General features: G+C 69.9%; 50 protein-coding genes (1 of these 50 only partly in view). 27 read left to right on the top strand and 23 right to left on the bottom strand.

Annotated elements, in window-relative coordinates; genetic code table 11:
• Positions 1 to 765, top strand: partial view of an MBL fold metallo-hydrolase gene (locus tag ACLQ2O_RS00250; protein ID WP_425825846.1) — the 3' portion only. The gene continues 24 nt to the left of window position 1, outside the view; only the last 765 of its 789 coding nucleotides appear in the window; its start codon lies beyond the left edge, outside the window; it ends in the stop codon at positions 763 to 765.
• Positions 766 to 963: 198 nt separating this feature from the next.
• On the top strand, positions 964 to 1,914 hold the full coding sequence (locus ACLQ2O_RS00245; protein WP_425825844.1) for a type IV toxin-antitoxin system AbiEi family antitoxin domain-containing protein: 951 nt from the start codon (positions 964 to 966) through the stop codon (positions 1,912 to 1,914).
• A gap of 271 nt (positions 1,915 to 2,185) precedes the next feature.
• Here ACLQ2O_RS00245 and ACLQ2O_RS00240 read toward each other — a convergent pair whose 3' ends face one another.
• On the bottom strand, positions 2,186 to 2,863 hold the full coding sequence (locus ACLQ2O_RS00240) for a Crp/Fnr family transcriptional regulator (RefSeq protein ID WP_425825842.1): 678 nt from the start codon (positions 2,861 to 2,863) through the stop codon (positions 2,186 to 2,188).
• Positions 2,864 to 3,171: 308 nt separating this feature from the next.
• Here ACLQ2O_RS00240 and ACLQ2O_RS00235 point away from each other — a divergent pair, with 308 nt between their 5' ends.
• From ACLQ2O_RS00235 to ACLQ2O_RS00210, 6 genes are all read left to right on the top strand, one after another.
• A complete protein-coding gene (locus tag ACLQ2O_RS00235; RefSeq protein ID WP_425825840.1) occupies positions 3,172 to 5,121 on the top strand; it encodes a hypothetical protein in 1,950 nt (649 codons plus the stop codon).
• Between the two features lie 45 nt (positions 5,122 to 5,166).
• Positions 5,167 to 5,952, top strand: a complete 786-nt coding sequence (gene nth / locus ACLQ2O_RS00230; RefSeq protein WP_425825838.1) for an endonuclease III — start codon at positions 5,167 to 5,169, stop codon at positions 5,950 to 5,952.
• A gap of 239 nt (positions 5,953 to 6,191) precedes the next feature.
• Entirely contained in the window at positions 6,192 to 6,596 is a 405-nt protein-coding gene (locus ACLQ2O_RS00225; protein ID WP_425825836.1) for a TlpA family protein disulfide reductase, read from the top strand.
• Positions 6,593 to 7,360, top strand: a complete 768-nt coding sequence (locus ACLQ2O_RS00220; protein ID WP_425825834.1) for an NUDIX hydrolase — start codon at positions 6,593 to 6,595, stop codon at positions 7,358 to 7,360. Before ACLQ2O_RS00225 ends, ACLQ2O_RS00220 begins: the two co-directional genes overlap by 4 nt.
• Positions 7,357 to 8,529: a MarP family serine protease gene (locus ACLQ2O_RS00215; protein ID WP_425825832.1), complete on the top strand. Its 1,173-nt coding sequence runs from the start codon at positions 7,357 to 7,359 to the stop codon at positions 8,527 to 8,529. Before ACLQ2O_RS00220 ends, ACLQ2O_RS00215 begins: the two co-directional genes overlap by 4 nt.
• Before the next feature lie 211 nt (positions 8,530 to 8,740).
• Positions 8,741 to 8,869: a hypothetical protein gene (locus ACLQ2O_RS00210; protein ID WP_425825830.1), complete on the top strand. Its 129-nt coding sequence runs from the start codon at positions 8,741 to 8,743 to the stop codon at positions 8,867 to 8,869.
• Positions 8,870 to 9,072: 203 nt separating this feature from the next.
• Here ACLQ2O_RS00210 and ACLQ2O_RS00205 read toward each other — a convergent pair whose 3' ends face one another.
• The 3 genes from ACLQ2O_RS00205 to nhaA form a co-directional block, all read right to left on the bottom strand.
• Positions 9,073 to 9,861, bottom strand: coding sequence for an alpha/beta fold hydrolase (locus tag ACLQ2O_RS00205; RefSeq protein WP_425825828.1), 789 nt, complete (start codon positions 9,859 to 9,861; stop codon positions 9,073 to 9,075).
• 113 nt (positions 9,862 to 9,974) lie between these two features.
• A complete protein-coding gene (locus ACLQ2O_RS00200; RefSeq protein ID WP_425825826.1) occupies positions 9,975 to 10,376 on the bottom strand; it encodes a phage holin family protein in 402 nt (133 codons plus the stop codon).
• A 529-nt stretch (positions 10,377 to 10,905) separates the two neighbouring features.
• Positions 10,906 to 12,117: a Na+/H+ antiporter NhaA gene (nhaA, locus tag ACLQ2O_RS00195; RefSeq protein ID WP_425825824.1), complete on the bottom strand. Its 1,212-nt coding sequence runs from the start codon at positions 12,115 to 12,117 to the stop codon at positions 10,906 to 10,908.
• A gap of 290 nt (positions 12,118 to 12,407) precedes the next feature.
• Here nhaA and ACLQ2O_RS00190 point away from each other — a divergent pair, with 290 nt between their 5' ends.
• The 3 genes from ACLQ2O_RS00190 (at position 12,408) to ACLQ2O_RS00180 (ending at position 15,202) form a co-directional block, all read left to right on the top strand.
• Positions 12,408 to 12,854 carry a CBS domain-containing protein gene (locus tag ACLQ2O_RS00190; protein WP_425825822.1) on the top strand — a complete coding sequence of 149 codons (447 nt, stop codon included), beginning with the start codon at positions 12,408 to 12,410 and terminating at the stop codon, positions 12,852 to 12,854.
• A gap of 28 nt (positions 12,855 to 12,882) precedes the next feature.
• On the top strand, positions 12,883 to 14,172 hold the full coding sequence (locus ACLQ2O_RS00185) for an ArsB/NhaD family transporter (protein ID WP_425825820.1): 1,290 nt from the start codon (positions 12,883 to 12,885) through the stop codon (positions 14,170 to 14,172).
• Positions 14,173 to 14,440: 268 nt separating this feature from the next.
• Positions 14,441 to 15,202: a GntR family transcriptional regulator gene (locus ACLQ2O_RS00180; RefSeq protein ID WP_425825818.1), complete on the top strand. Its 762-nt coding sequence runs from the start codon at positions 14,441 to 14,443 to the stop codon at positions 15,200 to 15,202.
• 7 nt (positions 15,203 to 15,209) lie between these two features.
• On the opposite strand, the gene ACLQ2O_RS00175 is transcribed toward ACLQ2O_RS00180, so the two are convergent.
• Positions 15,210 to 15,650 (bottom strand): hypothetical protein, encoded by a 441-nt coding sequence (locus ACLQ2O_RS00175; RefSeq protein WP_425825816.1) that lies wholly within the window; start codon positions 15,648 to 15,650, stop codon positions 15,210 to 15,212.
• Between the two features lie 79 nt (positions 15,651 to 15,729).
• Between ACLQ2O_RS00175 and ACLQ2O_RS00170 the strand changes: the two genes are divergently transcribed.
• Complete coding sequence (locus tag ACLQ2O_RS00170; RefSeq protein WP_425825814.1) at positions 15,730 to 16,443, top strand: class I SAM-dependent methyltransferase; 714 nt, start codon at positions 15,730 to 15,732, stop codon at positions 16,441 to 16,443.
• Between the two features lie 73 nt (positions 16,444 to 16,516).
• Here the strand turns inward: ACLQ2O_RS00170 and acs are convergent, their stop codons facing one another.
• Positions 16,517 to 18,451: an acetate--CoA ligase gene (gene acs / locus ACLQ2O_RS00165; RefSeq protein ID WP_425829039.1), complete on the bottom strand. Its 1,935-nt coding sequence runs from the start codon at positions 18,449 to 18,451 to the stop codon at positions 16,517 to 16,519.
• Positions 18,452 to 18,716: 265 nt separating this feature from the next.
• Here acs and ACLQ2O_RS00160 point away from each other — a divergent pair, with 265 nt between their 5' ends.
• Positions 18,717 to 18,914: a hypothetical protein gene (locus ACLQ2O_RS00160; RefSeq protein ID WP_425825812.1), complete on the top strand. Its 198-nt coding sequence runs from the start codon at positions 18,717 to 18,719 to the stop codon at positions 18,912 to 18,914.
• Here ACLQ2O_RS00160 and ACLQ2O_RS00155 read toward each other — a convergent pair.
• Positions 18,904 to 19,269, bottom strand: coding sequence for a winged helix-turn-helix transcriptional regulator (locus ACLQ2O_RS00155; RefSeq protein ID WP_425825810.1), 366 nt, complete (start codon positions 19,267 to 19,269; stop codon positions 18,904 to 18,906). The two genes, ACLQ2O_RS00160 and ACLQ2O_RS00155, sit on opposite strands and share 11 nt — an antisense overlap.
• Positions 19,270 to 19,348: 79 nt before the next feature.
• On the opposite strand from ACLQ2O_RS00155, the gene ACLQ2O_RS00150 reads away from it, so the two are divergent.
• The 3 genes from ACLQ2O_RS00150 (at position 19,349) to ACLQ2O_RS00140 (ending at position 22,393) form a co-directional block, all read left to right on the top strand.
• A complete protein-coding gene (locus ACLQ2O_RS00150) occupies positions 19,349 to 20,026 on the top strand; it encodes an NAD(P)-dependent oxidoreductase (protein ID WP_425825808.1) in 678 nt (225 codons plus the stop codon).
• An 87-nt stretch (positions 20,027 to 20,113) separates the two neighbouring features.
• A complete protein-coding gene (gene asnB, locus ACLQ2O_RS00145) occupies positions 20,114 to 21,958 on the top strand; it encodes an asparagine synthase (glutamine-hydrolyzing) (RefSeq protein WP_425825806.1) in 1,845 nt (614 codons plus the stop codon).
• 15 nt (positions 21,959 to 21,973) lie between these two features.
• The gene (locus tag ACLQ2O_RS00140; protein WP_425825804.1) at positions 21,974 to 22,393 is read left to right on the top strand and encodes a MarR family winged helix-turn-helix transcriptional regulator; all 420 of its coding nucleotides are present in this window, start codon (positions 21,974 to 21,976) and stop codon (positions 22,391 to 22,393) included.
• Between the two features lie 153 nt (positions 22,394 to 22,546).
• Here the strand turns inward: ACLQ2O_RS00140 and ACLQ2O_RS00135 are convergent, their stop codons facing one another.
• The 10 genes from ACLQ2O_RS00135 to pseB form a co-directional block, all read right to left on the bottom strand.
• Complete coding sequence (locus ACLQ2O_RS00135) at positions 22,547 to 23,059, bottom strand: hypothetical protein (protein WP_425825802.1); 513 nt, start codon at positions 23,057 to 23,059, stop codon at positions 22,547 to 22,549.
• A gap of 154 nt (positions 23,060 to 23,213) precedes the next feature.
• Positions 23,214 to 26,816, bottom strand: coding sequence for a discoidin domain-containing protein (locus ACLQ2O_RS00130; protein ID WP_425825800.1), 3,603 nt, complete (start codon positions 26,814 to 26,816; stop codon positions 23,214 to 23,216).
• 185 nt (positions 26,817 to 27,001) lie between these two features.
• Complete coding sequence (locus tag ACLQ2O_RS00125; protein ID WP_425825798.1) at positions 27,002 to 28,642, bottom strand: solute symporter family protein; 1,641 nt, start codon at positions 28,640 to 28,642, stop codon at positions 27,002 to 27,004.
• Positions 28,639 to 28,980 (bottom strand): DUF485 domain-containing protein, encoded by a 342-nt coding sequence (locus tag ACLQ2O_RS00120; RefSeq protein ID WP_425825796.1) that lies wholly within the window; start codon positions 28,978 to 28,980, stop codon positions 28,639 to 28,641. Before ACLQ2O_RS00120 ends, ACLQ2O_RS00125 begins: the two co-directional genes overlap by 4 nt.
• An 89-nt stretch (positions 28,981 to 29,069) precedes the next feature.
• Entirely contained in the window at positions 29,070 to 29,882 is an 813-nt protein-coding gene (locus ACLQ2O_RS00115; RefSeq protein WP_425825794.1) for a class I SAM-dependent methyltransferase, read from the bottom strand.
• A gap of 247 nt (positions 29,883 to 30,129) precedes the next feature.
• Positions 30,130 to 30,861 carry a cytidylyltransferase domain-containing protein gene (locus ACLQ2O_RS00110; protein ID WP_425825792.1) on the bottom strand — a complete coding sequence of 244 codons (732 nt, stop codon included), beginning with the start codon at positions 30,859 to 30,861 and terminating at the stop codon, positions 30,130 to 30,132.
• Complete coding sequence (locus tag ACLQ2O_RS00105) at positions 30,858 to 31,724, bottom strand: hypothetical protein (RefSeq protein WP_425825790.1); 867 nt, start codon at positions 31,722 to 31,724, stop codon at positions 30,858 to 30,860. The genes ACLQ2O_RS00110 and ACLQ2O_RS00105 overlap by 4 nt, the downstream gene beginning before the upstream one ends.
• Complete coding sequence (locus tag ACLQ2O_RS00100) at positions 31,724 to 33,451, bottom strand: hypothetical protein (protein WP_425829037.1); 1,728 nt, start codon at positions 33,449 to 33,451, stop codon at positions 31,724 to 31,726. The genes ACLQ2O_RS00105 and ACLQ2O_RS00100 overlap by 1 nt, the downstream gene beginning before the upstream one ends.
• 36 nt (positions 33,452 to 33,487) lie before the next feature.
• Positions 33,488 to 34,612 carry a UDP-4-amino-4,6-dideoxy-N-acetyl-beta-L-altrosamine transaminase gene (gene pseC / locus ACLQ2O_RS00095; protein ID WP_425825788.1) on the bottom strand — a complete coding sequence of 375 codons (1,125 nt, stop codon included), beginning with the start codon at positions 34,610 to 34,612 and terminating at the stop codon, positions 33,488 to 33,490.
• A gap of 3 nt (positions 34,613 to 34,615) precedes the next feature.
• Complete coding sequence (gene pseB, locus ACLQ2O_RS00090) at positions 34,616 to 35,599, bottom strand: UDP-N-acetylglucosamine 4,6-dehydratase (inverting) (RefSeq protein WP_425825786.1); 984 nt, start codon at positions 35,597 to 35,599, stop codon at positions 34,616 to 34,618.
• Positions 35,600 to 35,792: 193 nt separating this feature from the next.
• Between pseB and ACLQ2O_RS00085 the strand changes: the two genes are divergently transcribed.
• Positions 35,793 to 36,821, top strand: a complete 1,029-nt coding sequence (locus tag ACLQ2O_RS00085) for a PseG/SpsG family protein (protein WP_425825784.1) — start codon at positions 35,793 to 35,795, stop codon at positions 36,819 to 36,821.
• Here the strand turns inward: ACLQ2O_RS00085 and ACLQ2O_RS00080 are convergent.
• The 3 genes from ACLQ2O_RS00080 to ACLQ2O_RS00070 form a co-directional block, all read right to left on the bottom strand.
• Entirely contained in the window at positions 36,806 to 39,010 is a 2,205-nt protein-coding gene (locus tag ACLQ2O_RS00080; RefSeq protein ID WP_425825782.1) for a hypothetical protein, read from the bottom strand. The two genes, ACLQ2O_RS00085 and ACLQ2O_RS00080, sit on opposite strands and share 16 nt — an antisense overlap.
• 71 nt (positions 39,011 to 39,081) lie before the next feature.
• The gene (locus ACLQ2O_RS00075) at positions 39,082 to 41,331 is read right to left on the bottom strand and encodes a hypothetical protein (RefSeq protein ID WP_425825780.1); all 2,250 of its coding nucleotides are present in this window, start codon (positions 41,329 to 41,331) and stop codon (positions 39,082 to 39,084) included.
• Between the two features lie 58 nt (positions 41,332 to 41,389).
• Complete coding sequence (locus tag ACLQ2O_RS00070) at positions 41,390 to 43,717, bottom strand: hypothetical protein (protein WP_425829035.1); 2,328 nt, start codon at positions 43,715 to 43,717, stop codon at positions 41,390 to 41,392.
• Between the two features lie 66 nt (positions 43,718 to 43,783).
• Between ACLQ2O_RS00070 and ACLQ2O_RS00065 the strand changes: the two genes are divergently transcribed.
• From ACLQ2O_RS00065 to ACLQ2O_RS00040, 6 genes are all read left to right on the top strand, one after another.
• Entirely contained in the window at positions 43,784 to 44,779 is a 996-nt protein-coding gene (locus ACLQ2O_RS00065) for a glycosyltransferase family 2 protein (RefSeq protein WP_425825778.1), read from the top strand.
• An 11-nt stretch (positions 44,780 to 44,790) separates the two neighbouring features.
• A complete protein-coding gene (rffA, locus tag ACLQ2O_RS00060; protein ID WP_425825776.1) occupies positions 44,791 to 45,930 on the top strand; it encodes a dTDP-4-amino-4,6-dideoxygalactose transaminase in 1,140 nt (379 codons plus the stop codon).
• 17 nt (positions 45,931 to 45,947) lie between these two features.
• Positions 45,948 to 46,709 carry an N-acetyltransferase gene (locus ACLQ2O_RS00055; protein ID WP_425825774.1) on the top strand — a complete coding sequence of 254 codons (762 nt, stop codon included), beginning with the start codon at positions 45,948 to 45,950 and terminating at the stop codon, positions 46,707 to 46,709.
• A gap of 192 nt (positions 46,710 to 46,901) precedes the next feature.
• Complete coding sequence (locus tag ACLQ2O_RS00050) at positions 46,902 to 49,232, top strand: glycosyltransferase (protein WP_425825772.1); 2,331 nt, start codon at positions 46,902 to 46,904, stop codon at positions 49,230 to 49,232.
• A complete protein-coding gene (locus ACLQ2O_RS00045; protein ID WP_425825770.1) occupies positions 49,232 to 50,062 on the top strand; it encodes a hypothetical protein in 831 nt (276 codons plus the stop codon). Before ACLQ2O_RS00050 ends, ACLQ2O_RS00045 begins: the two co-directional genes overlap by 1 nt.
• Positions 50,055 to 51,851: a hypothetical protein gene (locus tag ACLQ2O_RS00040; RefSeq protein WP_425825768.1), complete on the top strand. Its 1,797-nt coding sequence runs from the start codon at positions 50,055 to 50,057 to the stop codon at positions 51,849 to 51,851. The genes ACLQ2O_RS00045 and ACLQ2O_RS00040 overlap by 8 nt, the downstream gene beginning before the upstream one ends.
• Positions 51,852 to 51,898: 47 nt before the next feature.
• Here the strand turns inward: ACLQ2O_RS00040 and ACLQ2O_RS00035 are convergent, their stop codons facing one another.
• Positions 51,899 to 52,462, bottom strand: a complete 564-nt coding sequence (locus ACLQ2O_RS00035) for a TetR/AcrR family transcriptional regulator (RefSeq protein WP_425825766.1) — start codon at positions 52,460 to 52,462, stop codon at positions 51,899 to 51,901.
• A 96-nt stretch (positions 52,463 to 52,558) separates the two neighbouring features.
• On the opposite strand from ACLQ2O_RS00035, the gene ACLQ2O_RS00030 reads away from it, so the two are divergent.
• Positions 52,559 to 52,936 carry a DUF4267 domain-containing protein gene (locus tag ACLQ2O_RS00030; RefSeq protein WP_425825764.1) on the top strand — a complete coding sequence of 126 codons (378 nt, stop codon included), beginning with the start codon at positions 52,559 to 52,561 and terminating at the stop codon, positions 52,934 to 52,936.
• Here ACLQ2O_RS00030 and ACLQ2O_RS00025 read toward each other — a convergent pair whose 3' ends face one another.
• Positions 52,937 to 54,427: a class I SAM-dependent methyltransferase gene (locus ACLQ2O_RS00025; protein WP_425825762.1), complete on the bottom strand. Its 1,491-nt coding sequence runs from the start codon at positions 54,425 to 54,427 to the stop codon at positions 52,937 to 52,939.
• A gap of 2 nt (positions 54,428 to 54,429) precedes the next feature.
• Positions 54,430 to 55,383 (bottom strand): glycosyltransferase family 2 protein, encoded by a 954-nt coding sequence (locus tag ACLQ2O_RS00020; protein WP_425825760.1) that lies wholly within the window; start codon positions 55,381 to 55,383, stop codon positions 54,430 to 54,432.
• 42 nt (positions 55,384 to 55,425) lie between these two features.
• Between ACLQ2O_RS00020 and ACLQ2O_RS00015 the strand changes: the two genes are divergently transcribed.
• From ACLQ2O_RS00015 to ACLQ2O_RS00005, 3 genes are all read left to right on the top strand, one after another.
• Positions 55,426 to 55,902, top strand: coding sequence for a GtrA family protein (locus tag ACLQ2O_RS00015; protein ID WP_425825758.1), 477 nt, complete (start codon positions 55,426 to 55,428; stop codon positions 55,900 to 55,902).
• 214 nt (positions 55,903 to 56,116) lie between these two features.
• Positions 56,117 to 56,656 carry a hypothetical protein gene (locus ACLQ2O_RS00010; protein ID WP_425825756.1) on the top strand — a complete coding sequence of 180 codons (540 nt, stop codon included), beginning with the start codon at positions 56,117 to 56,119 and terminating at the stop codon, positions 56,654 to 56,656.
• Positions 56,657 to 56,779: 123 nt separating this feature from the next.
• A partial coding sequence (locus ACLQ2O_RS00005; RefSeq protein ID WP_425825754.1) for a helix-turn-helix domain-containing protein occupies positions 56,780 to 57,156 on the top strand: 377 nt, incomplete at its 3' end.

Here is a 57,156-nt window from a genome sequence, read left to right as displayed (position 1 = left end):
TACGCCGTCCGCGTGCTCGCCGCGAACCCGGGCCCGATGACGCTCGACGGCACCAACACCTGGATCCTGCGCGCGCCGGACTCCGACCGGGCGGTCGTCGTCGATCCCGGCCCGCTGCTCGAGGAGCACCTGCGCGCCGTACTGGACGCTGTCGAGGCCGCCGGGGCGACAGTCGAGACAGTGCTGCTCACGCACAACCACTTCGACCACTCCGAGGGCGCGGCGTGGTTCGCGAACCAGGCGAACGCACCGGTCCGCGCGGTCGACCCGGCGTACCGGATCCCGACCGACCACGCCCACGGCCTGGCCGAGGGCGACGTGATCGGCGCCGGCGAGCTGCGCATCGAGGTCCTCCCGACCCCCGGGCACACGCTCGACTCGGTCTGCTTCTGGCTCCCGCAGGACGGCTCGCTGCTCACCGGCGACACCGTGCTCGGCCGCGGTACGTCGGTCGTCGCGCACCCGGACGGTGCCTTGGGCCCCTATCTCGAGTCCCTCGAGAGCCTGCGCGCCTTCGCCAACTCACCCGCCGGCGTCGACCGCCTCCTCCCCGGCCACGGCCCGGTGATCGACGACCCGGCCGGCGTACTGACGTACTACCTAGACCACCGCCGCGCCCGCCTCGACCAGGTCCGCGCCGCCGTCGCCGCCGGCCACACCACCGCCGAAGCGATCGTCGAGACCGTCTACGCCGACGTCGACAAGACCCTCTGGCCGGCTGCCGAACGCTCGGTCCGCGCGCAACTGGACTACTTGAACTCCTGAGCGCCTGGACTCCCGCTCAGCCTCGCCGCTGCCCCCAGGGCAATTTGATGGGTTAACCCACAGTTTAGGCCGTTGGCCCACCGAATTATGGTCGTCCAACGCTCCATCTGGTGGGCCAGCCCATGAATCGACGCGCGGTCGTCCACAGGAGAGCGGATGGCCCAGCGGGGACCAAGCGATTTCGCCGACCCTGGGGTGATGGATGCCCAACTGACGAGACTGGCCGGACGCCAGGGCGGGGTCTTCAGCCGTCGGCAGGCGCTGTCGTGCGGCTATTCGCCCGGCCAGATCGCGGACCGGCTCGGCGATGGACGATGGGAGCGAGTCCGCCATGGCCAGTACGCCGCTGCCGTCGACCTGAGCGCGACATCCGCGTGGGACCGGCGACTGATCCGGCACCGACTGCTGGTGTACGCGGCCGTGAACTCGATGCGGCCGGGCAGCGTTGCCGTGAGCCACCAGTCGGCATTGGTGCTGCACGGCGTCGCGACTTGGGGCATGGACCTGGCTGAGGCACATCTGACACGGCTGAGCGACCAGCGGAGCGGACCGGCGGCCGGCGTACGGCATCACCGAGGTCTCCTCGCCCCGGCTGACCTGACGCGGCTCGACGGCATCCTCACCACCACGCCGGTCCGAGCGGTGATCGAAGCGGCGTGCACGGCTTCTTTCGAGTCCTCCGTCGTCGCCGCGGACGACGTCAGCCGACGGTTCGAGAACCACCGGGCGGAGTTCGACCGGCTGCGCAATGTCACCGAGTTCTGGCCAGGCAGTACGACGGCCCGCCGGGCGCTGGCCTTCCGCGATCCGTCTGCGGAGTCGGTCGGGGAGTCTCGGCTCAGGGTGCTGATGCACCAACAAGGCCTCCCGCGCCCGGTGCTGCAGGCATCTTTCGAGGATGCGGCGGGCTTCGTCGGGCGGGTCGACTTCTACTTTCCGGAGTTGTTTACGGTGGTCGAGTTCGACGGCCTGCTGAAGTACGCCGGGGGGTCGGCCGACGTACTGGTCCGGGAGAAGCTGCGCGAAGATCGCCTGCGCGGGCTGGGCCTGGAGGTCGTTCGGGTGACCTGGTCCGACCTTGCGGCACCAGATCGCGTCAGCGCGCAAATCCGACTGGCCTTCCACCGAGCTCACCGTGCCGCAGCCTGATTCCGCTGGCGCTCGACCCGGCTGGCGCTTGGCTCGGCGCGCGCTCGACTCCGCTGACACCATCCGCTATTTGATGGGCCAACCCACCAAATAGCCGGTTGGCCCACCGAAATTCGGTGGGCCAACGGGCGAGCGCGTGGGTTAACCCAGCAAATTGCAGTGGCGGGTGCTGGGCCGACGCGTCGGTCGGCGTGGCTACCGGTACGGCGTACCGGCCACTGATGGCTCGGCGTACCGGCAGTGGTGCGCGCGGGTGGTCGGCGCGCTGGTGTCAGCGGGCCCGGCGCTGGAGGCGCTCGACGTCGAGCAGGACGACCGAGCGCGGCTCGAGCCGGACCCAGCCGCGGGAGGCGAAGTCGGCCAGGGCCTTGTTGACGGTCTCGCGGGAGGCGCCGACCAGCTGGGCGAGCTCCTCCTGGGTGAGGTCGTGGTGCACGTGCACGCCGTCGTCCGCCGTCCGGCCGAAGCGGCTGGCCAGGTCGAGCAGCGCCTTGGCGACGCGGCCCGGTACGTCGGAGAAGACCAGGTCGGCGACGACGTCGGACACCTTGCGCAGGCGGGACGCGAGCTGCAGCAGCAGGCCGCGGGCCACCTCGGGGCGCCCGGCCAGCCAGCGCAGCAGCTCGTCGTGGGTCAGCGACATCATCGACGCGTCGGTGACGGCGGTGACGGTCGCGGAGCGCGGTCCGGGGTCGAACAGCGAGAGCTCGCCGAACATCTGGCCCGGGCCGAGCACGGCGATCAGGTTCTCCCGGCCGTCCGCGGAGGTCCGGCCGAGCTTCACCTTGCCCTCGACCACGACGAACAGCCGGTCGCCGGAGTCGCCTTCGTGGAACAGCACCTGGCCGCGGCGCAGCCGGCTCTCGGTCATCGACGCGGCCAGCGCGTCGGCCGCCTCGTCGTCGAGCTGACTGAACAGCGGTGCCTGTCGGAGCACTGCGGCGTCCACGAATGGGCCTCCTCGGACCTCAACTGCGAGCTTCGAAAGGGGCTGCGAGCCCCTTCGGCGCCGGGCAGAAAGCACCCGGCCGCCTCAAAACCGTACTTCCTCCGGTCACGCAACCGCCACGTAGGTCACCCGGGACGCGCCGAGAGCCCGGTCCGACGACCGCCCGAGCCGCGGCCCCGACCCCGGTACGACGGCGGCTGCGGCGCGGCGCGGAGCCCGGTCCGGCAGCCTCCGGGCCCGCCCCGGAACCCTCCCCGCGACTCACCGGCGGACGCGCCCGGGTGGGGCCGAGCGAGGCAGGATGGGGCGTGCTCGATTGGCTGAGGAAACGATTCGCGGGGGCCAGGGCGCCCGTCGAGCAGGCTCCGGACGTGGTCCGCCGGGCGTGGGCGCTGGCCGAGCAGGGGGAGATCGACGAGGCCGCCGGCCTGCTGCGTGCCAGTGACGACCCGCGGCACCGGGGCATCCTCGTCCTCCTGCTGCGCAAGTACGGACGCCTGGACGAGGCGATCCGGATGCTCGAGGCCGACCCGGACGCCGACCCCGCCCGGCTGCGGCAGTTCGTCGGCGAACGCGGCGGCCAGCTCGTCCTGCTGCTGCGCGGACGGGACGTCGCCGCGTACCCACCCGACCCGACCACAGCCGTCGACGACCTCCTCCTGGCCGGCCACCTCGACCAGGCGGTCGAGCAGCTGAAGGCGAGCCGGTTGCCCGCCGACCGTCCCCGGCTCCAGACCCTGCTGCGCGAGCTCGGCCGCACCGACGAGCTCCGGGCACTCGCCGACAACTCCGTCCGCCTCGCCACCCTGCGCGCCGAGGGCCGGGTGGACGACCTCCGCCCGCGCGCCGACAGCGGCGACGACGAGGCCCGGGTCCTCCTGATCGAGGCCCTCGCCAAGCAGGGGCAGGTGGACGAGCTGAAGGCGCTCGCGACCGACGACGAGTACGCCACCGGGCTGCTGGTCGAACTGCTGGGCCGGCAGGAGCAGGCCGACGACCTCCGGCCGTACGCCGCCGCCGGCAACACCCGCGCCAGAGACCTGCTCGTCAGCATCCTGGCCCGGCAGGGCCGCGTCGAAGAGCTGAAAAGCCTCGACGACCCGTACGCCGCCGGGAAGCTGGCGGAGCTGCTCGCCGGGCTCGACCGGATCGACGAGGCTGTCGACGTACTGCGAGCTCGAGCGACGAGCAGCGGGGCTGACCAGGACTGGTACGACCTGGCTCGGCTGCTGGCCGACCGGGGGCGGACGGCGGAGGCGATCGCCGTACTGGAGGACCGTCCTCGGGTGGCACCCGAGCTGCTGGTGGAGCTGCTGGCGGACGGGGGTCGTGTCGGCGAGGCACTGGCTGTGCTGGATCGGTCGGACCGGCGGGACGCTCCGAGGAGGGCTGCGCGGTTGCGGGCGGCTCACGGGTTGCTGGACGAGCTCCGGGCGCGCGCTGACGCGGGGGAGCGGCCGTCGATCGACCTGCTCGCCCACTACCTGGCTGAGCACGGCGAGCTGGAGGAGCTGCGCCACCGGGCAGTCGACGAAGTCTTCAGGCATCAGTTGGTGCAGGCACTCGGGCGGCTTCGGCAGCTGGACGAGCTGGCGGCGCTTGCTGGTGGCGGCGACTGGGCAGCTGGTACGACGTGGTGGGCGGCGGTGCTTGCCGATGCCGAGGACGTCCCAGCGGCGCTGGCCGAGCATGCGGCGTACAGCTCCTGGTACGCCGAAGAGCGCGGCATGCGTCGCGTTGTCGACCAGCTGGCCGAGCAGGCGCGCATCGGCGCCGCGGTCGCCTTCGCTCGTGCCGGCGGACCAGCAGGTGAAGCGTGGGTGCCGCGGCTGCACCAGGACGCGGCCGGGCTGTCCGGCAACGACGACCTGATGGCCACCGCGGTCGAGGCCGCCGTACGGGAGCTGCTGCCGGGCGAGGGGGCGACGACGGTGCGGGTCGCCGACGAGGGCTCTACTTTCTACGGCGACGTACTGGCCAGCGTCCCGGAGCTCGGGCAGGTGCGGATCTCCTTGGCCTGCTGGACCGTCGGCACCGACGGGGCTCGCTACTTCGGCGACGATCCGCCGACGGATGCGGAGACCAGGCTGCCGCCGGACGGTACGGCGGTGACCGATCTCCGGTCGACCGTCGCCGTACTGGACGAGCTCGCGAGGCGGCTGAAGGCGACCGAGCCGGCGGTGGCGCACCCCGAGGGGCGTCACCTGACGATCACCGTCCCGATGCGCACCGTGCCGCTGACCGCCGTACCGGACTGATGAGCCGCGGATATCGGGTGGAGTGCCGCACGTAGGCTGGCCCGCATGACCCAGCGCGTCGCGGACCCCAATCCGCACCCGGTTCCGGCCCCGGTTCTGAACCCGCCCGTGAAGCTCCCGCGGAAGGCTCCGGTGTACGCCGAGGAGACGCCGACGCAGCTCGTCCGGCGGGCCCGGAAGATGCACAAGGTGCTCACCGAGACCTACCCGGACGCGCACTGCGAGCTGGACTTCACGTCGCCCCTGGAGTTGCTGGTGGCCACGATCCTGTCGGCGCAGACCACGGACGTCATGGTCAACAAGGTGACGCCGACGCTCTTCACCCGGTACCCGACCGCGCAGGCGTACGCCGAGGCCGACCGGGAGGAGATGGAGACGATCCTCAAGCCGACCGGCTTCTTCCGGGCCAAGACGAACAGCCTGCTGAAGCTCGGCCAGACGCTCGTCGACGAGTACGACGGGGAGGTGCCCGGGACGTTGGAGGAGCTCGTCAAGCTGCCCGGCACCGGGCGCAAGACCGCGAACGTCGTACTGGGTAACGCGTTCGGCGTCCCCGGCATCACCGTCGACACCCACTTCGGCCGCCTGGTCCGCCGCTTCGGCTGGACCACGGAGGAGGACCCGGTCAAGGTCGAGCACCTGATCGGCGCGTTGTTCCCGAAGAAGGACTGGACGATGCTGTCCCACCGCCTGATCTTCCACGGCCGCCGCCGCTGCCACGCGAAGAAGCCGGCCTGCGGAGCCTGCCCGATCGCCCAGTGGTGCCCGTCGTACGGCACGGGCCCGACGGATCCGGAGCTGGCCGCCAAACTCGTCAAGGTCCCGGCGTGAGCTGTTCGGGCTCGCGGCTTCGCCGCCTCGCCCCCGAGGGCGGGGGGATGCGGGCCCGGCCCCCGGCCTCGCGGCTTCGCCGCGTCGTCGCGGGGCTGGGGGTTGCTGGGCTGCTGGTACTCGCGGGATGTGGCACCGAGCAGACCGGCTCTTCGCCGAGTCCGGCGGCTTCTGTCGGCGAGGTAGCGGCTTGTGAGGCTTCGCCTTCCAAGCCGCCAGTTGCGGAAGGACTGCCCGACGTGAGCCTGCCCTGTCTGGGCGACGGTGCTGACACCCGTCTGGCCGACCTGCGCGGGCCTTTGGTGGTCAACGTCTGGGCGCAGTGGTGCCCGCCCTGTCGTGAGGAAGCGCCGTTCCTGGCCGCGCTGCAGAAGAAGGCGGCGGGCAAGGTGAAGCTGATCGGGATCGACTACGCGGATCCGCGGCCGGAGCTGGCCAGGAAGTTCGCGGGGGAGAACGGGCTCGCCTACCCGCACCTCGCGGACCCCGACAAGCTCGTGCAGCAGCCGCTCAAGGTGGGAGGGCCGCCGGTGACCGCGTTCGTCGACCAGGACGGCAAGATCGTCTACGTGCACCGCGGCGTACTCAAGTCCCAGCAGCAGCTCGACGACCTGGTGAAGGACAAACTGGGAGTCACCCTGTGACCGCGACGACGTTCGACACCGAGATCCCCGCCTGGCTGCACCCGTTGCTGACGGCCTCGAAAACCGTTGACCCCAACGAGCTTTCGCGCTTCCTCCCGCCCGACGACCCGGCCGTACGCGAGTCCGCCGTCCTCATCTTGCTTGCCGACGGCAACGAAGCCGACGGCCCCGACGCACTGCTCACCGAACGCTCCTGGACGCTGCGCTCGCACGCCGGCCAGATGGCCTTCCCCGGCGGCCGCAGCGACGAGGAGGACGGCACCGGCACCGAAGGCCTGGTCCGTACGGCGCTGCGCGAGGCCGAGGAGGAGACCGGCCTCGACCCGACCGGTGTCGAGGTGTTCGCGGTCTGGCCCGCGCTCTGGGTCCCGGTCAGCAACTTCGGCGTCTCCCCGGTGCTCGCCTGGTGGCGCGAACCGTCGCCGGTCGCGGTCGTCGACCCGGCCGAGGTCGCCTCGGTGCACCGCGTCACGCTCTCGGCGCTCGCCGACCCGGCCAACCGCGTCAGCTGCGTCCACCCGTCCGGGTTCACCGGCCCGGCATTCGTCATCGACGACCTGTTCATCTGGGGCTTCACCGCCGGGTTGCTGGACAAAATGCTGCTGCTCGGCGGCTGGGCGCGCGACTGGGACCCGGCTCACGTCGTACCGTTGCCCGACCGGCTGGTCGAGGCGGCCTGGCGGAGTGAGGGGCAGCGGTCGCAGGAGGAGCGGCGACTGACTGCCATCGAGCACGACTTGGGGCGTCCGGAGGGTGTGGAGTGAGCATTCTCGATTGGGTGCTGGTGGGGGTCACCGTGCTGGTGGCCATCTCCGGGTACGTCGAGGGCTTCATCCTCGGCGCCTGCGCGACGCTCGGCCTGCTGGCCGGCGCGGCCGTCGGCGTGTACGGCGTACCGAAGATCCTGGACAACTTCTCGCCGAGCGTCGAGGTCTCGTTCGCGGCGCTGGTGCTGGTGATCCTGCTCGCCTCGGTCGGGCGGACGATCGGCGCGCTGCTCGGCTCGCGGCTGAGAAACAAGATCTCCTGGAAACCCGTCAAGGCCGTCGACGCGCTCGGCGGGGCCGTGCTGGCCGCTGCCTCGGTGCTGGTCGTCTCGTGGGTGCTCGGTGTCGCGGTGAGCGGCGCGCGGATCCCGGACGTGACGTCGGCGGTGCGCGGTTCACAGGTGCTCGCGAAGGTCGACGAGGTGCTGCCGAACCGGGCCGACCAGGCGCTGCAGGCCTTCAACGACGTGGTGAACACCGATCTGTTCCCGCGCTTCCTCGACCCGTTCGTGCCGGAGCGGATCCGCGAGACCCAGCCGCCGGACGGCGGGATCGGACGCACGCCGGCGGTCAAGGCGGCGTACAGCAGGATCGCGAAGGTGACCGGCGTCGCGAACTGCTCGCGCGGGCTGGAGGGCTCCGGTTTCGTCTACGCGCCGCAGCGGGTGATGACCAACGCGCACGTCGTGGCCGGCGTCGAGAACCCGAAGGTCGAGGTCGACAAGCGCTCGTACGACGCGACGGTGGTGCTGTTCGACCCGGAGATCGACGTCGCGGTGCTGTACGTGCCGAAGCTGACCGCGGCCCCGCTGGTCTTCGACGACAGCGGCAAGGCCGACGCCGCGTCGGTCGTGCTCGGCTACCCGGAGAACGGCCCGTTCAACTCCGAACCGGCCCGGATCCGCTCGGAGGAACGCCTCCGCGGCCCCGACATTTACGGCGACCGCACAGTCACCCGCAAGGCCTTCTCGATCTGGGCCTCGGTCCGCCCCGGCAACTCCGGCGGCCCACTGATCTCCACCCGAGGCACCGTCTACGGCGTCGTCTTCGCCGCATCGGTCGAGGACAACCGCACCGGCTACGTCCTCACCGCCAACCAGGTAGCCGACGCCGCCGAACAGGGCACCCGAGCCACGAAGGAAGTCTCCACCCGCACTTGCACGTGACGGCGGAGGGGAGGGAGCGCGGCTCCCTCTCCTCCATTTTCTTCCCCGGCGGTACAGCAGATCAGCTGGTCCGCGGCGTTGAGAGAGTGCGACGGTGACCAGCGAGGCGGCTCCGGCGTTCGACGACGTGGTGCGTCGAACGAGCGGCGCCTGTTGCGTACGGCGCTGATGCCGGCGGGGAACGTTCACACCGTCGAGGACCTGGTGCAGAGTGTCTTCGCCCGTCATCGACGCACCCCAGGAGAACGAGAGCAGCGTCCGCGGCAAGGCCTTCACGGACGCCGAGAAGGCCGGCATCGGGAAGCTGCTGGCCCCGACCAAGGTGGAGTGGATCGCATAGCGCCCGGGGCTCGCCGACCCTTGCGCCCCCGAGGCCGGCGGTCCGTACGTGAATGTCGGCTCGGTCGTCCGGCGTGCCGGGCACGTCGAGGTCGACGCGGGCATCTGGCGCGGCTGCCTTGCCGCACGGTGGCTCACGTTCCGTCTTGACCGGAGAGGCGGTGACTGGAAGGTCACCGGCACCGTAGGTCCCGAGGTGGTCTCCTAGAGCTTGCCCAGCCAGTCCAGCAGGAGTTCGGTGAACTGCTCCGGCGCCTCTTCATGCGGGAAGTGCCCGACCGTCGTCAGCACCTCTTGCCGCAATGGTGCTGTGATCAGCTCCGGTGGCGTGATCCAACTGGCGGGCGCGACAGCGCCGTCCAGCCCGCCGTGGACCTGCAGCACCGGGACCTCGATCGGCTCGCGCATCCTCGCCGAGTACCGCCGTCCGTCCGTCCGCAGCCGTGAGCGTACGAACCACCGGTGATACTCCAGCGCGCAGTGCGGCGCCGGCCAGACCTGCAGCGCGGCCCGGTACCGCCGCGACGCCTCCGCATCGGGAAACTCCCCACCTGGCGCAGCCCAAGCCCGCAGCAGTTGTTCGATGTGGATCCCGTCGTGCGCCAGCAACCGCCGTTCCGGCAGGATCGGCAGCTGGAACCACCCGACCTGAGCGGCCGCCCGCGGCCGCCCCGACCGCAGCAGCATCAACGGGTGCGGAGCCGACACAGCAGCGAGCGCCCGTACCTGCCGAGAAGCCAGTACGGCGGCCGACCACCCGACGAACCCGCCCCAGCCGTGCCCGACCACGACCGCTTCCGACGCGCCGAGCGAGCGGATCACGCCGGACACGTCGGCCGACACCGTGAACGGGTCGTACCCGCGCGGTGTCTTGTCGCTCGCGCCGTACCCGCGCAGGTCCATCGCGACCGCGCGGTACCCGGCCGCGGCGACGGCCGGCAGTTGATGGCGCCAGGCCCACCAGAACTCCGGGAAGCCGTGCAGGAAGAGCACCAAGGGATCGTCCGCCGTACCGCACTCGGCGACGTGGAACCGGGCCCCGTTGGCCGCGACCAGGGCGTGCGACCAGGGCCCGTCGACGAGCAGGTCGGAGACTCCGGCGGGGCTCAGTCGCCCTTCCCGATCGCCTTGAGCGCCTCGACCGACTCCTTCGAGGTCTCGATCGCGCGCTGCGGGCCCTTGGCCTGGCTGAGCTGGTTCTTGCCGATCAGCACGAGCACGGCGGCGATCAGCAGGTAGACCACGGCCACGATCAGGAACGCCAGCGCCGGGTGCAGCCCGAGCGCGCTGACGCCGTACGCCGCGGCGATGGACAGCAGGATGATCGCGAGCAACCCGAGGAACGCGGCGCCGCCGAACAGCCCGGCCCCGGTCCCGGCCTTCACCGCGGTCTTCTTCAGCTCGGCCTTGCCCAGCTCGATCTCGCTGCGCACCAGGCTGGACAGATCCCGGCTGGCGTTGGCGACGAGCTGCCCGACCGTCGGCTCGTCCTCTTGCCCCATCGACATGGCGCTCCTTCCGTCCCTGCCCCGACCCTACCGCCGCGTACGACGAACAGCCGGTACCCAATCGCCGGACACCGACCCGCCGAGCGGACCTGCACCACTCACCAACCACCGAATCAGCCCGCCCAGCGCCGGCGCTGAGCGTGAGCGGCTTCCGTACGGCGGGTTGGTCAGTGGTGCAGGTCCGCTCCCCACGCGGCCGCTCCCCGCGCGGCCGCTCCCCGGAGACGCGGCCGGGGCTGTTCTGTGGATGTGCGCCGCATCTTCGGACGCCAGGCGCCTCTCTCCGCGTTAGCTGCCTCCGTTTTCCACGACTGGCGCGGTACAAGGCGGCAGTCGTGCAAAAACGCGGCAGTCGTGGAGGCGGCAGTCGTGCAAAACGCGGCAGTCGTGGAGATAGGCGTCAGCAGTCGCCTCAGCGGGCGGACCCGGCGTACGGGAGTGGGTCAGCAGCATCCTCAGCCGGCGTGCGGACGGTCCCGCGGGAGTACCAGCTCAGTCGAGGTACAGGCGGGCCGGCGTGAGCACCAGCTCAGTCGGCGTACACGCGGTTGCGTCTGAACAGCAGCGCGGACGCGATCAGCGCGGCCAGCAGCGACGCGACCAGGACGGCCGCCTTGGCCCGTTCGATCTGGGCCAGGTCGCCCGCGAACGCGAGCTGCGCGATCAGCAGCGCGACGGTGAACCCGATCCCGGCCAGCACCGAGACCGCGCCGACGTCGCGCCAGGACAGGTCCGCGTTCAGCTCGGCCCTGGTGAACCGTGCGGTCAGCCAGGCCCCACCGAACACCCCGATCGTCTTGCCGGCCAGCAGCCCGACGACCACGCCGATCGCGACCGGGTCGGTCAGCATCTCGCGCAGCGCCGAACCGCTCAGCGTCACTCCGGCCGCGAACAACGCGAACAGCGGGACCGCCACGCCGGCCGACCAAGGCCGCAACCGGTGCTCGACCCGCTCGGCGGGTGACGCCTTCTCACCCTTGTCCGGCAGCACCCGCGTGGCGAGCCCGAGCGCGACGCCCGCGATCGTCGCGTGGATGCCCGACTCGTGCATGAACCACCAGGCCGCGATCACGATCGGCACGTACAGGAACGGGGTCCGCACACGGAACCGCTGCAGGGCGTAGAAGACCGCGATCAGCGCGACCGCGACGAGCAGCGCGACCAGGTGCAACCCCTGCGAGAAGAACGCGGCGATCACCAGGATCGCGCCGAAGTCGTCGACCACCGCCAGCGTGAGCAGGAACGCGCGCAGCGCGCTCGGCAGCGACGACCCGACGATCGCCAGTACGGCGAGCGCGAACGCGATGTCCGTTGCCGTCGGCACCGCCCAGCCGTGCGGCTTGCCGTCGGCAACGGTCAGGTTGATCACCGTGTAGATCAGCGCGGGCGCGGCCATCCCGGCCAGTGCCGCCGCGATCGGTACGACGGCCTCACTGAGCCGCGACAACGTGCCGACGGTGAACTCCCGCTTCAGCTCGACGCCGGCCAGGTAGAAGAACAGAGTGAGCGCGCCGTCCGAGGCCCACGCCTCGACGGTCAGCGGACCGAGCTGCGCGTCGCGCAGATGGTGGTAGGCGTCCTGCCAGGGCGAGTTCGCCCAGATCAGCGCGATCACGGCGGCCCCGACCAGAACCAGGCCACCGGTGGTCTCGGCGCGCAGCGTGTCGGCCAGGAAGGCCCGCTCGCTCCCCAGGATCCGGGGGAAGGCGCGGCGCTTGTGCAACAGTCGTCGGGAGCTCATCGGCAGGCCCTTCGCTCGGGGTCGTCGGACAGATCGCCGACCAGACTTCCCGGCACACCAGAGCCGAAGCTCGAACACCATTCTAACGGCTGCGCGCCGGGTTTGCTCTTGACGTCCCGATGACCGAGGCTTACCGGTGGTGCGCCGGGAAGTCTGGTCGGCAGTGCCCGCCCCGGCCGGGTGCGGGCTGTCGGAGCGATCCCTGGAGGCTGTCGTGCCGGACGAATCCTGTCGTCAGAGATCCGGCAGAGCCGCCGGGTCCGGCCGTCGCCGCGGCGTACGCTGCCGATGTGCATGGCGAACAGATGGCCGAGGACTTTCCGGTGGTCAGCGTCGACTCGGGCGCGCTCGAGGCGGTGCAGCTGCTGGCCGGCCGCCGGCTGCCCGGTCTGATCGTGGTGTGCGAGGACGGTACGCCGTACTCGGTGCTCCCGGCGTCGCAGGTGGTCCGGTTCCTGGTGCCGAGCTACGTGCAGGACGACCCGTCGCTGGCCCGGGTGATCGGCGAACCGATCGCCGACCAGGTCGCGGACAAGCTCTCGGGTGTGTCGGTGCGTCAGCTGCTGCCGAAGGAACCCGCCGAACTGCCGGTGGTCAAGCACGACGACACCGTGCTGGAGGTCGCCGCGCTGATGGCCCGGTTGCGCTCCCCGCTGGTCGCCGTGGTCAAGGACGGCCGGATCATCGGCGCGATCACGGCGTCCCGGCTGCTCGAACTGGTCGCTCCTCCCGGCTGAGCCGGTACGACGGACCGGCGATGGCCCGATGACCGTCGTCGCGATCGTCGTCTTCGCGGTCGCCTACCTGCTGATCGCGACCGAGTGGACGCACAAGCTGCTCGCCGCGCTCGGCGGTGCCGCCGTGCTGCTCGCGCTCGGGGTGACCGACTCCGAGCACGCGTTCTACTCCCACGACACCGGGATCGACTGGGACGTCATCTTCCTGCTGTTCGGGATGATGGTGATCGTCGGCGTGCTGCGCCGTACCGGTGTCTTCGAGTACGTCGCGATCTGGGCCGCGAAGCGGGCCAAAGGGTCGCCGTTGCGGGTGATGCTGCTGCTCACGCTGATCACCGCGACCGCCTCGGCGTTCCTGGACAACGTGACCACCGTGCTGCTGATCGCGCCGGTGACGCTGCTGGTCTGCGACCGGCTCGGGATCAGCCCGGTGCCGTTCCTGATCGCCGAGGTGATGGCGTCCAACATCGGCGGCGCCGCGACGCTGATCGGCGACCCGCCGAACATCATCATCGCCAGCCGGTCCGGGCTGACCTTCAACGACTTCCTGGTGCACCTGGCGCCGCTGGTGGTGGTCGAGATGATCGTGTTCTGCCTGGTCGTGCCCTGGTTGTTCCGCGGGTCGTTCGGGGTCGACCCCGAACGGCGGCTCAGCGTGATGCGGCTGAACGAACGCGAGGCGATCGAGGACAAGGCGCTGCTGGTGAAGAGCGGTCTGGTGCTGCTCGCCGTACTGGTCGGGTTCGTGGGGCGGTCGTTCCTGGGGGTCGAGCCGTCGGTGGTCGCGCTGCTCGGGGCCGGCGTGCTCGTGGTGATCTCGGGTGTGGCGACGCGCGACTACATGAACGCGGTCGAGTGGCAGACGTTGCTGTTCTTCGCCGGGCTGTTCGTGATGGTCGGCGCGCTGGTCCGGACCGGGGTGATCGCCGACCTGGCCGCCGAGGTCCAGCAGGTGACCGAGGGGCGCGCGCTGTTCGCGACGATGCTGATCCTCGGGGTCTCGGCGGTGCTGTCGGGGGTGATCGACAACATCCCGTACGTCGCGACGATGAGTCCGGTGGTCCAGGAGCTCACCCGGGGGATCCCGGACCCGGCCCAGGCCGACGCGCTGTGGTGGGCGCTCGCGATCGGTGCGGACTTCGGCGGCAACGCGACCGCCGTCGGGGCGAGCGCGAACGTGGTGGTGATCGGGCTCGCGCTGCGGGCGGGGTCGCCGATCAGCTTCTGGGAGTTCACCCGCAAGGGGCTGGTGATGACCGCGATCACGGTCGCGGTGGCGGCGCCGTACCTGTGGCTGCGGTACTTCGCACTGGCCTGAGCGGTTGCCGCGGGGGTGCTGCCGGGGTTGTGACCGGGGTTGTGACCGACCTCTCCGCCGGCCTCGTCGCGCTGCGTGGCGAGCGGTTTCCCTCGGGGATCACTTCTGCGGGCGCTCGACGCGGGGGCGTCGGTTTGGGAGGATGATCGCTGGCCGTCCTGGGGGCTCCGGCCAGTACTGTCGGTGAACGGTCGACCGACGCAGCGATGACGAACGACCGAGCCCCGGCAACCGGTTTGCCGGCCAGACCCCCAGGGAACACGACACCATGGCCCGCCCAAGGAACAATCCCGGTGACCTCGCCGAGCTCCCCACCGAGCTGCGGACCGACCGGCCGAAGGGTGACCAGATCCGCGAGATCCTGGAGCGCCTCACCCGCAGCCTGACGGCGGGGACGGTCCTGCCCTCGGAGCGGGTGCTGGCCGAGCGGTTCGGGGTGGCCCGGATGACGGTCCGCCAGGAGGTCGACCGCGTCGTCGCCGACGGCCTGGCCGCGCGGCGTCCCGGTGGTGGCACGTTCGTCGCCGAACCCCGCCCGAACCGGCTGCTCGCGTCGTCGTTCAGCCAGGACATGCGCGCCCGCGGCATCACCCCCGGCGCGAAGGTCCTCGAGCACCGCGTGGGCACGGCCGACGAGACCCTCGCCGCCGAGCTCGAGGAGCCGGTCGGCACCCCCTTCCTGCACCTGGTCCGCCTCCGCACCGCCGACGGCGAACCGATGGCGATCGAGCGCACCAACCTCTCCCTGCGCCGCTTCCCCGGCCTCGACGAGCTCTCCTTCGACGAGCTCTCCCTGTACGGCGAACTGTCGTCCCGCTTCGGCGTCTCCCTCGGCATGGTCTCCGCCTCGATCGTCGCCGCCCCACCCGACACCCCCGAGGACGCCCAGCTCCTCGGCATCGAGCCCACGACCCCCTGCCTGATCATCACCTCGGCCCCCCGCACCGCCTCCGGCGAAGTCATCGAGTGCGGCCGCTCCACCTACCGCTCCGACCGCTACGACATCACCGTCGCGTACCGCACTACCTGATCAAGTATCAAATGTGCGTCGCGACGACGCCGAGGGCGAAGGCTGTGCCGGTCAGGGCGAGCATGATGGTGGCGAGCAGGCGGAGGCGAGCCTGGTAGGCCGGGACCTCGGCGGAGGTCGCGAAGACGCGGTGGGGCCAGTGGCGCCAGGAGACGTACCAGAAGATCCCGGTCGCGGCGGCGAGGAGGACGGCCTTCACGGCGTGGATCCACCAGTGGTCGGTGTCGAGTAGCAGCAGGACGGCGCCGCTGGCCGCGATCACGCCGATCAGCCCGACAACCTTCCAGCGGTTGCCTGAGGCAATTACTACGGTGAGGGTCTCGCGGGTTTCGGGGTCCTTGGCGTAGAACTTCGCGAGCTTGGGCTGGATGACGAGCAGGGAGTAGGCCATGCCGCCGACCCACGCGGCGGCGAGTCCGGCGTGCAGGACGGCTACCAGGGCCGTCATCGGTACTGCATCCATCCGCTTCGCTCCAGGTTCTCCACGTGCTCAGGCTAGGGCTCCGCGCGGTTCATATCCTGCGCACATGACCAACGGATGGAAGACGCTCAGCCCCGACTACGAAAAAGCCCGCGCCCGTGAGGACTCCCTGGACCGGCTGATGGAGTGGGCGGCCCAGCGCGACCTGATCGGCGCGGTCGACGGCAAGGACGTGCTCGACGTCGGCTGCGGCAACGGCGAGAAGGCGATCGAGCTTGCGCGGGCCGGCGCCCGGTCCGTTGTCGGTATCGATCTCGGCGGCAACTTCCTCACGCCGCCGCCAGGACTCGACGTCACGCTGGCTGAAGGAGACCTGTCCGAACTGGCCACTCACCCCGCGGTCCGCAGACGGTTCGACACGGTCGTGTTCCTCCAGTCCCTCGGGTACGCCAAGGACCAGGTCGAGACTCTGAAGGTCGCCCGGGAGCTGCTGCGGCCGGACGGCGTACTCGTGGTGGCTCGTTCGCACCCGATCCGGTACGCCGTCGAGCGGGCCGAGCGGGACGGGATCCCGCTCGGTGACGCCTACCACTCGACCGAGCCGTACTCGTACCCGTCGCGCTGGAACCCCGAGGTGACGCTGACGCTGCCGACCGGGACGTTCAGCTCGATGCACAACGCGTTCGTCGAGGCCGGTTTCTGGGTCGACCGGGTGCTGGAGCCGCAGCTGGACGACGAGCTGAAGGCGCGCCACCCGCAGCGGCAGGCCTGGCTGGCGAAGCACCTCGGAATCATCGTGTTCCGAGCCCGTCCGCGCTAGCTCAGCGACGGTTAACGCACAACAGCCGGTACGCCGCGCGCACGCGGCGTACCGGCTGTTGATCGTGCGGGGCTCAGTCCTCGTCGGCCTTGCCGGCGTCGAGGTTGGTCTTGATCAGGTCCATCACCGTCGAGTCGGCCAGCGTGGTGACGTCGCCGACCTCGCGGTTCTCCGCGACGTCGCGGAGCAGGCGGCGCATGATCTTGCCCGAGCGGGTCTTCGGCAGCTCGGCGACGACCATGATCTGGCGCGGCTTCGCGATCGGGCCGATCTCCTTGGCGACGTGGTTCCGGAGTTCCTGTACGACGTCCGGACCGCCGTCACCGGCCTCCGAGCGCAGGATCACGAACGCCGCGATCGCTTGCCCGGTGGTCGGGTCGGAGGCGCCGACCACGGCCGCCTCGGCGACCTTCGGGTGCGAGACCAGTGCCGACTCGATCTCGGTGGTCGACAGCCGGTGCCCCGACACGTTCATCACGTCGTCGACCCGGCCGAGCAGCCAGATGTCGCCGTCCTCGTCCTTCTTGGCGCCGTCGCCCGCGAAGTACACGCCCGGCCAGCGCGACCAGTACGTCTCCTTGAAGCGCTCGTCGTCGCCCCACAGCGTGCGCAGCATCGCCGGCCACGGCTTGTCGATGATCAGGTAACCGCCGGACCCGTTCGGCACCGGCTTGCCCGCGTCGTCGACGACGTCGACGCTGACACCAGGGATCGCCTTCATCGCCGCGCCCGGCTTGCCGGAGGTGACGCCGGGCAGCGGGGAGATCATGTGCATGCCGGTCTCGGTCTGCCACCAGGTGTCGACCACCGGCGCGTTGTTGCCGCCGATGTTCTCCCGGTACCAGATGTAGGCCTCGGGGTTGATCGGCTCACCGACCGACCCGATCACGCGCAGCGTGGACAGGTCGAACTTCTCCGGGATCTCCTTGCCCCACTTCATGAAGGTCCGGATCGCGGTCGGCGCGCAGTACAGGATCGAAACCTTGTACTTCTGCACGATCTCCCACCAGCGGCCCTGGTGCGGGGTGTCGGGCGTGCCCTCGTACAGGACCGAGGTGGTCGCGTTCGCGAGCGCGCCGTACACGATGTAGCTGTGCCCGGTGACCCAGCCGATGTCGGCGGCGGTCCAGTAGACGTCGGTGTCGGCCTTGAGGTCGAAGACCGCCCATTGCGTGTACGACGTCCCCACCAGGTAGCCGCCGGTGGTGTGCAGGATGCCCTTCGGCTTGCCCGTGCTGCCGGACGTGTACATCACGTACAGCGGGTGCTCGGCGTCGAACGCCTCCGGGGTGTGCTCGGCCGACTGCTTGCCGACCACGTCGTCCCACCACAGGTCGCGGCCGTCGGCCATCGCGGTCTCCTGGCCGGTGCGCTTGACCACGACCACGTTGCGCACGTCCGGGCAGTCCTCGAGCGCCGCGTCGACGGCCGGCTTCAGCGCCGCCGGGGCGCCGCGGCGGTAGCCGCCGTCGGAGGTGATCACGACGCGGGCGTCGCAGTCCAGGATCCGGCCCTTCAGCGCGTCCGCGGAGAAGCCGCCGAAGATGACCGTGTGCGGGGCGCCGATCCGGGCGCAGGCCAGCATCGCGACCACGGTCTCGGGGATCATCGGCATGTAGATCGCGACGATGTCGCCGGGCTTGACGTTCAGCTCGAGCAGCGCGTTCGCGGCCTTGCTGACCTCGTCCTTGAGCTGGGCGTAGGTGATCTCGCGGGTGTCACCCGGCTCGCCCTCGAAGTAGTACGCGACCCGGTCGCCGAGGCCGTTCTCGACGTGCCGGTCGACGCAGTTGTACGCCGCGTTGAGCTTGCCGTCGGCGTACCACTTCGCGAACGGCGGGTTGCTCCAGTCCAGCGTCTCGGTCGGCTCGACGGCCCAGGTCAGCCGCTTGGCCTGCTCGGCCCAGAAACCCTCCAGGTCCGCGGCGGCGGTCTCGTAGGCGTCGGCCTTCACGTTCGCGTGCGCGGCGAGCTCGGCCGGCGGGTCGAACCGCCGCTCCTCGTGCATCAGGTTCGACAGCGCTGGGGACTGGGGCTCGGAACTGGTCACGGTCGCGGACTCCTCGTCGATAGCCGGTCGGCGCGCCCGGGCGCCGCCCCCTTTCTACCAACGGCAGACCACCCGCGGTACTGGTGGTTCGCCGAGCAGACCTCTATCTGCGCCGAACGGGCCGTTCAGTGAACGACATCACACCGCAGTCGGGCCTGCGGTGACGGGAACCAGATGGGGATGTCGCGCATCGGATCTGTGCCGCCTACCGCCAGGAGATCCGATGCACCAGCAAGCCCAGTACGCCGCTCAGCCGGTTGTTCAGTACGTCGGCCAGCCCTCGTACGGGCTTTCGGCGGACCACCCCTTCGCCGGCGTCGAGCGCCGCATCTCCCGCGCCGCCCGCCGCCGGGTCCACAGCCGCGAACGCCGCGTGCGCCGTACGCGAGCGGCCGCCTGGAGCCAGGCGCCTACCTGGTGATCTCGGATTCCCGGGCGTCGAGTAGTTCGTCCCAGTGGTCTGCGGTCCACTGGCAGGCGGTGCGGATCGGGCCGAGCATGCTGCGGCCGAGCGGGGTCAGCTCGTAGACGACACGACGTACCGGTACGGCGTACTCGGTGCGGCTGATCAGTCCGTCCTGCTCCAGGAGACGCAGCGACTGGGTCAGCACCTTCGGCGTGACGCGGTGCAGCGGGACGCGGAGCTCGGAGAAGCGGCGCGGGCCGTCCTCGAGACAGGCGATCACCAGGGCTGCCCACTTGTCCCGGCCGAACCGGAACGGGTTCAGCGTCGAGGGGCAGATCTCGTCGAACTTGTCCGCGCGCAACGGCTCCATCGCACCAGCCTAGCCAGTATCCGGGCGGTAACCGCCCGTCCGCCTACCTTCTCGGGACACGACGAGAAGGGACCCGACGATGAGCAAGATTCTGGTGTTCGGCGCCGGCGGCCGGGCCGGAGGCGCGGCGGTCGAAGAGGCACTGCGCCGCGGCCACGAGGTCACCGCGGCCGTACGGACGCCCAGCAAGTACGCCGCCGCCCACGCGACGGCGACCACCTCCGCCCGCGCGACGGCGACCACCTCCAGCCCGACGGCGACCACCTCCACCCCCGCCCCGAAGGTCGTCGCCGCCGACGTCACCGCCCCCGAGGCCGTTGCCCGCCTCGCGGCCGAGCACGACGCGGTGATCGCCGCCGTGTACGACCCCGCGCCCGACTTCTTCCCCCGAGCAGGCCAGGCGCTGGCCGACAACATCGGCACCACCCGCCTGATCTGGGTCGGCCTCGCGTCGATCCTTGCCACCGACAACGGCACCCTCCTGATGGACTCACCCGGCTACCCCACGGAGTACCGCGCCTTCTTCGAAGCGCACCGCGAAGTAACCAACCGGTTGGCTGCCTCGCAGGCCGACTGGGTCTCGATCACCCCGAGCGGCGACTTCGACCACGAGCACCCCGAGCGCACCGGCTCCTACCGCTTCGCCCCGGGCGACGCGACCAGCCGCATCTCGTACGCCGACCTCGCGATCGCCCTGCTCGACGAGATCGACGAGCCGAGGCACCGCGGCGTGCTGCTCGGCGTACGGAGGTCATGACCTTCCTCACGAAAGGTGGCGTTGGTGTCACGATCGGTGCGAAATACATTGGAGACGAATGCATTTCGCAACGACAGGAGACAACGCATGTGTGGCATCACCGGATGGGTGGCTTACCGGCGTGACCTGGCGGCCGAACAGGCGACCGTCGACGCGATGACCGAGACGATGGCCTGCCGCGGGCCGGACGCGCGGGGGACCTGGTGGGCCCCGCACGTCGCCCTCGGGCACCGGCGGCTGGCCGTGATCGACCTGCCGGGCGGCGAGCAGCCGATGACCGTCGACGTACCGGGCCGCAACGGCGGGACGACGACGGTCGGGATGGTCTACAGCGGTGAGGCCTACAACTACCTGGAGCTGAAGGACGAGCTGCGCACCCGCGGGCACGCGTTCACGACCGACTCCGACACCGAGGTCGTGCTGCACGCCTACCTGGAGTGGGGCGAGGCGTTCGCCGAGCGGCTGAACGGGATGTACGCGTTCGCGATCTGGGACAGCCGCGAGGACAAGCTGGTGATGGTCCGCGACCGGATGGGGATCAAGCCGTTCTTCTACTACCCGACCGACGACGGCGTGCTGTTCGGCTCGGAGCCGAAGGCGATCCTCGCCAACCCGCTCGCCAAGCCGGCCGTCGACGACGACGGGCTGCGCGAGCTGCTCACGATGACCAAGACGCCCGGCCTCTCGCTGTGGGCCGGGATGGCCGAGGTCGAGCCGGGCACGGTCGTGACCGTCGATCGCAACGGCGTACGGAAGAGCACGTACTGGCGGCTCGAGACCCACGCGCACACCGACGACCAGGACACCTCGGTCGCGCACGTCCGCGAGCTGCTCGACGACATCACGCGGCGGCAGTTGGTTGCCGATGTCCCGCGGTGCGTTCTGCTGTCCGGCGGGCTCGACTCCAGTGCGATCACCGGTCTGGCCGCGCGACAGCTCGGCGAGGAGGGCAAGAAGGTCCGCAGCTTCGCGGTCGACTTCGCCGGCCAGGCGGAGAACTTCGTCGCCAGCGAGCTCCGGACCACGCCGGACACGCCGTACGTGCACGACGTCGCCGACCTGGTGAAGTCACAGCACTCCGACATCGTGCTCGACAACGCCGCGCTGACCGATCCGGCCGTACGGCGTACCGTCGTGCGCGCCAACGACGCGCCGCTCGGTGGGGACATCTTCAGCTCGCTCTACCTGCTGTTCAAGGCGATCCGGGAGCAGTCGACGGTCGCGCTGTCGGGCGAGTCGGCCGACGAGATCTTCGGCGGGTACCTGTGGTTCCACGACCCCGAGGTGCAGCAGGCGAAGACGTTCCCGTGGCTGGCCTTCCGCGGATTCCGGCGCCCCAACGGCCCGGGTGGGCTGCTCCGCGACGACCTGCTGCGGCGCCTCGACCTCCGGTCGTACGTGCAGAGCCGGTACGACGAGGCCGTCGGCGAGATCGACCGGCTGGACGGCGAGTCCGACCACGAGTGGGCGATGCGCAAGATCTGCTACCTGCACCTGACCCGGATGGTCCGGGTGCTGCTCGACCGCAAGGACCGGATGTCGATGGCCGTCGGGCTGGAGGTGCGGGTGCCGTTCTGCGACCACCGGCTGGTCGAGTACGTGTACAACACACCCTGGTCGCTGAAGACCTTCGACGGGCAGGAGAAGAGCCTGCTCCGTGCCGCCACGCGGAACGTGCTGCCTGAATCAGTGGCGAAACGGACGAAGAGCCCTTACCCGCAGACGCAGGATCCGGCGTACGTCGTGGCGCTGGCCGAGCAGGCCCGGCAGCTGCTCGCGGACGATCACCCGGTGTTCGCGCTGGCCGACCGCGGAAAAGTCTCAGCGAGTCTTCAGGGTGAATCCGATGCCGGTGCGCGGCAGAACCTGGAACAGTTGCTCTCACTGGCAACATGGGTAGACATCTACCGTCCGGACATCCGGGCGGCCTGACCGACGGGGTTGATCGTGCTGGACGAGAAGGCAGTCCACCTGATGGTGGCGATGCACCGGATCGTCCGGCACCTCCGGAAGACCGCGATGTCGACCTCGATGCACCCCACCCAGTTCATCGCGCTGCTGGTGATCGCCCGCGAGCAGCCGGTCCGGATCGGCACGATCGCGAACAAGGTCCCCTGCTCCCAGCCGACGGCGACCACCACGGTCGCCGTCCTGGAGACCTCCGGCCTGGTCCGCCGCCGCCCCGACACCCTCGACGGCCGCGCCACGGCTGTGGAGCTCACCGAACAGGGCGCCGAAACCGTCGCCCACATGCGCGCCGACGCGGCCCAGGCCCTCGGCGCCATCCTCACCAACCTCACCCCCGAGGACCGAACCAGAGTCCTGGAAGCAGGAGAAATCCTGTACGGCGTGGCCGACGACCTGTAGCTCAAGGCGATCCGGGGTATCCCGGGGCAGATCTCGATCTGCCCCGGTCGTAGCCGCAACATTCCAGTACAGTGATTACCGCACGGGGCAGAAGAGTCCCGTGAAGTGGACCCGGCAGCTCACCGGACGGTGGACGAGCCGGGTCTCGCGCTGTCAGGGGTCGCGCAACTGACAGAACGGCGCGACGGTACGGCGCCAGTGCCCGCCCCGCGCCCAGGCCCACGCGATCGCGTCCGGCACCCACAGCAACGGATCCAGCTTCGGAACCATGAGTTCCCATCGAAGGTCGAAGCACTTGTACCGGTTGCAGGCGGCATGCAGTGTCCGCCGGTCGTGCTCGAACGTCGACTCCTCCCGCTCCACGACCAGGCGCTCAGCAGTCCCCGCCTGGTCGCGCACGATCGCCTCGAGACACGCACGGCGCGCAGTGAGAGTGTCCCGGTCAGCCGAGTACAGGTCGGCGAAAATCCGGAACTCGGCGATCGTCGCGAGGATCTGCCTGCGCCGTGCGTTGGTCTCGTGGTTGAAGTGCAGCCGCTCCTGGCCCGGCAGCAGCAGACTCCGCAATGCCTTGCGATGAACCGCGACATCCCCCGGCCGGCAGACAGCGGCAGCCATCAGCAACCCTTTGGACTTCGTCTCGTCGACGAACACGTGTACTGGCATCTCCCCGCCCTTTTGCCGGCAAAGGACGACGGTTGCACGGGGGAAGGGGCGAGTTGGTGCGGGACACGAGGGCAGGCTGGGGCAGCTCGGGGCAGTTTCGAGGAAAGCAGGACGGCCGCCGACCGGATGGTCGGCGGCCGTTCTGGGGTGGGGGCTAGTTGCGGGTGATGGTGAACGTGCTGGTGGTGTTGCGGATGTCCGTTGCGTTGTTGGTGAGGGTGAGGTTGTTGAAGACGGCCGTGCCGCGGGCCGGGCCCTCGCCGGGTTCGGGGAGCTCGTTGGCCCAGATGCCGAAGCCGGACTTGGCGTCGTAGGCGTCACCGGACTTGCGGGCGCCGGAGATCGACACGTTGGTGAGGATGGTGTCGGCGACCGGGAACAGGGGACTGCCGCCTACGTAGTCGGTCTGGAACATGATGCCCGAGTACGTCGGGTCGACGATGTCGACGTCGGTGAGGCGGATGCCTTGGAAGATCTTCGTGGCGGAGTAGATCCAGATGCCGGGGAACGTCTGGTTGCCCCAGAAGTGGCCGCCGGCCCGGACCGCCGAGATGTTCTCGAACCGGGTCGTCGGGGTGGCCCCGAAGCCGGCCATCGGGATGCCGAAGTCGAGGGAGCTGATCGTGATACCGGAGTAGACCAGCGTGTCGGCGACGTACAGGTTGCGGAACACGTTGTTCGTGCCGCCGTACACCGCGAAGCCGGCGGCCCGCCAGGTCAGCGTCGACGAGAGGTTCTCGAAGACGTTGTCCCGGACCTCGCCACCCCCGGAGTCGGTGGCGTTGAACAGGGCGAAGCTGTCGTCCCCGGTCGCGCGGGCGTCGTTGTTGCTGACGGTGTTGCCGGCCGAGCCGTTGGTCATGTTGATGCCGTCGGCAAACATGTTGCGGATCCGTGAGTTCTTGATCGTGGAGTTGTCGGTGTTGGCACCCCAGTACAGGCAGACCATGTGCTCGACCCAGATGTTGTCGATGGTCATGTTCGCGGTGGAGGAGAAGTCGAACACCTTGCCGGGCCCGTCGATCCGTGAGGTGTAGTTGCCGAAGTAGGCGAAGCCGGTGAACGACGAGCCGTTGGCCGAGGCTTCCGCGCGGAACCCGACGTCGGTGTTGTCCTGGGTCGTCGGCGCCCGGAACCTCGTGTACCAGGGGCCGGCGCCCAGCACCTTGACCGCCTTGCCGTAGATCTGGAACTTGCTCGACGTCTGGTAGTCACCCGGCGGCAGGTAGACGCCGACGAGGGTGCCGGTGGTGTCCATCCGGACCCGGTCGAGCGCGTTCTGCACGTCCTGCTGACCGAAGCCGGCCGGCACCGCGTACGTCGGACCCGGGTTCGCGGTCGGCGCCACCTGCTCGGTGTCGACGAAGTCGATCGCGTAGTTCGTGGTGTTCGCGGCGTCCTTCTGGAGCTTGATCTTCGTGCCGGCCGGGAAGGTCCCGTCGAGCATCAGGTTCGCCTCGTCGTAGATGTGGCGGGGATCGCCGCCCGGCGAGTTGCCCGGGCTCGCTTCCGCGCCGTACAGCCAGGCGTACTTCGAGGTCAGCGGCAGTGCCTTGTGGAACGCGCCGTTGACGTACACGTTGACGGTCGAGTTGATGCCGCCACCGCCGGCCGCGTCCGGGATGGAGAACCTGGTCACCAGGGTGTTCGTGCTGGCCCGGGTGGTGAACTCGACGAACGCGCCGTTCGAGTTCAGCGTCACAGCCTTCCGGCCGGATGCCTCCCCGGCGAGGTCACCGACGGTCCGGTTCGGGCCGACCACCGTGGCGCCACCGCCGACGGACGCGTCCTCGGCCTCCAGGTGGTCGTACGGCATGTTCGCGCCACGACCCACGAAGAACGGCCGCTCCGACGTGTTGTTGGTCCGCTTCACCGGCAGCTCGTTCGCGTCGTCAGCCAGTACGACGCGCACCGAGTACCGTCCGTTGACCGCCGGCCAGCTTCCCAGCGCGACCGCCGGAGCAGTCGCACCAGCGGCGATCGCACCGGAGTACGAGCCGGTCAGCGTCCGTACGACGGTGCTCCCGTTGAGCAGCGTCAGCGTGATCCCGTGCGCCCCCGAGGCCGAGGCGACCGAGCCCTGGTTGCGGATGGCAACGGAGAACGCGACGTTGGTCCCGGCCGAGGGGTTGCCCGGCGACCAGGTGACCGCGCCCGCCACCAGGTCGGAGCTCGCCACCGGAGTCACCACCAACGGCGAGGCACTGTTCGCCGAGTTGTTCGCGTCGTTCTGCTCGATGATCGTGTTCGCCTCGTCGACCTTCGCGCTCAGCGGGTAGCTGCCCGCGTCGCGGGCGCCGATCGACGCGGTGACGGTGGTCGAAGCGCCGGCGGCGAGTGCGCCGACGTTGGCCGTACCGACCTTGGTCTCCCCGAGGTAGAAGTTGACGTTGGTCGCGCCCGAGGCCGCCGTACCGGTGTTGTTGACGGTCGCCCGGACGGTGATCGCGTCGGTCTCGACGGGTGAGGTCGGTGTCCACGAAACACCCGACAACGTGAGGTCCGGGTTCGGGGCGGGCACGCCCATCACCTGGAGCTCGGCGACCTGGCCGGACGGGGCACCGGTGTTGCCGGTGAAGTTCAGCCGTACGTCGGCCGCCCGCGCGCTGACCGGGACCGTCACGGTGTTGCCCGACGACGGGCTGAAGGTGTACGACGCGGACGCCGCGATCGTCGTGAACCCCGAAGCGCTCTGCTCCCGGCCGAGGACCGAGAAGGTCTGCGTCCGGTTGCCCCAGGAGCTGTCCGGGTTGAGCCGGACGACGACCGAGCTGAGATCGGCGTTCGAGCCGAGCGCCGTGGTCAGCGTGGCCGGAGTGCCGTTGCCCTCCCAGTACGTCGTGACGTTGTCGTCGTTCGCGTTCGTCGCCACGAAGGTGTGCACGAACCCGGACGCCGTGATCGGCTTGCGCAGCGCGAGGTTGCTGCCCGGGCCGGTGCTGCCGCCGCGGGTGACGCTGTTGCTGTTCGGCGACTGGTTGCCTGCGGCATCTTTCGCGCGGACGTAGTAGGTCACCGACGTCGACGCCGGCTGGGTGTCGGTGTATGTCGTGGCCCCGGCGCCGAGACTGGTGCGCAGCTGGCCGTTGGCGTACACGTCGTACCCGGTCACGCCGACGTTGTCGGTCGACGCGGTCCAGGCGAGCCGGATCTGGCCGGTACCGGGCTCGGTGAACGACAGGTTGCCCGGGGCGGTGGGAGCCTGGGTGTCACCGGTGGCCGGTCCGTAGACCTCCAGCTCGGACAGCTGACCGGCGGGCCAGCCGGTGTTCGCGGTGATCCGGAGCCGGACGTACCGGACGGTGGCCGCGCCGTAGTCGATGGTCACGGTGTTGCCGGGCGCCGTGAAGGCCCGGGACGCCGAGGGGGACAGGTCGGTGAAGTTGTTGCCGTCCGTGCTGCCCTGGACGGCGAGGGTCTGGTTGCGCGAGCCCCAGCCGGAGCTGGGCAGCTTGAGTACGACCTGGTTGGTGCTGACCGACGAGCCCAGGTCCACCTGGACCCACTGCGGGAAGGCGTTGTTGTTGCTCTCCCAGTAGCTGTTCTGGTTCCCGTCGGTCACGTTGGACGCGCCGTAGTTCTGGGTGCTGGTACTGGCCGAGGCGGCCTTACCGGCGGCGAGGTTGGGTCCGGCCAGTACGGCGGCCGACGCGGTGCTGCCGGCGGGGGTGTGCTGGGCGAAGTCGAGGACTGGGCCTGCGGACAGCAGCAGACTTCCAGCGAGCACCGAGGCGAGCAAGCGCCTCTTCACTGACATGGTTCTCATGGGGCCTCTCCGGTGGGCGGGTGGTAAAGGCACAGAGGACTATCAATAAATTTCTCAAAACTATGAAATTTTTGCGCAGCGCTGGCTTATTGTTACGGCAGCTTCAGCGCAGCGTCAACGGCTCGAGGGCGCCACTCCGGTCGGAGTGACGCCCTCGAGGGGTGGAGCGGCGGAGCTCAGTGCTTGGCGGCACCTTCCGCGCCGGCGCCGGTGAGCGCGCGGACGGAGAGCTCGTTGTAGCGGACCTCGCTGGAGCGGTCCTTGCCGGCGAACGTGCCGATCACGCCGAGCAGGAAGCCGAGCGGGATCGAGACGATGCCGGGGTTCGACAGTGGGAACCAGGAGAAGTCCGTGCCGGTGATCATCGACGTCGACGAGCCCGAGACGACCGGCGAGAAGATCACCAGGACCACGGCGCTGATCAGACCGCCGTAGATGCTCCAGACGGCGCCCGAGGTGTTGAACCGCTTCCAGAACAGGTTGAACAGCAGCGCCGGCAGGTTCGCCGAGGCGGCGACGGCGAAGGCCAGCGCGACCAGGAACGCGATGTTCAGCTTCTGCGCCGGGATCGCCAGCCCGATCGCGACCGCGCCGATACCGATCGCGGCGAACCGGGCGACCCGGATCTCGTTCCGCTCGGTCACCTTGCCCTTCGCGATCACGTTGACGTACAGGTCGTGCGCGAACGACGACGCCGACGTCAGCGTCAGCCCGGCGACCACCGCGAGAATGGTGGCGAAGGCAACGGCTGCGATCAGCGCGAGCAGGATCGCGCCGCCGAGCGAGTCGGCACCACCACCGACCGCCTCGGCGAGCAGCACCGACGCGGTGTTGCCCTTCGAGGCCGCGATCGCGCTGTCCTTGCCGGTGTCGAGCAGTGCCGCGGCGCCGAACCCGAGGGCCAGCGTCATCAGGTAGAACACGCCGATCAAGCCGATCGCCCACTGCACCGACCGCCGCGCGGACTTGGAGTCCGGCACGGTGTAGAAGCGGATCAGGATGTGCGGCAGACCCGCCGTACCGAGGACGAGAGCCAGGCCGAGGGACAGGAAGTCGATCTGGCCGACCAGGTCCTTGCCGTACAGCAGGCCGGGCTGCAGGAACGCCTCGCCCTTGCCCGAGTTGGCCGCGGCGGCGCCGAGCAGCTTGGACGGGTTGAAGTCGAACTTCAGCAGGACCAGGAACGTGATCAGCAGCGTGCCGGTCATCAGCAGCACGGCCTTCACGATCTGCACCCAGGTGGTGCCGCGCATGCCGCCGATCGTCACGTAGACGATCATCAGCGCGCCGACCAGCACGATCACGCCGGCCTTCAGGCCCTCGCTCTTCACACCGAGCAGCAGGCCGACGAGCGAACCCGCGCCGACCATCTGGGCCAGCAGGTAGAAGATCGAGACCACGATCGTGGACGACGCGGCCGCCGTCCGGACCGGGCGCTGCTTCATCCGGAACGCGAGCTGATCGGCCATCGTGAACCGGCCGGAGTTGCGCAGCAGCTCGGCGACCAGCAGGAGCGCGACCAGCCAGGCGACCAGGAAGCCGATCGAGTACAGGAAGCCGTCGTACCCGTAGAGGGCGATCTGGCCGGAGATGCCCAGGAAGGACGCCGCAGACATGTAGTCGCCGGCCACCGCGAGGCCGTTCTGCGAGCCGCTGAAGGAGCGGCCGCCGGCGTAGTAGTCGGCGGTGGTCTTGTTCTGCCGCGAGGCCCACCAGGTGATGTACAGCGTCACGGCGACGACCGCGGTGAACAGCGAGATGGTCAGCGCCTGGTTGCCGGGCTCGGCGTCGGCGAGTGGGATCAGCAGAGTGCTCACCGGCGGCGCTCCCTCTTGTACTTGGCGTTCAGCCCGCTCGCCAGCGGGTCGAGCTTGCGGTTCGCGAAGCGGCCGTACAGGAACGCGATCACGAACGTGGAGACGAACTGCAGCAGGCCGAAGACCAGCGCGACGTTGATGTGCCCGACCACCTGCGTACTCATGAAGTCCCGGGCCCAGTTGTTGCAGGCCACGTAGGCCAGGTACCAGACCATGAACGTGATGGTCCAGGGCACCACGAAGTTCTTGTAGCGGCGTTTCAGCTCGGTGAAGTCGGCCGCCTCGTGCACCGCTTCGTAGGCGCGGGCGTCCCGCTCGCGCACTGCGTCGTCTTCCATCTGCACCCCTCAGTCGGGAACGAACAGATGCACGTTAGCCCTCGAAGCGGCGTTTGTGACCCACCGCGACCAAAAAGTTGCCGAGGGCGTCAGAGCGGGGGTGAGACGGGAGCGTCGAGGGTGCGCTGGTAGTTGGCCAGGTCGCTCGGCCAGGTGCGGTAGCAGTTGGTGAAGTACGGCATCCGCAACGGCTCCGGGGGCCGGGCGGTGCCGTCGTAGATCCCGTCGATCTGCTCGAGCACCGACTCGCGGCGCGACTCGGTCAGCACCGAGACCCGCGAGTGCGACAGGGCGAGCTGGCGCAGGCCGCCGCGGTCCAGGTCGTGCCAGTGCCGGAAGCGGCCGGTCTCCACCTGGGCGAACAGGTCCGACTGCAGCAGGATCGGCATCGGGTCGAACTGGTCGGCACCGGCCAGGAAGTCCTCGCCGAGGATCGCCCGGTGCAGCCGCCGTACCCACGGTACGACGGTGTCGTAGTGGTTCCAGAGCAGACCCAGTACGCCGTTCGGCCGCAGCACGCGGGCGATCTCCGGCAGCGCCCGGGAATGGTCGAACCAGTGGAAGGCCTGCCCGACGATCACCGCGTCGACCGAGGCGTGCGCGAGCGGGATCGACTCGGCCGCGCCGACCATCGTGTCCACGCCGGGCACCGTGCGGCAGACCGCCAGCATCTCCTCGGACGGGTCGACCGCGACCACGTCGTGGCCGAGCGCGGCCGCGACAGCGGACAGCTTGCCGGTCCCGGCGCCCAGGTCGAGGACCTGCCGCCGGCCCTGGCTCGAGCCCTGCCCCAGGACCCACGACAGCGCCTCGGCGGGGAACGTCGGGCGGCCCGCGTCGTACGCGGCCGCGACGGCGCCGAAGGAGCGTGCGCGCTCAGGTCCTGGGTCGTCGGTGGTCATCACCGTAAATCATGCCGTAGGCGCGCCCGGTGACGTCAGGGCGCGCGGTAGAGCGTGTCCGCCAATCCTGATGCGGCAGGTGTCTAGGGTGTGTCGCCCAATTCCCGCCTACTGCGCGGCACTCGGCACGGCAGCTCGGAGCACTGGAGCAAAGCCCACGATGGAAAAACATCGAGGGCTTCACTCCAGCACTCCGAGCTACCGCACCGAGCACCTGCTCGCTACGGCGGGAAGTGGGCGACACACCCTATTCTCCGAGCTTCTTCTGCTCGATGTGCTCGTTCAGGGCGTGCAGCTCCGGGTGCTTGCCCATGATCGCGACCAGGTCGGCGCAGTTCAGGTCCGCCGCGCCGAACTCCTCGATCAGCGTCGTGAGCAGCTGCCGGTCGTCCGGCGTGTCCAGCGTGAGCCGGTACTGCGAGCCGTCGCCGCCGTCCCAGGGCATGTTCAGCAGCCGCATGTCGCCGGTCCGGTTCTGGTGCAGGTACGACGTGACGTGCTCGCGGTCGGCCGGGATCGTCGCGTCGGCGTCGGCCTGCAGCAGCCGCGGGCCGGAGAAGATCTCGTAGTCCATGCCGCGCGGGTAGGTGCGCTCCAGGCAGTTCGAGACGTAGAGGTTGTCGGCGGCCTCCGCCTCGAAGCGGTCGACGCCCTCGGTGATGACCCCGGGGTCGATCAGCGGGCAGTCCGAGGTGACCCGGACGACGCCGTCGAGGTCGTGCTCGCGGATCGCGCCGGCGAACCGGGCCAGCACGTCGAGCTCGCTGCCGCGGAAGACCGGGAACCCGGCCGCCGTGGTCTGCTCGACGATCGGCTCGTCGTCGGAGTTCGTGGTCGTGGCCACGATCACCGGGAGGCCGGTCGCGGCCAGCCGGTCCAGGTGGTGCTGGAGGAACGTCCGGCCCCCGGCCTGCAGCAGCACCTTGGCCGGCAGCCGCGTGCTGGTGGCGCGGGCCTGGGTGATGATCCCGATCTTCATGAAAACACCTTCGTTGCGCTTGGTTTGACCAGTCTGGCCGGAGCGTCGTTCCAGCGGAACAGGTCACGGATCTCGGCCGGTCCGGCCAGGTGCTCGACGCCCAGCTCGGCGTCGGTGAACGCCTTGGCCAGGTCGAGCGGCACGTACGGCTGGTTCAGTTCCGGCCACAGGCGCCGGATCCGGGCCTGGCCGCCGAACGAGGGGTGTTCGTTCTCCAGCAGCATCGGGTCGCCGTACACGCCCGGTTGCAGTCCGATCGAAGCACCGTACAGCACCGCGGAGCTGAGCCGGTTGGAGGCGACCCGGCGGTGCTTGCGCAGCTCCTTGAGCTGCTTGAGCAGGAAGTCGGCGTCGGTCTTGCGCCAGTGCAGGCCCCGGTACCCGTGCGTGATCACCCGGAAGCCGGCGTCGGTGTAGACCTGCTTGATCGCCTCGTTCTCGAACTCGTTCCAGTACAGGCAGACCGTCACCGGCCCGGTCTCGTGCTCGTTGATCGAGGCAACGATCTCGGCGTGGTCGCCGAGCACGTTCTGCCCTTCCCAGCCGTGGAACGGGTAGAAGATGGTGCCCTCGGCATCCGGTGCCGGCGCGGCCAGCTCGGGGTGGAGCTCGAGCAGGTACAGCCAGGCGGAGCCGATCACCGAGTAGTTGCGCAGGCCCATCGACCAGCCGCGGCGACGGACCGTGTCGGACCAGACGAACTTCGGCATCCCGGCGACGAACGCGGTGTTGTACGCGAAGCCGTCGAGGATGTTCCAGCCGTGCTGGAGGTAGCCCCAGATCCGCAGCGGGTCACCGCCGGGCAGCCCGGCGTACTTGGCCATGATGTGCGCGTGGCCGTAGAAGTGGTTGGCGTGGTGCATCAGCGCACCACGCGGCGGACCCGCTTGACCACGACGCGGGCCGGGTTGAGCACCGCCTGACCGACCCGGTAGGGCTTGGAGCGGCGCAGCGCGCTCAGCTGGCCTTCGAACCAGGTCGCCTGCGCGGTCGCGTCGGCCAGCTCCTGGCTCAGCCGGGCGATCGTCGCCAGCTGCTCGGCGCTGCCCTGCGGGCGGACCATCTCGTTGCTGTCAGCAACCGCGGCCCAGAGCTCTTCGGTGACGGTGATCCCGGCCATCGAGGCCAGGTGCGCGGTCAGCTCGCGGGGTGCGCTGCCGGCCGCCCACGGTTGCCGTGAGCCCGCGTCCAGCGACCGCAGGACGAACCGCCCGAGCTGCGCGACCACGAGCGCGTCCCCGGTGCTCTCGACCGCTTCCGCGGCCCCGAACAGCCGGTACGACGTGCCGTCGCTGATCACGTTGTCGGCCGCGGCGACGGCGGCGGTGGCCGCTGATTGTGCGCGCAGCCAGTCGACGTACGCCGGGATCGTTCGCCGCAGCATCGCGATGTCGTCGACCCGCAGCGCGGTGAACAGCTGCTCCTCGAGGAGCACACCGCCGCCCGCGGGAACGGCACCGTCAGGCAGCACGGCAGGAGCCTCAGCGCCGACGCGGCCCGCGCCTGCGGGAACCGCGCCCGGAGGTGCCGCGCCGGCAGGTGCCGCACCTGCGGCCGACTGCTCCGGGGCGCTCACCACGAACAGCCAGGCGGGAGCCAGCTCGACGCCCAGCCCGGCGGCGATCGCTTCTTGGGTCGTTCGGTACGGGTCGGTCAGGGTCGGTCCGCTGAACTTGCGGGCCACCGCGCGAGCGGCCGCAGCGGCCGCCAGTGGCTCGTCGACCGCGGTGAGGCCCACCGAAGCCTCGGCGAGGTTCGGGTAGACCGCGTAGCTCTGGGTGACGGGCAGGTCGGCGGTCTCCAGCGCGGCGCGAACCGCCTTGAACCCGGCGGGTGCCGCCGCGTCGCCGCGGACGTCGGACGGCCAGTCCGCGTCGCGGGGGACGGTGGACGTCGGGTCGGCCTGGACCAGACGCTCGATGCCGAACGGGTTCTCGGCACCGAGCAGGAGCCGTCCTCCCGGGGCGAGCCGGGATTTCAGCACCGCGAGCCCGTCCGCCCACGGCATCACCAGGGTATCCGGACCGATCAGCCGCGGCACTCCGTCGAGCGCCACGACCACGTCGTACGACGCCTCGCCGTGCTCGGGGCCGAAGTGGTCGAGCGTGCCGCAGAACACGCGGACGCCGAGCGCCGCCGCGATCTCCTCGGCGTCGGGCGCCGAACGGGCCAGGACGTCGACCGAGGCCGCCGTCTTGGCGACCTGCTCGAGCAGTTCGAGCGAGTGCGGACCGGCGACGAGCACGGAGTCGGTCGGGCGGACGACAGCCGCCAGCAGCTCCGCCGGCACCGGCCCGCCGACCGCGGGACGACCGTCGGACGGGTGCAGATCGGACCAGTTCAGCAGCTCCCCGGCGATCATCACCGACAGAGCCGGCGCCCCACCGTCGGAGGCGTCGCCCGCAACCGGCGCTTGGCCGGCCGGCGCGGGACCGTCGCCCTCGCGGGCCTCGCCCGACGAGGACGGAGCCCCAGCCGCTGCCGCCTTGCCGTCGGCCAGCGAGGCCGTTCCGGGGTCGGGCGTCGGGGCGTCCGGCGTACTGCCGACGCCCTCCGAGGCGGGGTGTTCCGAGGACTGGTCAGGTGTCACAGTGGTCAATTCTCTGACTCTCCACCAAAAACGTGATCAGGAAACCAGCTTCGTCAGGGTCTCGATCACCCGATCGACGTCCGCGTCGGTCAGGTCGGGGAACATCGGCAGCGAGATCTCCTCGCGGTAGAACTGCTCCGCGTTCGGGCACATGCCACGCTGGTAGCCCGCGTTCGCGAACACCGGGTGCCAGTAGACGGGGATGTAGTTCACCTGGACGCCGATGCCCGCCGCGCGCAGGCTCTCGAAGACCTCGCGGCGGCGGCCGCCGAGCACGCGCACCGGGTACAGGTGCCAGGCCGGGTCGACGAAGTCGCGCTGGGCCGGCGTCCGGAGGCCCTCGACACCCGCGAAGCCCTCGTTGTACCGCGCGGTGATCTCGGTCCGGCGCTTCTTGAACGCGTCCAGCCGCTTCAGCTGGGACAGCCCGAGCGCGGAGGCGATGTCGGTGAGCCGGTAGTTGAGGCCGTGCTCGTGCACCTCCTGGTGCCACGGGCCCTCGTCGGTGATCTCGAACCGCTCGGGGTCGCGGACCAGGCCGATGAAGTGGAACTCGTGCACCCGCTGCGCCACCGCCGGGTCCTTGGCGACGACCGCGCCGCCCTCACCGGTGGTCAGGTTCTTGGTCGGGAAGAACGACAGCGTGGTGACGTCGGCCAGGTCGCCGACCGGGCGGCCCTTGTAGGTGCCGCCGATCGAGTGCGCGGCGTCGGCCAGCGTCTTCGCGCCGACCCGGTCCGCGATCGGCTGCAGCGCGTCGTAGTCGGCCGCGTGGCCGGCGTAGTCGACGGCGGCGATCACCTTGGTCCGGTCGGTGACGACCGCCTCGACGGCCGCCGGGTCGATCAGCGCGGTGTCCTCCTCGACGTCGGCGAACACCACCTTCGCGCCCAGGATCGCCGCGCAGGACGCGGTCGCCACGAACGTCATCGGGGTGGTGACGACCTCGTCACCGGGCCCGACGCCGAGTCCGGCGTACGCCATGTGCAGGGCGGCCGTCCCGGAGGTGCAGCTGACGGCGCGGTGGCCACCGGTCAGTTCGCCGATCGCGTTCTCGAAGGCGGTCACCGACGGGCCGGTGGTCAGCCAGTCACCGCGCAGGATCGCGGTGACGGCCTCGATGTCCTCTTCGCTGATCGACTGGCGTCCGTAGGGCAGCATCGCTCAGACGTCGCTCTCGAGGATCTTGGTGATCTCCTCGATCGTGTACCACTCCTCGTTGTTGTCCGAGGTGTAGTGGAACCCGTCCGCCACCGGTACGCCGTCGGACGGCGGCTGGTAGCCCCAGGTGGCCAGGTCCGGCTGCAGCACGTAGCGGTCGCCGATCGCCAGGGCGCGGCGGCCTTCCTCCGGGCTGATCATCTCCTCGTGCAGCTTCTCGCCCGGGCGCAGACCCATGTCGTGCATCTTGGCGCCCGGCGCGATCGCCTGGGCCAGGTCGGTGATCTTCATCGACGGGATCCGCGGCACGTACAGCTCGCCGCCCTGCATCTGCTCGAACGAGTCGACCACGAACTGGACCGCCTCGGGCAGCGTGATCAGGAACCGGGTGCAGCGCAGGTCGGTGATCGGCAGCGACTGGCCGGCCTCGTGCAGGGCCCGGAACTTCGGGATGATCGAGCCGCGCGAGCCCATCACGTTGCCGTAGCGGACCACGCAGAAGCGGGTCTCGTACGCCGCGGCGTAGTGGTTGCCGGTGATGAACAGCTTGTCGGCGGTCAGCTTCGTCGCGCCGTACAGGTTGATCGGGCTGGAGGCCTTGTCGGTGGACAGCGCGACGACCTTCTTCACGCCGGAGTCGATCGAGGCCTCGATCACGTTCTGCGAGCCGACCACGTTGGTCTGGACGAACTCCCACGGGTTGTACTCCGCGGTGTCGACCTGCTTCAGCGCGGCCGCGTGCACGACGTAGTCGACCTTGTGCATGGCCCGGTTGAGGCGCTGCCGGTCGCGGATGTCGCCGATGAAGAAGCGCAGCCGGGGGTCGTCGCCGAACAGCTGGCGGACCTCCCACTGCTTGAGCTCGTCGCGGCTGAAGATGATGATCCGGCGCGGGTCCAGGTTGTCCAACGCGTAGCGGATGAACGCCTTGCCGAAGGAGCCGGTGCCGCCGGTGACCAGGATGTCGGAGCCGGTGAGGATGGACACGTCGAGTAGGACCCTTCTGAGGGGGACAGTTCCGGACAGCCGCGAACTAAACACGCTTACGGCAACTCCGTACGATAGCGGCTGGCGGTCGGAAGCCCGCATCGCCGGTTCGGCTGCCTGTGGACAGACGCCTCTGGAGCCCCAGAAGTTCGCCGCCGTCCCCGTGGTTCAGCTCACCCGGTACCGTCTGGGCGTGAAGTCGCGGATCGGTGTCAGGTGTGACGTAGGCCCCAAGCGCGGGATCGGGCACGTGATGCGCAGCCTGGCGCTGGCCGAGGAGCTGGTACGCCGGGGTGCCGAGGTGGTGTTCGTCTGCGACAGCCACACCGTGCCGTGGGCCGACGAGCAGATCCGGAGCCGCGGGATCGCGGTCGAGCCGGCGGTCTGGACCGTCGAGGAGCACCTGGCCCTGTTCGGGCGGCTGGAGCTGACCGCGGTGGTCTGGGACTCCTACGACCTGGACCCGGCGGTGTTCGCTGCCGTCCGGGCGAGCGGGCTGCCGACCCTGGCGATCGTCGACGGCGGGTACGGCGGCGCCGTGGCCGACATCCTGGTCGACCAGAACCTCGGCTCCGAGCTGGACACCCCTGAGCTGCCCGCGGGCGCGGTCCGGCTGGCTGGGCTCGACTACGTGCTCCTCCGCAACGAGATCCTCGAGCTGCGCCCCACCGAGCCCCCGACGATCCGCTCCAGCGCGGTCCCGAAGGTCTTCGCCTTCTTCGGCGGCACCGACGCCTTCGGAGCCGGCCCGCACGTCGTCCGGGCGCTGGCAGCCACCCGTCAGCCGTTCGAGGCGCTAGTGATCGCTCCCGGTGACGACCTCGCCGCAGCGATCGCCGCGGTCGACCTGCAGGACGGTCAGCACGTCGAGGTGATCGGGCCAACCTCCCAGCTCGCCAAGGCCGTCGTGGCCTCCGACCTGGTCATCAGCGCCTCCGGCACCTCCACCTGGGAGCTCCTGTGCCTGGGCGCGACAGCTGGCCTCGTCTGCGTGGTCGACAACCAGGTGATGGGCTACGAACGCACGGTAGCCACTGGCGCGGCTGTAGGCGTCGGCATCCTGGCCGACCTCAAGGAGGACCCCGCCGCAGCTGCCGCCGTACTGGGTCCGCTGCTGCAGGACCCGGCCGAGCGAGCCCGCCTGGCTGCCGCCGGCTACCAGTTGGTCGACGGTCAGGGCCGGGTCCGCGTCGCCGACGCCCTTTTTCAGCGGATCTCGTAGACCGTCGCGTCCTTCGTCGAGTGGCGTAGCTCGGCGTACTGACCGATGGCGGGTGACACATTGCCGGCCCGGCGGTCGGCGAACAGCCAGCGGACGCCGTACTCGCGCAGCCGGCCGATCGTCTCGGCGGACGGCTTTGTGAACGCTGCGTCGTTGGCGGCGAGCTGCTGCTGGTCCCAGTACGGCAGCAGGCTCGGGTTCACGCCGGTCTCGATGGAGAGCTTGTTGGCCTGGTTGCTGTACGACCAGCCCTCGACCAGCACCGGCCGCTCGGTCAGGGCGGCGATCCAGAAGTGGCGGCTGTCGCAGATCGAGCCGCGCTTGACGATGCAGTGCGCGTTGGTCGCCACCAGCTCGCCGGGCTCGCTGTTGTTCCGCAGCCAGCGCGCAGCTCCGGCCGCGGGCGCGGTCGCTCCACCACGCCCGGGACGGGCGAAGGTCAGGCTGGAGGCGTGGTCGGAGACCAGAGCCTGCACCGGGACCAGTACGGCGCCGACCATGCTCGCGCTCACCACCGCCGCCAGGAAGACCGTCACCAGAGAGCCAGTACGCCGACTCAGCTTCCAGGCCGCCGTGACCAGTACGCCGACCAGGAGCAGGGCCGCCAGGGCCAACAGCCACGGCCCCTTCACCCCAGCGATCCCGTCCGAAGCGACTCTGGCCAGCGCCAACCCCAGCAGGCCAAGCACACCAGCCACCGGTACGACGAGAGCTGCCGCTCTCCGGTCAGCCAGCCGATCCACGAGGTGCACGAGACCGGCCGCAGCCAGTACGGCGATCGCCGGGAACGCCGTCCGCAGGAAGTAGATCTGACTGAGACCGGACTGCGAGGTCATCAACGCGGCGATCAGCCCGGCCACCGAGAACCCAGCGAGGAAGATCACTCCGAGGTCCCGCCACAGCTTGCGCAGGAACAGCAGGCCGCCGGCCGCCAGGCCCCAGCTCAGCAGCGTCGCGACCGCAGTGAGCAGCTGCGCGGCCCGGTCGATGCCGGTGCCGTGGTGCAGAGCCGGGTACGGCGACAGCTGGATGAACGTCTTGCCGGGACTGACCTCCGTGCCCCAGGACTCACCGCCGAACAGCGCGACCAGTGCGCCGAGGAAGAGGACGACCGTCAGCACTCCGCCCAGCAGCGCCGTACGGACGTTGCGTCTGGTGACCAGCTGGACCAGGAAGACCAGGCCGAACCCGCAGCCGGCCAACGGCATCACGGTCGACTTGGCGCCCGCGGCCACCGCGCCGACCAGGACCAGCAGCACCCACCGGCTCCTGGGGACGCCGCCGCGCAGGAGGTCGACCACCAGCACACTCAGCACCAGGGCGAGCATGACGCCCAGGTTCTGCGTCGGGCTCAGGTAGGCCGCGACAGCAGTCGACAGTCCGCCCAGCGGCAGGTCGGGCAGGACCTGCAGCGTGCCACCGAGTCCTGCGATCAGTACGGCGAGCGGCCCACCCCAGGTCGAGCCGAGCGCCGGCAGGAACCTCTGGGTCAGCGCGAAGAGCAGTCCGCAGCCGGCCAGCATCAGCGGCAGCCAGGTCAGCCCGTGGATCAGCGTGGTGAGGTCGATCCGGGTGGCCCAGGCGGTCGCGGCCGTCGATTGGTGGAAGAACGTGTGGTAGTGCATCGGCTCGCCGTTCAGCCACAGCGTCCCAATGGGTACGTCGTACTTCGCACTCGCCGACAACGCCTGCTGGAACGCGAGGTCCGGGTAGGCCTTGAGCGGGTCCGTGTACGCCGGGACGAACTGGCCCGGGCCTTTGCGGTAGACGACGAGCAGCACGAGCATGGTGGCCGCTGCGAGCAGCCAGGCCGTCAGTGGCCGCAGCGGCTCCTCGACCCGGCGCCAGACCCTGGCCCGGACACCGGGGTGGCTGAAGGCGACCACCAGGACGACCGGTGCCCACACCCACGACCACGGCTGCAGGCCTAGCGGTGCACTGAGCAGGTAGAAGACCACCTGGGCGCAGGTGCCGATCGCGAACCCTGCTGCGCAGTCCTCGACCCAGTTCCGCCGGTAGGCACCGATCAGCCGCCAGAGCACCAGGCCGGGCAGGCCGACGCCGACCAGACCGAACCCGACGAACCGGACGGCCTCTGTCAGCGATGCCTGCTGGAACAACATCCACAGGGCCAGTACTGCGACCGGAAGAGCAGCCGCCGCCGAGGTCTTGCCCGCTGTTCCGCTCACTGTCCGCCATCCAGCCGCTACCTGCACGCGGGTCACCCTAGCGGGGAGTCCGCCGGCGTCTTCCGCTCAGCTCAGCGGATCTCGTAGATGGTGGCGTCCAGGGTGGCGTGGCGGAGGCGGACGTACTGGTTGAGGTCGGGGGAGACCTGGCCGGCCCGGTGGTCGGCGTACAGCCAGCGGACGCCGTACCGGCGGAGGCGGTCGATGACGGCGGCGGAGGGGGAGCTGAACGCCGCGTCGTTGGTGGCCAGGAGGTTCTGGTCCCAGAAGGGGAGCAGGCTGGGGTTGCTGCCTTCGGCGACGGAGATGCGGTTGGCGCGGTTGGTGTAGGCCCAGCCCTCGACGAGCATCTGGCGCTCGGACAGGGCGGCGATCCAGAAGTGGCGGCTGTCGCAGACATCGCCGCGCTGGACGATGCAGTGCGCGTTCGTGGCGACCAGGTCGTCGGTGCCGGAGTTCTTCTGCAGCCAGCGGGCCGCGTCGGCCTCGGCCGTGGTGGGTCCGCCGCCGGCGACCTTGCCGTAGATGACGAAGGTGGCCTGGTCGGAGACCAGCGTCAGCAGGGGGAGCGAGATCGAGCCGGCCATGCAGGCGGCGACCAGTGAGGCCAGGGCTGCGGTGAAGAGGCCGCCGCCGCGGCCGCTGATTCGCCAGGCGATGGCCACGACCAGTCCGACCACCAGCAACGCCAGCAGGGTCAGGAGGAACGGCACCTTGACGCCGGACATCCCGTCCGACGCAACTCTGGCCAGGCCTGCGCCGAGCAGACCCAGACCAGCTGCCGCAGCGACCAGTACGGCGCTCCGCCGGTCCCCCAGCTTGTGGGCGAGCCGGGCCAACCCGAGGCAGGAAAGCACCGCCAGGAAGGGGAAACCGGTCCGGTAGAAGTAGACCTGGCTGACGCCCGGCTGCGACGTCAGCACGCTCGCCGCGAAGCCTCCGATCGCGGCACCGGCCAGGAAGACCACCCCGGGATCACGCCAGAACCTGCGCAGGAACAGCACGCCGGCCACAGCCAGACCCCACGCGGCCGTGGTCGTCGCCGCACTGAGCAGCTGTGCCGGCCGGTCCACGCCGGTGCCATGCCGCAGGGCGGCGTACGGCTGGAGCTGGATGAAGAGCTGCGCGGGCTTGATCTGCAGGCCGGACGACTCTCCACCGAACACGACGATCGCGGCGGCCACGAAGATCACCAGCGCGACCAGTCCGCCGATCAGAGCCCGTCCGCTCGGCCGCCGGGTCGCCAGCCGCGCCAGGAAGACCAGGCCGAACCCGCAGACCACCAGCGGCAGGATCGTCGCCTTGGCGCCGGACGAGGCCAGTGCCACCAGCACGAACAGGATCCACCGGCTACGCACAGGCTTGGCCCGCAGCAGGTCCACAGCCAGTACGGCGAGCAGCAGCGCGAGCATCATGCCCAGGTTCTGCGTGGGACTCAGGTACTGGCTGGAGGCCATCGAGATGTTGCCCAGCGAGATGTCGTGCAGCGGCTGCAGCGTGCCACCCACGCCAGCCAGCAGTACGGCGAACGGCCCGGCCCACGCCGCAGCGGGATGCGGCTCCTCACCAGGCTTCACCAGGAAGCGCTGCGTCAGCGTGAAGACCAGCGCGCACCCGGCCAGCGCGAGCGGCACCCACAGCAGCGCGTACAGCAGGTTGGTCAGGTCGATCCCGGTCGACCAGGAGGTCGCAGCGGTCACCTGGTGGAAGAACGTGTGGTACTTCATCGGCTCGCCGAAGACCCACAGCGGCAGAATCGGTACGTCGGTCTTGGCGCTCGCCGCCAGCGCCTGGTGGAAGGCCATGTCCGGGAAGGCGACGTTCGGATCCGTGTACGCCGGTGCGTAGCGCCCCGGGCCCTTCGCGTACATCAGCAGCAGGACCAGCGACGCGGACGCCGCCAGCAGCCAGGCGGTGAGCGGCGCGAGCGGAGCCTCCACCTGGCGCCACACCCGGGCCCTGACGTCGCGGTCGATCACACCGACGACCAGGACGATCGGCGCCCACACCCAGGACCAGCGCTGGAGTCCCACGGATGAGCTGGCCAGGTAGACGAGCAGTTGCGCCGCCGTACCGACTGCGAAGCCCGCTGCGCAGTCCTCGACCAGGTTGCGGCGGTAGGCGCCGATCAGGCGCCACAGCACCAGGCCGGGCAGCCCGACGCCGAGCAGGACGAAGGCGGTGAACTTGACGACGTCCAGCACCGGAGCGTGCCGGCCCATCATCACCAGGACGAGCAGGGCGACCGGTACGGCGGCGGCCGGCCCGGCGACCGAGCCGGTGCCGTGTTCCCTCGGCCCGCGCCGCCTCGCCTTCGCCATGCGGGTCACCCTAATCGGGCTAGACCACGAGCAGGTACCCCAGTGTCACGAACAGTGGTCAGGGCAGCTCGTAGATCAGCGCGTCCGGTGTCGCGTAGCGCAGCGTCGCCAGCGTGTTCAGGTTCTGTGAGACGGCGGTCTGGGTCGGGTCGGCGTACAGCCAGCGCACGCCGTACTTGGTGCGCAGCAGCCGCAGGTTGTCGCGGGTCGGTGAGACGAACGCCCGGTCGTTGTCCTCGAGCTTCTGCTCGTCCCAGAACGGCAAGCCGTTCGGGCTCTTGCCGGTCGCGGCGACCAGGTCGTTGATGGTGTTGGTGTAGCCCCACCCCTCGACCAGCACGTGCCGCTCGGACAGCGCGGCGATCCAGAAGTGCCGGACGTCGCAGCCGGAGGCGTTCTTCATCGCGCAGTGCGCGTTGGTCGCCACCAGGTCGTCCGGCGAGGTGTGGTCGCGCAGCCAGTGCGCCGCGTCGGTCTGGGTCTGCGACGGGCCCAGCGGGTACTTGTCGGTCAGCGGCTGCAGCGTGACCTCGCGGTAGTTCAGCAGCGTCTGCACCGGCAGCAGCAGCCCGGCGCCCATCCCGGCCAGGACGAACGAGGCCATGGCGATCCGGCTCGGCCGACCACGCCGTTTGGCCAGCTTCCACAGTCCGGTGACCAGTCCGGCCACCAGGAGCAGGAAGAGCAGCGTCCACAGCCAGGGCGCGACCAGACCGGTCAGCGAGCCGTCCGGACGGCGGAACGGCTTGCCCTCACCGGGGTTGGCCCGGGTGATCTCCCGAGCCAGGTACGTCGCACCCGCACCACCCAGCACAGAAGCCAGTACGGCGATGCCGGACCGCCGGTCGGCGAACCAGAACACCAGCATCCAGGCCCCCGCGGCAGCCAGCGCAGCGATCACCGGTACGGCGGTGCGGTGGAAGTACATCTGGCTGGTCCCGGGCTGGTCGGTCAGCACCATCCCGCCGAACCCGGCGATCGCGATGCCGACCAGGAAGATCATCCCGGGGTCGCGGAACCAGCGGGCCGCCGTACCGGCCAGGACGAGCAGGCCGGCCGAGCCGAGCAGCAGCGACAGGCAGACCACGATGCCGCTGATCCACATCGCGCCGTGGTCGTACTCGCCCCAGCCGACCTGCTTGGCGGTCAGCGGGTAGAGGCCGATCTTGGCGAACGTGACCCACGGCCGGACCGCGAGCCCGGAGGAGTGGTTGCCGAACACGACCACGATCGCGGCCAGGAAGACCGCGCTCAGCACCCCGATCAGTACCAGCGCGTTGAGGGCGAACCGGCGGTAGAAGATCCGGATGAACAGCACCAGGCCGAAGCCGCAGATGATCAGCGGCAGCACGGTCGCCTTCGAGCCTGACGCCGCGACACCGACCAGGACGAACAGCAGGTAGCTCCCCGGCGAGCTGCGGCCGCGGAGCAGGTCGACGCCCAGCAGGGCCATCAGCACGATCAGACCGCCGCCCAGGTTCTGCGTGGGGCTGCCCCAGACGTAGTTGGTCAGGCCCTCGGCCGGCAGCGTGACGTTGGGGTAGGCGTTGACCGTGCCGCCGATGCCGGCCACGGCAATCGCCAGCGGTCCGGCCCAGCGGGAGCCCGGGGCGATCCGGTCGGTCAGCGCGAAGATCAGGGCGCACCCGGCCAGCAGCAGCGGGATCCAGCCGATCGTGTAGACGAGGTCGGTCAGGTCCACCCCGGTCGCCCAGGCCGTCGCGGCGGTGAACTGGTGCCAGAAGTAGTGGTAGTCCATCTGCTCGCCGTGCAGGTACGGCGCCTGCAGGGGGAAGTCGTACTTCGCACTGGCGGCCAGGGCCTGGTGGAAAGCCATGTCCGGCGAGTTGGAGCGGGCGTCGGCGTACGGCGCGGGCACCAGGTTCCGGTAGCGGCCGGTCGCGTAGAGCGGGAGTGCGCAGGCCCCTGCGACCAGCCAGGCCGTCAGCGGGTTGACCGGCCGCTCCACCCGGCTCAGGCAACGCCTGCGCCACGACGGTACGGCGACCGCGGCCACGAAGACCGGGACGATCCAGAGCCAGGCCCACTCCTGCAGACCGATCGGTGCGACGGCCATGTAGACCAGCAGCAGGACAGCGACGCCGACCATCGAGCCGGCCGCGAAGTCCTCGATCAGGTTGTGCCGGAACGGGCTGGCCAGCCGCCAGAGGATGGTGCCCGGCACGGCGATGCCCACGACCCAGAAGCGCAGCAGCTTGACGATGCTGTCGCCGGACGCGTGCCCGGCCATCAGCCAGATCAGCAGCCAGGCCAGTGCGGCACCCGCCGCCAGCTTGAGGACGACGCCGACCACGGTGCGCCACCGGACAGCTTTCTGCTCCTGACGCGGCGGGGCCCCTGGCAAGCTGGGCGCTCCGAGCGTCATCGTTGGCACGGAGGAAGATTAGCCGGGTCAGCCGGACACGCCCTAGCCTCACGGGAGGAGGTACCGATGCCGACCGCCGTACCCGTGCTCTCTGTCGTCGTACCGATGTACGACGAGCAGGAGGTGCTGCCGATCTTCTTCGACCGGATGCACCCCCTGCTGGACAGCCTGGGGATCAGCTACGAGGTGGTCGTCGTCGACGACGGCAGCCGGGACGCCACGGCCGCCCTGCTGACCGAGGCGGCCAAGACGTGGCCGCAGCTCCGCCTGGTTCGCCTGCTCCGCAACTCCGGCCACCAGGCCGCCCTGTCGGCCGGGTTCCGCCGGGCCCGCGGCGAGTACCTGGTGAGCATCGACGCCGATCTACAGGACCCGCCCGAGGTGATCGCCGAGCTGCTCGCCGCCGCACGGGACCAGGACGTCGACGTCGTGTACGGCGTACGGTCCGACCGGTCCAGCGACACCTGGGCCAAGCGGACCACCGCCCGGATGTACTACCGGCTGATGTGCCGGCTGGTCGGCCGGGACATTCCCTTCGACGCCGGTGACTTCCGGCTGGTCTCCCGCCGGGTCGTCGACGCGGTGAACGCGCTGCCCGAGGACGGCAGGGTGTTCCGGCTGGTGATCCCGTGGCTGGGCTTCCCGAGCGCCGAGGTCACCTACGTGCGCGCCGAGCGGGCGGCCGGGGTGACCAAGTACAACCTGCGCAAGATGCTCGGGCTGGCCTTCGACAGCGTCACGGCGTTCTCCGCGGCACCACTCAGGCTGGCCACCTGGCTCGGCCTGTTCGGCGGGCTGCTGTCGATCGCGTTCGTGATCGGCGCGCTGGTGATCAAGCTGACCGGCCAGAGCATTCCCGGCTGGACGTCGACCGTCCTGGCCGTCGCGGTGATCGGCGCGATCCAGCTGCTCTGCCTGGGCCTGCTGGGCGAGTACGTCGCCCGCCTGTTCCAGTCCAGCCAGAAGCGCCCACAGTTCCTGGTCGGCTACGACAGCCTGGAGGATCCAGGCCATCACACGTACGCCGAGGCACTCGAATCCAGCGATCCCGACCAGCGGTAGGCTCCCTCACCATGCCCGACCCGATCCCCTTCTCCAAGGCCTACCTGGTGGGCGACGAGCTCGCCTACGTGAACCAGGCCTTCTCCTCGGCCGCGGTCGTCGGCGACGGGCCGTTCACGGCCCGCGCGACGGAGCTGGTCACCAAGCTGACCGGCGGGCTCGGGTCCCTGCTGACCACCTCGTGCACGCACGCGCTGGAGATGACCGCGCTGCTGCTCGAGCTGGCGCCGGGCGACGAGGTGATCATGCCCTCGTTCACGTTCGTCTCGACCGCGAACGCGTACGCGCTGCGCGGCGCCGTACCGGTGTTCGTCGACATCCGGCCGGACACGCTGAACCTGGACGAGACCCAGGTCGAGGCGGCGATCACCGACCGGACGAAGGCGATCGTCGTCGTGCACTACGCCGGTGTCGCGGTCGCGATGGACGAGATCACCGCGATCGCCGCGCGACACGGGGTCGCCGTGATCGAGGACAACGCGCACGGCCTCGGCGGCACCTACAAGGGCCGCCCGCTCGGTTCGCTCGGCCTGATGGCGACGCAGTCCTTCCACGGCACCAAGAACGTGCACTGCGGCGAGGGCGGGGCGCTGGTCGTCAACGACACCGACCTGCTGCACCGGGCCGAGATCATCCGCGAGAAGGGCACCAACCGCAGCGCGTTCTTCCGCGGCCAGGTGGACAAGTACCGCTGGGTCGACATCGGCTCGAGCTACCTGCCGGCCGACCCGCTGGCCGCGTTCCTGACCGCCCAGCTGGAGCGGTTCGACCAGATCCAGGCGCCGCGCTACGCGATCTGGGAGCGGTACGAGCGGGAGCTGGCGGACTGGACCGCGGCGCACGGCGTCGGCGTACCGACCGTGCCGGACGACTGCGTGCACCCGGCGCACATGTACTACCTGCTGATGCCGACCCACGAGCACCAGCTCGGCCTGATCGCGCACCTGCGCGAGCGCAACATCACCGCGCCGTTCCACTACGTGCCGCTGCACTCGGCCCCGGCCGGCGAGAAGTACGGCCGGGTCGGTCCGGGCGGCTGCGAGGTCACCGAACGGATCAGCGGCCGGCTGGTCCGGCTCCCGCTGTTCAGCCAGCTGACCGAGGAGGAGCAGACCCGAGTGATCGACGCGCTGCTCTCCTACCCGATCTGACATGGGCCAGTACTGAAATGGGCTGGTACGACGCGCTGGAGGCCGGTGAGCTGACCAGCAGCCCCTCCGAGTACGAGACCAAGCGCTTCGGCGTCTCCGTCGACCGGGTGTCGGTCTCCGCCTCGGCCGGTACGCCGCTGGAGGAGGTGCTGACCGCGGTCGACAAGTCCACGGCCGACGTCGTCGTCCTGCGCTACCCGGCCCGGGAGATCTCCTGGTTCGCCTCCCTGGCCACCGGACGCCGTACGGCGATCCTGGCGGACTCCTTGGTCTACTGGTCGCTCCCGGTCGGCAAGGGCCGCCGCCCGGCGCCGCTGGCCGGGTTCAACGCCGGGCTGGAGTCCTCGATCGACGACGAGCTGGTCGACGACCTGGTCGCGGACATCTTCGGCGACTACGGGAACCACTACTGCGCCAACCCGCTGTTCAACCGGGCCCAGGCGCTGGCCGGCTACCAGGAGTGGGCCCGGCGGAGCATCGCGGCCGCGGGCGCCGTCGTACTGCGGGGACCGGACCGCCGGGTGCTCGCGCTGGCGACCGTCGACCAGCAGCCGTCCTGGACCGAGATCGAGCTGGCGGGCGTCGTACCGGCTGAGCAGGGGCGTGGCCGCTACGCGCACCTGCTGGCGGCGGTCGAGGACTCCAGTACGGCGCGACGGCTGGTGATCTCCACGCAGGGTCACAACACAGGGGTCCAAAGAGCGTGGGCACGTTACGGTTTCGAGCCGGTTCACACCTTGTTGACAGTGCATTTGGTAAACAACACCGAAAGTTTCTGAGAAGGGCCCGGACCGCCTCCACAGGCCGGTCGGACGACTACGCAGCGGTGCTAACATGACCGGCGATGGATCACTGGTCGCCGCCCGGACCTTGGTTGCTCCGGCGCCGTGTGCCCAGGCAGCATCGGGTCAGGCGGGGGTGCCGACCAGGATGTCGACCGACCGCCGACTGAGCCGAGGAGATTTGCCGTTGTGACGCCGCGGCTGAGTGTCGTTGTGCCCTTCTACAACGTCCGCGACTACATCGGGGAGTGCCTCGACTCGATCGCGCGACAGACCTGGACCGACTTCGAGGCAATCCTCGTCGACGACGGGTCCCCTGACGACAGCGCCGCGATCGCGCAGGACTTCTGCGACCGCGACCCGCGGTTCCGGATCGTCGCGCAGGAGAACCAGGGTCTCGGACCGGCCCGTAACACCGGGGTCCGGCACGCCGACGGTGAGTACATCACCTTCGTCGACTCCGACGACCTGGTCACCCGGCACGGCTTCGAGAAGCTGATCCGGACCCTGGACAGCAGCGGCTCGTCGTTCGCCGGCGGCAACGCGCGCCGGTTCAACAACAGCTCCGGCGTCCGGCCGTCCTGGATCCACCGGCTGCCGTTCGCCAGGGACCGGATCGCCACCCACGTGATCGAGAGCCCGGACCTGATCCTGGACCGGATGGCGTGGAACAAGGTCTACCGGCGCTCGTTCTGGGACGAGTACGGCTACGAGTTCCCCGCGATCCGCTACGAGGACTACCCGGTCACGCTGAAGGCGCACCTGGACGCCGTCACCGTCGACGCCCTCGCCGTACCGGTCTACTACTGGCGCGAGCGGGAGTCCGGCGAGTCGATCACCCAGCAGAAGTTCCAGCTGGGCAACATGGAGGACCGGGTCCACTCCGCCGAACTGGTGATGGACCTGATCGAGACCGGCGACACGCTGCGTGAGGTCCGTCGCCGGGTGCACTCGCACTTCACCCAGATCGACATGCTGACGCTGATGATGGCCTTCGGTGCCGCACCGGCCGACGAGGAGCAGAACCTGCTCAAGCTGGCCCGCCGGCTGATGGACCGCCTCGACGACTCGGTGCTGGCCCGCGCGCACAGCTACGACCGGATCCAGCACTCCGCGCTGGCCGCCGGCGACGTCGACCTGCTCCGCCGGCTGGCCCACTTCCGCAACGACGGCGGTCTGCGCGGTGGCGCCCGGGCGCTGTCGCGGCCCGGCCGGCCGTGGCAGTTCGAGCACAACTACCCCGGCGTGCAGGACCAGACCGCATCGGTGTCGAAGGAGCTCTACCGGCTGCCGATGAAGGACCTGACGCTGGCCACCAGTGTCCGCGAGGTCGGCTGGCTCGACGACGGCTCGCTGTCGGTCAAGGGCACCGCCGAGATCCGCCACCTGGAGACCAAGACGTCGTCCAGCCTGCGGATCGCGCTGGTCGTCGGCGGCGCGGAGACCCCGCTGGCCGTCCGCCGGTACGACGCGACCGACACGCACGGCGACCCGGCGCTGGTCGGCTTCGAGATCCGCCTCGACAAGGCGATGCTCGGCAAGATCAAGGGTACCGGCGCCCCGGCGCACTTCATGGTGCGGCTGAAGTCCGGCCGCCTGCGTCGCCACGGCAAGCTCCGCGGTCAGCGGCCCGGTAGCCCGGGCTGGCCGCCGGGTGCCTGGATCGACGGCACCAGCTGGATCCAGCCGGGTCCCGGTGCCGACGGCGCCTTCGTACTACGGCGCATGGTCGACCCGACGCGCCTCACGGCCGTCAGCCAGACCGCGGACGCCCTGGTCCTGCAGGGCCGCGTCCCGGCCGACCTGGAGAACCCGAAGCTCCAGGTGACCCGGCCGCTGGCCGGCAAGGACCAGGAGTTGCCGCTGACGTTCAGCGGCGACGGGCGCGACTTCAGCGTGCGGATCCCGGTCCGGCCGATCATCGAGGACACCAACCCCGACGACCCGTTCACCCAGCGCACCACCTGGGCGTTCCGGCTGGTCGGCAAGGACGACGCGAAGCTGCTGCTCTGGACCGCCGACCCGCAGGCCGTGCACCACCTGGCCGACGGCCGGATGGTCAGCCTGACCCGGTCCACCGGCGGCTACGTCAACCTGCACGAGGCCCCGCTCCGGCTGCCCGCCGAGCACGCCAATGTGGTTGCCGGGAGCAACGGTGTGGAGCTGCGGATCGACGGGCCGGTGCTGGACGGCGACGGCTACGTCTTCAGCTGGCGGCGGTACCTGGACGACTCCGACGCCCACACCGACCTGCCCTGCCGGGTCGAGGTCGGGGACGGCCGGTGGACCACGGTCACCGACCTGGACGACCTGGTCCCGGCCGACGCGGTGGTGAACTCCACGGACCCGCTGGCCAGCCTGGCCGACTGGATCCTGTTCGCGACCGGACCGGACGGCGCCGAGCACGCCGTGCAGTGCGAACCGTTCCTGTCCGGCCGGTTGCCGATCGAGGTCGAGCTGTCCGGTCACACCGCCGCGCTGCGTCCGCACGCCGGCACACTCCACCTCGAGGTCCGCTGATGCATCACCACAACCACTACTACGGCCAGGCCCACATCCTGGCCCGGTACGCCGGACTCGACGACGAGTACCCGCCCCGCCTGCGCGGCTACCTCCAGCACGGCTGGAACATCGCCGACGGCTGGAACCCGGTGCACGAGTTCTACGACGGCGCCTGGCGGTTCACCTGGAGCGACGGGCCGCGCCGCCGCGGGCACGCGCTCGGCCGGCGCAACTACGCCAGCATCGGAGCGCCGTTCCTGTACCTGCAGGAGCTCGAGCCCGAGCTGGGCGCCGTACCGGAGGAAGAGCGCGAAGGCACGCTCTGGTTCCTCTTCCACGGCTGGGAGGGCGGCAAGATCCAGGGCGACCACAAGCGCCTGATCGACGAGATCCGGGAGACCGAGCCGGGTCCGGTCACCTTCAGCCTGTACTACACCGAGTACGACCGGCCCGAGGTGCGCAAGTCGTACGAGGACGCCGGGTTCCGGGTGGTGTCCTTCGGGCGCCGCGGGTTCTCCTACGAGGGCACCGACCCGAAGTTCCTCTACAAGCAGCTCGCCGAGCTGCGCAAGCACAAGCGGGTGGCCGCCAACCGGCTGTCGACCGCTGTCCTCTACGGGATCGCCGCCGGCTGCGAGGCCGCGGTGTACGGCGACCCGATGGAGATGGAAGGCGAGAACCCGCTCTTCGGCGGGCAGGCCAGGATCGCCCGGCTCTGGCCGGAGATGCTGGGCAAGGAGCTGGACATGGACGCCGCCCGGGCGACCACCGACCTGGAACTGGGCGTGCCGTGGATGATGCCGCCCGCGGAACTGCGGATGTTGTTCGATTGGAGAGAGCGTGTCTGACAACCAGCTGGCCGTCGAGGTCGTCCGCGGCGAGATGCAGCCGTGGAGCGACTACTCCGGCAAGCGGGGGGCTGTCCAGGGGCCGGCGCTGCGCGCGCTGCTCACGGACGTCCTGCCCGACGGGGCACGCACGCTGATCGTCGGGCCGCACGGCGCCGACCTGGTCGAGGCGGTCGTCGCCAAGGCGTCCGAGACGACCCTGCTGGTCCGCTCGGTCTCCGACGCGGGTGAGCTGGGCGAGCGGTTCGCCGCAGGCGCCGGCAAGGGATCCGGTGCCGGCCTGCAGGTCGTCGCCGGAGCCCTCGACGGACTCGCCGAGGCCGGGCGTCCGTCGTACGACGTGGTCGTGGCCGCCGACGGTCTGGACCGGGTGATCGGCTACGACAGCCCCGACCTGACCTGGTCGCAGCGGCTGGACGCGCTGGCCGCTCTCTGCTCGCCGGACGCCGTTGTCGTGCTGGGCCTGGAGAACGAGTTCTCCCTGACGAACCTGCTCGATCGCCGTCCCGCCGACCAGCGCCACGGCGACGACGAGTGGCGCCCGCTGCACGACGACCCCACCCGCCCGGTCTCGACGACGCAACTGGTCGCCGAGCTGGACCGTGTGGGCCTGTCCGGAGCGGCCACGTACGCCACGTTCTCCGTAGGCGAGACTCCGCACGCCCTGCTCTCCACGGACGTCGCCGCCACCGCCCGCCCCGGCCAGCTCCCCACCCGCCTCGCAGTAGAGGCCCTGGAAGCAGCCGCCACGCTCGTCCCCCTCCTCACCCCCATCGCCGACTCGGCTGACGCGGCAGCCCGCGCCGGCCTCCTGGCCTCCACCCCCACGGGTTGGCTGGCAGTCCGAGGCACCACCCCGCCCCACGCCATCTACACCCAAACCACCGGCCACCCAGCGGTACTTACTGCTGATGTGGATGGTGATGTGTGGAAGGTAGTAGTTGTCGGGGATGAGGTTGAGGCTGAAGGTGCTTTGGCTTTTGATTCTTCGGTTGTTCCTGCGACTGTGCCGGATGGAGTTTCTGCTGAGACTCTGCTCTTCCGCCTGGCGGCTGCTGAAGATGTGCCCGGCTTCCGCGACCTCGCCGGCCGCCTGGGTGACTGGGCTCGCTCCCAGACGAGCCGCGTCCTCCTGCGCTGGGACGACGTGGTGCTCGACGGCGACAGCTTCGCCTTCGGCGCCTCCGCCTGGGTGACCACCGCGGACGAGACCGAGCAGGACCGCCTCGCCGCCGCCTGGGCGCGCTTCCACGACCGCCTGATCGGCGCCCACCGCCGCCACCCGTGGCCACCGTGGATGGTCGGCGACGACCTGGTCTCGGCCTGGCTCGCGATGTCCGGCATCGACGCCCCGGCGCAGACCCCGGCGACCACCCCCGACGCCCCGTCGGCCTCCGTCGTACAGGTTGCCCGAGGCAAGGAACTGGCCGCCGCGCTGTCCACCGCCCTCGGCGTACCGTCCGACGGCTCGCAGACCCCCGACGTACGGACCGCTCTGGCCGACGCCGACCGCGCCGCCCAGGAGATCCACGAGCTCAAGGGCCAGATCTTCGGCCTGGAGCGCACGCTCGGCTTCCGCGACAAGGCGCTGAAGACCCGCGAGACCCGGCTGCGTGAGATGCGCACCCAGGTGCAGAAGGCCAACGCCGAACGCACCAAGCTGAAGAACTCCCGGGCGTACTCCGCGGTGAAGCTGATCCGCAAGGCCGCCCAGATCCGCAACCCGCGCAAGTTCGCCGGCAAGGTCAAGCGCCGCGTGAAGCGCCAGCTCCGCAACAAACTGGGTTAACCAGTACGACGACCAGCCGGGTTCCCCAGGGAGCCCGGCTGTTGTCTTTACCCGGCGAGCCGGGAGACGAGGAAGTCGACGCGTTCCTCCTGCAGGGCCTGCGGAATCCGGCCGCTGCCCGAGAGCACGGCCATCCCGTGCACCGCACTCCAGACCACCTCCGCGGACAACTCACGCCGCTCGTCGTCGGCCCGGAAGCACGCGACGAACTCGTCGAAGCACGCCCGCATCGACGCCGGCGTCTCGTCACTGGCGAACTTCAGCTCGGTCGGCAGCACGAACATCGCCTGGTACACCGCAGGGCGCGTGCTCGCGAAGTCCAGGTACGCATGGCAGACCGCGCCCAGCGCCTTCTCAGGTGCATCCTCTCGCGCCCCACGCAGCTGAGCAGCGAGCGTCTCGAACCCTTCGAGCGCGACCGCGCTCACGATCCCGCTCATCCCGTTGAAGTGGCTGTAGAGCACCGGCTGGCTGTACTCGACCCGGTCGGCCAGCCGCCGCGTCGTCACCGCCTCCCAGCCCTCGGCCTCGGCGAGCTCCCGCGCGGCCGTGACGATCAGTCGATGACGGTCGGCCCGTTCGCGTTCCCGGCGTTCGTTGACTGCGGACATGAGCAAATTCTAGCACTGCTAGACATTCTGTCAGAGACAGCGTTATCGTTGCTACAACATCTAGCGGTGCTAGCAATCAAGGAGAAGCAAACCCCTATGGTCACCACTGTCGCCACCGTGCTCGCCGGTCTGCTGGGCCTCGGCATCATCTTCATCGGTGTCAACGCCTTCCGGGCACCGCGCGCAGCGGCCGGCTTCGGTATCCCCAACACCCGGACCGACGACCCGAACTTCCGCGCCTGGCTGTCCGTGAAGGCCGTGCGCGACATCGCCACCGGCCTCTTCCTGTTCCTCCTGCTGGCCGCGGCCACCCCCGACCTGCTGGGCTGGTACCTGCTGGTCGCCGCCGTGATCCCGGTCGGCGACGCACTGATCGTCCTGCGCAGCAAGGGCCCCAGGGCCATCGCGTACGGCGTCCACGCCGCGACCGCCGCCGTGATGGTCGTGGTCGGCGTGGTCCTGCTCGTCGGGTGACTAGGCCCGACGCGCGATCAGCAGTTGATGGGTGTCGGGCCAGTCGACGGCCTCGCCGTCGACGGTGGTGAGCGAAGCGACCGGCGCGATGCGGTTCTCGATCACCCAGTCGTTGCGCCAGGGCTTGGACGACGGGTCGAGCGTGAAGCCGGCCGACCGGGCGACCGCCGTCCAGTCGGCAAAACTGAGGCCGCAGAACTGCTCGTGGGTCTCGCTGAGCCAGTTGTCGAAGTAGTCCTTGCGGGTCAGGAAGTCCATCGCGTCGGCCAGCCGGAGAACCGGGTGATCACCCTGCAGCGTGTAGGAGAAGGGGACCCGCGCGTTCCGGCGGAAGTCCTGGGCGAACTGGAAGAACCGGGCCCGGGTCGACAGCGCCCGCACGTGAGCCGCGGGATCGGCCAGGGACTCGAGCTCGACCGGCTCTCCGTTGACGCCGTCCGAGTCATCGAGAGCCAGTACGACGGGCCGATCGGGCTCCGCCGGCCCGCAGACGTCGGAGTTGATCCAGACCCCACCCGGCGCGGTGTGCGCGAACAGCCCGTCGACGAACCGCTGAACGGTCTCGGCGCGCGCGCCGTCGGCGTACGACCAGATCTCGTGGGTCAGCGCGAGCGTGAGCGTGGTGTCGATCGACCGGGGCGGGAAGACGGCCGCGCCGAGCATGTTCCGCTGGTAGAAGTACACGTTGGGGTTGTGGAAGAACCCCTGCTCCTTCTTGTGCACGCACTCGGCGTACAGGTGCCGGGCGACCTCGACGCCGATCAGGTCCGACTCGTGGAAGCGCGGGTCGCCGTCCACGAGCTGCAGCGTCGCGCCGGTCGCGCAGCCGATGTCGAGGATGCGTCCCGGGCGGACGAAGTCCTTGAGCTGCGACCACTTCCGGTCCGCCGCGGTCTCGAACGCGTCGGCGTACGTCTTGTAGTCGCGCGTCGTCGTCAGTCCACCGTCGTCGCCGACGACCGGGTCGTTGACGCAGCGCCGGACCTGCGCGTCCAGCCGGTAGCGGTCGAAGACGTCGACCGTCGCCGGGTGCGCCAGCGACCGCCACTCGTCGTTGCCTGCGGCAATCATCAGCAGGACGTCCCACGGGCGGGCCTGATCGGGAGGCTCGACCCCGATCACCTGGTAGCCAAGGCGTTCGTACAGCTTCGCGACCTCCGGCGTCGAGCACGCGACGACGGTGTTCTCGGGTGACAGCCGTACGGCGTCGTCGGTGCCCGCCTCGATCGCCTTCACCGTCACCTCGGCGAAGTCGTCGGTCGGCGGCGTGTCCGTCACGCCGACCACCAGCGACCGCAGCCCGGTCGCCACGCTGAACCGCTCGATCGCCGCCTCGCGCCGGTCGAACGGGATCGGGTTGCGTTTGGTCGTGTGGTGGTTCGCGGACGTCACCGCCCAGACGACCGTCGTGCCGTCGGGTGCCACCGAGCGCAGGAAGTCCGCCTGGTACGTCGTCAGCACGTGGTGGCGGCCGGGGAAGAGCAGGTACACGGTCAGTCGGTCCCGGTGGTGATGTCCGGGTGCGCGTCCCCGTCGGTGCGTTCGCGGATCACGTACGTCGGCCGGCCCATCGAGCCCGAGTGCAGGCGGCCGACGTACTCGCCGAGCACGCCGAGGGCGAGCATCTGGGCGCCGGAGAACAGCGCGACCATCGACGCGATCGTGGTGAACCCGGCGACCGTGGTCGCGCCGACGGCGTACTTGTAGATGATCACGCCGAACAGCCCGACGCCGAAGACCGCGCAGATGAAGCCCAGGTAGCCGACCAGGCGCAGCGGTTCGGTGGAGTACCCCGTGATCAGCGTCAGGGCGTGCTTCATCAGCATCCAGGTGGTGTAGTTCGACCGGCCCTCGGCGCGGTCCTCCATCCGGACCGTGGCCTGCGCGATCCGCGTGGTGGACCACGACAGCGCGACGTCGACCGAGGCGTGCGGCCCGTCGAGCCCGTCGAACCCGTCCCGCAGGAAGGTCCGGAAGACCCGGAACGCGCTGATCGACCGCGCGTTCTGCACCGACAGCGTCGAGGCCATCGCGGCCTTCACCAGCCGGGACGAGAACGACCGGACCGCGCCGTGCTCCTCCTCCTTCGGTACGCCGTACACGAGGTCGATGTCGTCGGTCAGCGCGGCCAGCAGGACCGGGATCTGGTCGGCCGGGTGCTGCAGGTCGTCGTCCATCGTGACGACCACCTCGTACTGCGCGCTGCGGACGCCCGCGATGATCGCGTTGTGCTGCCCGTAGTTCCGGGCCAGGCGGAGCGCGCGGGTCTCCGGGTACTTGTTCGCGAGCTCGCTCGCGACCTGCCAGGTGTCGTCCGGGCTGCCGTCGACCACGAGGATGATCTCGAACCCGGTGGTCGCCTCCGGCAGGACGTGCGACAGGTCCTCGACAAGGCGCGGCAGGGTCTTGGCGGACCGATAACATGGCACGACGACGGAGACGAGCACTGCTTGCCCTTCTGATGGTGAGGAGGCGGGGCTTCCGCCGCTGTGATTATCCCACTGCTGAGAGGCACTGCCATTTCCGTCGACTTTGCCGCCGCCACGCGCCTGCCGGCCAAACTCCTCGGCGACCACCGCGTCCGCTACCTGATCGTCGGCGCCGGCACCAACATCCTGTACTTCGGCCTGTTCTGGCTCGGCTGGCACCTCTTCGAGGGCATCCTGCCGTACCTGCTCGTCACCGCGCTGGCCAACCTCACCACGGCCGTCTTCGTCTACCCCGCGTACCGGACCTTCGTCTTCCAGTCCACGGCCGGCTGGCTCCAAGGCTTCGCCAAGTTCTACACGGTGTACCTGTTCGGCCTGGCTTGCTCCCTGGTCGGCATGCCACTCCTCATCGAGCTCGCGCACGTCCCCGTCCTCCTCGCCCAGGCCCTCGTCATCCTCCTCGTCCCGATCGCGAGCTACCTCCTCCACCGCTTCTGGACCTTCCGCGACGCTCCCCACACCCCCGTTGATGCGTAGGTACACCGCGAAGTTGTCCTGCGCGCTGCTTCTCGTGCTCGCCGGGTGCTCGGGCCCTGCGACGTCACCAGCCGCCGGCGAGCAGGAACCGACGGCGGTGCCGTTGAGCACTCCCGCCTCGACTGTCCGGGCAGCGGAGGCAGCGTCACCCACCTTTGGCCTCGACCGGACCCGAATGATGTCGGCTCTGCCGACCACTTATCGCGGGCACGCCATGAGGTATCCGTTCGAGGGGTGGATCGACCTGCGAGACATTCCGCTGCGCGAGGACCTGTGGGCCGGACAGCAGGTGACGCCCGAAGTGTGCCGGATGGCCATCCGTTCGGTTGGCCGCCCTGCCGAGGGGATCGAGGAGGTCCGCTCCGACACTCCGGCCGTGATGAAGACCGCGACGCTGACGACCCCCGCCGGTGAAGGTGCGGCGAACGTTCGCCTGTACGAGCTCACGGGCGCCGAAGCTGTCCGCTACCAACTGCGGGCGATGCAGCCGGTGCCGGAGTGCCGGGAGTTCACCGCCGGCCGGGGCGACCGCGGCTCGATCGTCGAGCGCGTCCTGCCGGAGTTCGGACCCGCGTCCCGCTACAACGTTCGGACTTATCCCAGATCCGGGCGTCCCTGGACCGAGCGGATCCTGCTCTTCCAGACCCCGGGTTTCAGCGGAGAGGTGCGGGTCTACGGCACGGACAACACCGAGCAGGACTTCCTGGCGTTCGCCCGGCAGGTCCGCACTCAAGCGCTCCGTAAGCTCGGTTGAACGCGAAAGAGCCCCGGGCAGCAGTTGTGAACTGCTCCCCAGAAGTTGGACTGAGAAATTCAGTTCCGACTCCTGGGGAGCTTTCGTATGGATCGACGTAGTTCGCTGACCGAGGCTCAGCGGGTGCTGGCGGTAGGTTTGTTCGAGAAGGGAATGGGCCCGTGGGCTGCGGCATCGCAGCTGGCGGCTGCTTGTGACCCGGTCAAGCTGCTTCATCAGCGGTGGCGGATCCATGGCAAAGGAGCGCTGGTGGCCCAACCGGCTAAACGGGCGTTCTCGTTCGAGTTCAAGCTGGCCGTCGTTGAGCGGTTCCTGGCTGGCGAGCCGGCCACGGCGCTGGCGGCCGAGTTCGAGTTGTCGTCGCCGAAACTGGTGAAGACGTGGGCGCGGACGTATCGCCACGACGGCGCTGATGGGCTGCGTCCGAAGCTGCAAGGCCGGCCGAGGAAGGCCCCGCAGGCACCAGGTGCGGACTCGGAACTGGACCGGCTGCGCCGAGA

The sequence above is a fragment of the Kribbella sp. DT2 genome (assembly GCF_049844575.1).
Taxonomy (GTDB): Bacteria; Actinomycetota; Actinomycetes; order Propionibacteriales; family Kribbellaceae; genus Kribbella.
The sequence above is the reverse complement of the archived record's forward strand: the minus strand, read 5'-3'. Positions and strand labels throughout refer to the sequence as shown.

What these genes read in the sequence shown, in the direction of transcription:
- ACLQ2O_RS00245 (WP_425825844.1), top strand. Translation starts at nt 964, where the DNA reads ATGGATGCCCAACTGACGAGACTGGCCGGACGCCAGGGCGGGGTCTTC.
- nth (WP_425825838.1), top strand. Translation starts at nt 5,167, where the DNA reads ATGACCCAGCGCGTCGCGGACCCCAATCCGCACCCGGTTCCGGCCCCG.
- ACLQ2O_RS00200 (WP_425825826.1), bottom strand. Translation starts at nt 10,376, where the DNA reads ATGTCGATGGGGCAAGAGGACGAGCCGACGGTCGGGCAGCTCGTCGCC.
- nhaA (WP_425825824.1), bottom strand. Translation starts at nt 12,117, where the DNA reads ATGAGCTCCCGACGACTGTTGCACAAGCGCCGCGCCTTCCCCCGGATC.
- ACLQ2O_RS00185 (WP_425825820.1), top strand. Translation starts at nt 12,883, where the DNA reads ATGACCGTCGTCGCGATCGTCGTCTTCGCGGTCGCCTACCTGCTGATC.
- ACLQ2O_RS00180 (WP_425825818.1), top strand. Translation starts at nt 14,441, where the DNA reads ATGGCCCGCCCAAGGAACAATCCCGGTGACCTCGCCGAGCTCCCCACC.
- ACLQ2O_RS00175 (WP_425825816.1), bottom strand. Translation starts at nt 15,650, where the DNA reads ATGACGGCCCTGGTAGCCGTCCTGCACGCCGGACTCGCCGCCGCGTGG.
- ACLQ2O_RS00170 (WP_425825814.1), top strand. Translation starts at nt 15,730, where the DNA reads ATGACCAACGGATGGAAGACGCTCAGCCCCGACTACGAAAAAGCCCGC.
- acs (WP_425829039.1), bottom strand. Translation starts at nt 18,451, where the DNA reads ATGCACGAGGAGCGGCGGTTCGACCCGCCGGCCGAGCTCGCCGCGCAC.
- ACLQ2O_RS00160 (WP_425825812.1), top strand. Translation starts at nt 18,717, where the DNA reads ATGCACCAGCAAGCCCAGTACGCCGCTCAGCCGGTTGTTCAGTACGTC.
- ACLQ2O_RS00155 (WP_425825810.1), bottom strand. Translation starts at nt 19,269, where the DNA reads ATGGAGCCGTTGCGCGCGGACAAGTTCGACGAGATCTGCCCCTCGACG.
- ACLQ2O_RS00150 (WP_425825808.1), top strand. Translation starts at nt 19,349, where the DNA reads ATGAGCAAGATTCTGGTGTTCGGCGCCGGCGGCCGGGCCGGAGGCGCG.
- asnB (WP_425825806.1), top strand. Translation starts at nt 20,114, where the DNA reads ATGTGTGGCATCACCGGATGGGTGGCTTACCGGCGTGACCTGGCGGCC.
- ACLQ2O_RS00135 (WP_425825802.1), bottom strand. Translation starts at nt 23,059, where the DNA reads ATGCCAGTACACGTGTTCGTCGACGAGACGAAGTCCAAAGGGTTGCTG.
- ACLQ2O_RS00130 (WP_425825800.1), bottom strand. Translation starts at nt 26,816, where the DNA reads ATGTCAGTGAAGAGGCGCTTGCTCGCCTCGGTGCTCGCTGGAAGTCTG.
- ACLQ2O_RS00120 (WP_425825796.1), bottom strand. Translation starts at nt 28,980, where the DNA reads ATGGAAGACGACGCAGTGCGCGAGCGGGACGCCCGCGCCTACGAAGCG.
- ACLQ2O_RS00115 (WP_425825794.1), bottom strand. Translation starts at nt 29,882, where the DNA reads ATGACCACCGACGACCCAGGACCTGAGCGCGCACGCTCCTTCGGCGCC.
- ACLQ2O_RS00110 (WP_425825792.1), bottom strand. Translation starts at nt 30,861, where the DNA reads ATGAAGATCGGGATCATCACCCAGGCCCGCGCCACCAGCACGCGGCTG.
- ACLQ2O_RS00105 (WP_425825790.1), bottom strand. Translation starts at nt 31,724, where the DNA reads ATGCACCACGCCAACCACTTCTACGGCCACGCGCACATCATGGCCAAG.
- pseC (WP_425825788.1), bottom strand. Translation starts at nt 34,612, where the DNA reads ATGCTGCCCTACGGACGCCAGTCGATCAGCGAAGAGGACATCGAGGCC.
- ACLQ2O_RS00075 (WP_425825780.1), bottom strand. Translation starts at nt 41,331, where the DNA reads ATGGCGAAGGCGAGGCGGCGCGGGCCGAGGGAACACGGCACCGGCTCG.
- ACLQ2O_RS00070 (WP_425829035.1), bottom strand. Translation starts at nt 43,717, where the DNA reads ATGACGCTCGGAGCGCCCAGCTTGCCAGGGGCCCCGCCGCGTCAGGAG.
- ACLQ2O_RS00065 (WP_425825778.1), top strand. Translation starts at nt 43,784, where the DNA reads ATGCCGACCGCCGTACCCGTGCTCTCTGTCGTCGTACCGATGTACGAC.
- rffA (WP_425825776.1), top strand. Translation starts at nt 44,791, where the DNA reads ATGCCCGACCCGATCCCCTTCTCCAAGGCCTACCTGGTGGGCGACGAG.
- ACLQ2O_RS00055 (WP_425825774.1), top strand. Translation starts at nt 45,948, where the DNA reads ATGGGCTGGTACGACGCGCTGGAGGCCGGTGAGCTGACCAGCAGCCCC.
- ACLQ2O_RS00045 (WP_425825770.1), top strand. Translation starts at nt 49,232, where the DNA reads ATGCATCACCACAACCACTACTACGGCCAGGCCCACATCCTGGCCCGG.
- ACLQ2O_RS00035 (WP_425825766.1), bottom strand. Translation starts at nt 52,462, where the DNA reads ATGTCCGCAGTCAACGAACGCCGGGAACGCGAACGGGCCGACCGTCAT.
- ACLQ2O_RS00030 (WP_425825764.1), top strand. Translation starts at nt 52,559, where the DNA reads ATGGTCACCACTGTCGCCACCGTGCTCGCCGGTCTGCTGGGCCTCGGC.
- ACLQ2O_RS00010 (WP_425825756.1), top strand. Translation starts at nt 56,117, where the DNA reads ATGAGGTATCCGTTCGAGGGGTGGATCGACCTGCGAGACATTCCGCTG.